Origin of the sequence: Nocardia barduliensis (assembly GCF_013315795.1) — a bacterium.
GTDB classification, from domain to species: Bacteria; Actinomycetota; Actinomycetes; order Mycobacteriales; family Mycobacteriaceae; genus Nocardia; species Nocardia barduliensis.
This window is the reverse complement of the sequence record NZ_JABLTE010000017.1, coordinates 55,234-97,473: the sequence shown is the minus strand read 5'-3', so window position 1 is coordinate 97,473 and position 42,240 is coordinate 55,234. Positions and strand designations below refer to the sequence as shown.

At 70.0% G+C, this 42,240-nt stretch carries 39 protein-coding genes (1 of these 39 only partly in view); 9 read left to right on the top strand and 30 right to left on the bottom strand.

Annotation, left to right across the window (positions count from 1 at the left end; translation table 11 throughout):
- The 10 genes from HOV91_RS10420 to HOV91_RS10375 form a co-directional block, all read right to left on the bottom strand.
- Positions 1-277: gas vesicle protein K (locus tag HOV91_RS10420; RefSeq protein WP_174185238.1), on the bottom strand; the 277-nt coding region annotated here is incomplete at its 3' end.
- The gene (locus tag HOV91_RS10415) at positions 270-485 is read right to left on the bottom strand and encodes a gas vesicle protein (protein ID WP_174185237.1); all 216 of its coding nucleotides are present in this window, start codon (positions 483-485) and stop codon (positions 270-272) included. The genes HOV91_RS10420 and HOV91_RS10415, both read right to left, overlap by 8 nt.
- Positions 482-1,276 (bottom strand): GvpL/GvpF family gas vesicle protein, encoded by a 795-nt coding sequence (locus tag HOV91_RS10410; protein ID WP_174185236.1) that lies wholly within the window; start codon positions 1,274-1,276, stop codon positions 482-484. Before HOV91_RS10410 ends, HOV91_RS10415 begins: the two co-directional genes overlap by 4 nt.
- Complete coding sequence (locus tag HOV91_RS10405) at positions 1,273-1,659, bottom strand: gas vesicle protein (protein ID WP_174185235.1); 387 nt, start codon at positions 1,657-1,659, stop codon at positions 1,273-1,275. Before HOV91_RS10405 ends, HOV91_RS10410 begins: the two co-directional genes overlap by 4 nt.
- Positions 1,656-1,982 carry a gas vesicle protein GvpO gene (gene gvpO, locus HOV91_RS10400; protein ID WP_438822649.1) on the bottom strand — a complete coding sequence of 109 codons (327 nt, stop codon included), beginning with the start codon at positions 1,980-1,982 and terminating at the stop codon, positions 1,656-1,658. The genes HOV91_RS10405 and gvpO overlap by 4 nt, the downstream gene beginning before the upstream one ends.
- A 28-nt stretch (positions 1,983-2,010) precedes the next feature.
- Positions 2,011-2,241: a gas vesicle protein GvpG gene (locus HOV91_RS10395; protein ID WP_174185234.1), complete on the bottom strand. Its 231-nt coding sequence runs from the start codon at positions 2,239-2,241 to the stop codon at positions 2,011-2,013.
- 3 nt (positions 2,242-2,244) lie between these two features.
- Entirely contained in the window at positions 2,245-3,006 is a 762-nt protein-coding gene (locus HOV91_RS10390) for a GvpL/GvpF family gas vesicle protein (RefSeq protein ID WP_174185233.1), read from the bottom strand.
- The gene (gvpJ, locus tag HOV91_RS10385) at positions 3,006-3,416 is read right to left on the bottom strand and encodes a gas vesicle protein GvpJ (RefSeq protein ID WP_174185232.1); all 411 of its coding nucleotides are present in this window, start codon (positions 3,414-3,416) and stop codon (positions 3,006-3,008) included. Before gvpJ ends, HOV91_RS10390 begins: the two co-directional genes overlap by 1 nt.
- Positions 3,413-4,552: an SRPBCC family protein gene (locus HOV91_RS10380; RefSeq protein WP_174185231.1), complete on the bottom strand. Its 1,140-nt coding sequence runs from the start codon at positions 4,550-4,552 to the stop codon at positions 3,413-3,415. The genes gvpJ and HOV91_RS10380 overlap by 4 nt, the downstream gene beginning before the upstream one ends.
- Positions 4,553-4,557: 5 nt before the next feature.
- Positions 4,558-5,241, bottom strand: coding sequence for a hypothetical protein (locus tag HOV91_RS10375; RefSeq protein WP_174185230.1), 684 nt, complete (start codon positions 5,239-5,241; stop codon positions 4,558-4,560).
- Positions 5,242-5,560: 319 nt separating this feature from the next.
- Here HOV91_RS10375 and HOV91_RS10370 point away from each other — a divergent pair, with 319 nt between their 5' ends.
- On the top strand, positions 5,561-6,016 hold the full coding sequence (locus HOV91_RS10370; RefSeq protein ID WP_174185229.1) for a VOC family protein: 456 nt from the start codon (positions 5,561-5,563) through the stop codon (positions 6,014-6,016).
- A 67-nt stretch (positions 6,017-6,083) separates the two neighbouring features.
- On the opposite strand, the gene narI is transcribed toward HOV91_RS10370, so the two are convergent.
- The 5 genes from narI to HOV91_RS10345 all read right to left on the bottom strand — a co-directional run bounded on the left by narI (position 6,084) and on the right by HOV91_RS10345 (position 14,233).
- Positions 6,084-6,842 (bottom strand): respiratory nitrate reductase subunit gamma, encoded by a 759-nt coding sequence (gene narI / locus HOV91_RS10365; protein WP_174185228.1) that lies wholly within the window; start codon positions 6,840-6,842, stop codon positions 6,084-6,086.
- Entirely contained in the window at positions 6,839-7,519 is a 681-nt protein-coding gene (narJ, locus tag HOV91_RS10360) for a nitrate reductase molybdenum cofactor assembly chaperone (protein ID WP_174185227.1), read from the bottom strand. The genes narI and narJ overlap by 4 nt, the downstream gene beginning before the upstream one ends.
- A complete protein-coding gene (narH, locus tag HOV91_RS10355) occupies positions 7,516-9,255 on the bottom strand; it encodes a nitrate reductase subunit beta (protein WP_174185250.1) in 1,740 nt (579 codons plus the stop codon). The genes narJ and narH overlap by 4 nt, the downstream gene beginning before the upstream one ends.
- Before the next feature lie 71 nt (positions 9,256-9,326).
- A complete protein-coding gene (locus tag HOV91_RS10350; RefSeq protein ID WP_174185226.1) occupies positions 9,327-13,037 on the bottom strand; it encodes a nitrate reductase subunit alpha in 3,711 nt (1,236 codons plus the stop codon).
- A gap of 659 nt (positions 13,038-13,696) precedes the next feature.
- Positions 13,697-14,233, bottom strand: coding sequence for a winged helix-turn-helix transcriptional regulator (locus HOV91_RS10345; RefSeq protein WP_312884552.1), 537 nt, complete (start codon positions 14,231-14,233; stop codon positions 13,697-13,699).
- Positions 14,234-14,357: 124 nt separating this feature from the next.
- Between HOV91_RS10345 and HOV91_RS10340 the strand changes: the two genes are divergently transcribed.
- Entirely contained in the window at positions 14,358-15,317 is a 960-nt protein-coding gene (locus HOV91_RS10340; protein WP_312884551.1) for an NmrA family NAD(P)-binding protein, read from the top strand.
- 142 nt (positions 15,318-15,459) lie between these two features.
- Here HOV91_RS10340 and mtnC read toward each other — a convergent pair whose 3' ends face one another.
- From mtnC to HOV91_RS10295, 9 genes are all read right to left on the bottom strand, one after another.
- Positions 15,460-16,149, bottom strand: a complete 690-nt coding sequence (mtnC, locus tag HOV91_RS10335) for an acireductone synthase (protein WP_174185225.1) — start codon at positions 16,147-16,149, stop codon at positions 15,460-15,462.
- Complete coding sequence (locus HOV91_RS10330; protein WP_174185224.1) at positions 16,146-16,721, bottom strand: 1,2-dihydroxy-3-keto-5-methylthiopentene dioxygenase; 576 nt, start codon at positions 16,719-16,721, stop codon at positions 16,146-16,148. Before HOV91_RS10330 ends, mtnC begins: the two co-directional genes overlap by 4 nt.
- A complete protein-coding gene (mtnA, locus tag HOV91_RS10325; RefSeq protein WP_174185223.1) occupies positions 16,718-18,361 on the bottom strand; it encodes an S-methyl-5-thioribose-1-phosphate isomerase in 1,644 nt (547 codons plus the stop codon). The genes HOV91_RS10330 and mtnA overlap by 4 nt, the downstream gene beginning before the upstream one ends.
- A gap of 78 nt (positions 18,362-18,439) precedes the next feature.
- Positions 18,440-18,781: a DUF1330 domain-containing protein gene (locus tag HOV91_RS10320; RefSeq protein ID WP_174185222.1), complete on the bottom strand. Its 342-nt coding sequence runs from the start codon at positions 18,779-18,781 to the stop codon at positions 18,440-18,442.
- A gap of 172 nt (positions 18,782-18,953) precedes the next feature.
- Positions 18,954-19,124 carry a hypothetical protein gene (locus HOV91_RS10315; RefSeq protein WP_157227268.1) on the bottom strand — a complete coding sequence of 57 codons (171 nt, stop codon included), beginning with the start codon at positions 19,122-19,124 and terminating at the stop codon, positions 18,954-18,956.
- 520 nt (positions 19,125-19,644) lie between these two features.
- Entirely contained in the window at positions 19,645-21,387 is a 1,743-nt protein-coding gene (locus HOV91_RS10310; protein WP_174185221.1) for an NTP transferase domain-containing protein, read from the bottom strand.
- Positions 21,388-21,468: 81 nt separating this feature from the next.
- Positions 21,469-22,224, bottom strand: coding sequence for a VOC family protein (locus HOV91_RS10305; RefSeq protein ID WP_174185220.1), 756 nt, complete (start codon positions 22,222-22,224; stop codon positions 21,469-21,471).
- 54 nt (positions 22,225-22,278) lie between these two features.
- Complete coding sequence (locus HOV91_RS10300) at positions 22,279-22,590, bottom strand: MGMT family protein (protein WP_174185219.1); 312 nt, start codon at positions 22,588-22,590, stop codon at positions 22,279-22,281.
- Positions 22,591-22,594: 4 nt separating this feature from the next.
- A complete protein-coding gene (locus tag HOV91_RS10295) occupies positions 22,595-23,371 on the bottom strand; it encodes an alpha/beta fold hydrolase (protein WP_174185218.1) in 777 nt (258 codons plus the stop codon).
- 72 nt (positions 23,372-23,443) lie between these two features.
- Between HOV91_RS10295 and HOV91_RS10290 the strand changes: the two genes are divergently transcribed.
- Together HOV91_RS10290 and HOV91_RS10285 are read left to right on the top strand one after the other, a co-directional pair.
- Entirely contained in the window at positions 23,444-26,866 is a 3,423-nt protein-coding gene (locus HOV91_RS10290) for an ATP-dependent helicase (RefSeq protein WP_438822648.1), read from the top strand.
- A 43-nt stretch (positions 26,867-26,909) separates the two neighbouring features.
- A complete protein-coding gene (locus HOV91_RS10285) occupies positions 26,910-31,136 on the top strand; it encodes a UvrD-helicase domain-containing protein (protein ID WP_312884550.1) in 4,227 nt (1,408 codons plus the stop codon).
- Here the strand turns inward: HOV91_RS10285 and HOV91_RS10275 are convergent.
- Positions 31,093-31,506 (bottom strand): DoxX family protein, encoded by a 414-nt coding sequence (locus HOV91_RS10275; RefSeq protein ID WP_174185216.1) that lies wholly within the window; start codon positions 31,504-31,506, stop codon positions 31,093-31,095. The genes HOV91_RS10285 and HOV91_RS10275 overlap by 44 nt on opposite strands.
- A gap of 104 nt (positions 31,507-31,610) precedes the next feature.
- Entirely contained in the window at positions 31,611-32,774 is a 1,164-nt protein-coding gene (locus tag HOV91_RS10270) for a type III polyketide synthase (protein ID WP_174185215.1), read from the bottom strand.
- A 358-nt stretch (positions 32,775-33,132) separates the two neighbouring features.
- Here HOV91_RS10270 and HOV91_RS10265 point away from each other — a divergent pair, with 358 nt between their 5' ends.
- Together HOV91_RS10265 and nudC are read left to right on the top strand one after the other, a co-directional pair.
- A complete protein-coding gene (locus HOV91_RS10265; RefSeq protein WP_174185214.1) occupies positions 33,133-34,188 on the top strand; it encodes a potassium channel family protein in 1,056 nt (351 codons plus the stop codon).
- A gap of 46 nt (positions 34,189-34,234) precedes the next feature.
- A complete protein-coding gene (gene nudC / locus HOV91_RS10260) occupies positions 34,235-35,140 on the top strand; it encodes an NAD(+) diphosphatase (protein WP_174185213.1) in 906 nt (301 codons plus the stop codon).
- 45 nt (positions 35,141-35,185) lie between these two features.
- On the opposite strand, the gene HOV91_RS10255 is transcribed toward nudC, so the two are convergent.
- The gene (locus HOV91_RS10255; RefSeq protein ID WP_086007524.1) at positions 35,186-35,416 is read right to left on the bottom strand and encodes a mycoredoxin; all 231 of its coding nucleotides are present in this window, start codon (positions 35,414-35,416) and stop codon (positions 35,186-35,188) included.
- Positions 35,417-35,627: 211 nt separating this feature from the next.
- On the opposite strand from HOV91_RS10255, the gene HOV91_RS10250 reads away from it, so the two are divergent.
- The 3 genes from HOV91_RS10250 (at position 35,628) to HOV91_RS10240 (ending at position 38,687) form a co-directional block, all read left to right on the top strand.
- Complete coding sequence (locus HOV91_RS10250; RefSeq protein ID WP_174185247.1) at positions 35,628-37,775, top strand: ATP-dependent DNA helicase UvrD2; 2,148 nt, start codon at positions 35,628-35,630, stop codon at positions 37,773-37,775.
- Between the two features lie 112 nt (positions 37,776-37,887).
- Positions 37,888-38,226 (top strand): hypothetical protein, encoded by a 339-nt coding sequence (locus HOV91_RS10245; RefSeq protein ID WP_174185212.1) that lies wholly within the window; start codon positions 37,888-37,890, stop codon positions 38,224-38,226.
- Between the two features lie 137 nt (positions 38,227-38,363).
- Complete coding sequence (locus HOV91_RS10240; protein WP_157106825.1) at positions 38,364-38,687, top strand: WhiB family transcriptional regulator; 324 nt, start codon at positions 38,364-38,366, stop codon at positions 38,685-38,687.
- A 353-nt stretch (positions 38,688-39,040) separates the two neighbouring features.
- Here the strand turns inward: HOV91_RS10240 and HOV91_RS10235 are convergent, their stop codons facing one another.
- The 3 genes from HOV91_RS10235 to HOV91_RS10225 all read right to left on the bottom strand — a co-directional run.
- On the bottom strand, positions 39,041-40,420 hold the full coding sequence (locus tag HOV91_RS10235) for an ABC1 kinase family protein (RefSeq protein WP_174185246.1): 1,380 nt from the start codon (positions 40,418-40,420) through the stop codon (positions 39,041-39,043).
- An 11-nt stretch (positions 40,421-40,431) separates the two neighbouring features.
- Positions 40,432-41,307, bottom strand: a complete 876-nt coding sequence (locus HOV91_RS10230) for a hypothetical protein (RefSeq protein ID WP_174185211.1) — start codon at positions 41,305-41,307, stop codon at positions 40,432-40,434.
- 84 nt (positions 41,308-41,391) lie between these two features.
- Positions 41,392-42,240: the 3' portion of a zinc-dependent metalloprotease gene (locus HOV91_RS10225; protein ID WP_174185210.1), read on the bottom strand. 564 nt of this gene lie beyond the right edge of the window; the window shows 849 of its 1,413 coding nt (coding positions 565-1,413); its start codon lies off the right edge, out of view; the stop codon is at positions 41,392-41,394.

The following is a 42,240-nucleotide window of genomic DNA, read 5'->3' as shown; positions in this document are numbered from 1 at the left end:
GGGTGCCGAGGGGGCCGAGGTCGATGTTGAGGTCTTCGGGGGTGAGGCCGAAGTGGTCGCGGAGTTCTTCCATGCGTTGCTCGAGCAGCATCAGGGTGGTGCCGATGCGTTCGATCTGGGTGTCGGTGAGGTCGCCCGCGTCGACTCGGCGCAGCGCTTGGCGCTCCATGAGTTGCCGCAGGAGTTCGACCAGGGTGAGGACGAGGCTGACCAGTCCGCGTTCGACGGATTCGGGTTCGGTGTCGATACGCGGTGGGATGCCGCCGAATTCAGTCATCGCCGGGTGGCTCCAGCGCGCGGGGTGGCCCGGTCAGGGTACTGATGGAGGAGATGAGCGCCCGCAACGAGATCTGCACCAGGTCGACGTCCGCGATGGCGAGTTTGATGTCCCCGGAGATGATCACTCCGCCGGCGAGCACCCGGTCCAGCAGGTCGACCAGCGCGACGCGGCGCTCGTCGTCGACGTGCTGGGTGACCCGGCTCATGCCGGTTCTCGTTCCACGCCCGCGAACGAATACGGCGGCCACGGGCCGGTGAGTTCGAGCCGGATGCCGGGGAATTCGGCGCCGAGCGCGGTGACGGTCGCGGCGAAGTCGTCGGCGCGATCGTCGTCCACGAGATAGGTGCCGTTGAGCACCAACCAGTCCCGGCGGCCGCTCAGCGCCGGATCGGTCAGCGCCTGACGTCGTCCCGCCGCGGCGTGGTGCACCAAGCGGGTGTGGATCGCCTCGGCGCGCTCCGCCGCGTCGCGTTCCACGGTTTCCTGCGCGGACAACTGCGCGCGCCTTCTAGCCAGGTACGCCGCCCCCGCGCCTTTCGCGCTGCCTTCGCTGGCGGCGCGGGCCTCGGCCACGGCGGCGGTGAGTGCGGCGCGATCGCCGTACGCTTTCACTCCCCACTCGGTGCGGCCGCTCACCAGCGCCAGCGCCTCGGCGAAGTCCGCCCGCCGCTGTTCGAGCAGGTCGCGCACCCGGTCGTCGTCGAGGAAGACGGTGGCAAGCCGCAGCGGGACGGTCGGACCGTGGCGCACCAGGGCCGACACGACGGCGTCGTGCGCGCGGGCCGTGCCCTCCAGCCAGTCGAGATCCTCCAGATGCCGCCGCAGCGGCTGCTCCCCGAACACTTCCATCGGCACCGAACCGACGACCGCGGTCAGATCGTCCGAGATCACCGAGCGCACCGGCTCGCCGGCCACTCCGGTCAGCTCGCCCAGCTCCGCCGACCCGCCTCGGCTGGACGTCACCGCGTACAGCCAGACCCCGAGCCCGTCGGTCACTGTCGATCTTCCCTCGGCTCGCGGCGGCGTTCGATCGGCTGGCGGCGTTCGCTGCCGGCCTCCAGTTCGGCGATCCGGTCGCGCAGCTGCCGATTCTCGAGTTCGAGGTCCCGGTCCTGCCGCTCCAGCGTGTGGGCCTTGCTGTTGAGCCAGGGGTCGGTCTCCCACCAGTCGATGCCCACCGCTTTGGCCGTCTCCAAGGACGCGATCACCAGCCGCAGCTTGATCGTGAGCAGTTCGATGTCGAGCAGGTTCACCTGGATGTCGCCCGCGATCACCAGACCCTTGTCGAGGACCCGCTCGAGGATGTCGGCGAGGTTCGTCGAATGATGCTCGCCGCCGAACGGCTGCGGTGCGGACGATCCGCCGCCGACCACCGTCATCGCTGAGCCCTTCCGATGTCGGTGCTGCCGCGGGCATAGCGCCTGGTCCGGCGGTAGGCCAGCAGATCACCGTCGACATCGATCTCGACCTCGTAGAGCGCGAGGATGTCCGCCGAGGACGGGATCCGGCGGTCTTCGAGCACCTCGATCTCCACCAGCCAGCCGTCCTCCGTCGGTTCCATCGACGTCACGCCCTCCACCTGCTTGGACGTCAATTCCACGAGGTGCGCGACCGCCGTCGCGGCGGCCCGGGTGGGGGTGGAGGCCGATTCGCCCGATGCGCGCACATCCTCCGAGTCGTCGGAAGTGGTCTTGCGTGCCACGCGCGTCACTCCTTCCGGTCGATCACGATCACGTCCGCCGACCGGTCATCCGATCCAGGACCGCCTGCTGCGCTTGTTTCCGTTCCTCCTCCGACAGCTGACCGGCGGCCGCGGCCGCTTCGATCTCCTCGAGTTCCCGCCGCATGGTGGCGGGATCGTGCATTTTCTGCTCCACCTGGTCCTGGATCAGTTCGCCCAACCAGATGACGCCGCGCACCGGCGCGACGGGCAATGTCAAGATCGTCGAGAGCAGGCCCATGCCTCACCCCTCGGGTGTGTGCTTGGTGACGAAGTCGTAGGCCGCCATCGGGCCGAGCAGGTTCAGCTCCACCCGCCCGTCCCACTCCTCGCCGAGCCGGCGCAGCGTTTCCTCCAGCTCTTCTTGCCGGGCCAGCTCGACCAGCATCGCGACGTGGACCGCTTCCTCCTCGTGCGTGGGTTCGCGCTGGTTGATCAGTGGCTCGAACTGCTCGATCTCGGCGACCACCCGGCGGGTGTCCTCGGCTCGCTTGGCCTCGATCGCCTGGTTGATCAGCTCGCCGAGCGCGATTCGGGCGTTGCGGGTCGCGTCCTCGGGCTTGTCGCGGATCTCGTCGCGCAGCTGAGCGGCCTGGGCGTTCTCGTCGAGCAGTTCGCGCAGGATGGTGTCCTCGACGTAGCGCCCCCTGATCACGAACTGCGCGCGGCCCTCGAGCTGTTCCAGCGCGGAGCGGAACTCGTCCTCGTTCGCCCCGAGCAATTCGTTCTCCACCGCCTCCGCGTCGGTCATGACCGCGCCGAACCGCAGCGGCAGCACCGGGGCGACGGCGGCCGAGCCGTCCAGCAGTTCGGCGTGCGCGGTGAGGTCGTCGGGCGTGCCCAGCGGTCGATCCGATTCGAGCCTGCTGATCAGCGCGGCGATCTCGCCGTGCCGCACCACCCCGACCTCGCCCGGCGGGTCGCCGACACCGGTGGCGTGCGGCTCGGGCTCCACGTCGGCGGGCACGATGCCGTAGACGTACACGGCGGCTTGATCGGTAGTCATCAACCCTCCTTGCGTTTGGGCCGATTCGCTGTCTGGCGCTTGTCCTGTACGTCGCCGAGGAAGTCCATGACCTTCTCGCCCGCCGCCTCGAGCGCGCCTTGCGTCTTGTGTTTCGCCGCGCCTTGGGTGACGTCGCCGACGATGTCGGTCAGACCCTTCGGTTCGCTGGTGGAGATCTCCAGCCGGTTGACGGCCTCGGCGAAACGCAGATACGTGTCGACACTGGCCACCACGACGCGGGCGTCGATGGTCACCAATTCGATGCCGACCAGCGACACGCGGGCGAACGCGTCGATGACCAGCCCTTTGTCGAGAATCGTATCTATCACGTCGGCCAGGCTGGACGAATTCGGGCGGGCCATCGTGCCTGCTCCGCCACCGCCTGCGCCTCCTGCGGGTTCGATGGTCATGCGTGTGCTCCTCGGCTCTCGCGCGACCGGCGGGTCACCGTGGTGCGGCGGCGGGCGGCCGGTCGACGGCGCGGCCGCCGATCTTCCTCCGGCTCGTCCTCGTCTCGCTCCTGCTCGTCGGTCTCGTCTTCTTCTTCCTCGTCCGGCTCCTCGTCGTCCGGCTCGCGGTCGCTGTCCTCCTCGGCGTTCTCCTCCTCTTCCTCACGTCGTGCGGTCTCGTCGTCCTTGACGACCTCGCTGTCGCGGATCTCGCCGTGCCAGCCCACGATGTCGTCGGGATGCAACACGGCCTCGGTCATCACGTGCCGCTGGAAGTGCTTGAGTTCCAGACGGCACCGGCGACCGGCCGCACGCCAGATGTTGGCGGTCTTCTCGAAAAACCCCTTGGGGTGGTACTCCAGCACCACGAGGATGCGAGTGAGACTCGGCGCGATCTCGTGGAAGGTGACCGCACCGTCGATGTAGCCCTTGTGGCCCTTGGAACGCCAGACGATCCGCTCGAACGGCACCTGCTCGAGAATCGTGGATTCCCAGGTCCGTCTGGACCAGAACACTTTGCCGGTCCAGCTGAGCTTCTCGTCGGACACCTGCTCGACCTGCTCGAGCTTCTTGGTGAATTTCGGGAAGTCCGCGAACTGGGTCCACTGGTCGTAGGCCAGGTCGACCGGAACGCCGACGTCGATGTGCTCGACGATATTGGTCAGTTTGATCTTCTTGCCGCCGCCCTTGCCCTTACCGCCGGTCAGCGACTCCTTCACCGTCTCGAACTGCTCGCGCAGCGAGTGGCCGAGCTTGCTCTTGCCCGCGCTCATGGCCGCCTGGAGCGGTGAGGCGCCGCCTGCGAGCTTCTCCACTCCGGTCACCGCCGCCAGCAGATTCCCCCCGCCGCCTTCGGCGTAGTCGGTCAACCGTCCCGCGGTCTTCGATACCTGATTGGTGAGTCCGGCGACCGCGCGTTCGGTCAGGGTTCCGGCGAGGTTCTGCATCGACTGTTGCAGCAGCCCGGTGGGTGTGGGCGGCGGGGCCTTCTTCTTGGCGGCCGATCCGGCCCCGGTCGCGGCTTTGGTGGCCCGGCTCGCCGTGTCGGTGGCCATCTTGCCCACTCCGGCTGTCGCATCGCGCAAAGTCTTCGCCATCGGGCTCACCTCCTCGTGCGGCGCACGGGCGCTTGGTCGGCATCGGTGCGACCGCGGCGACTACGGGAACCGGACGGCTTGCGGTCCGCGGAGTCGGACGAACGGTCGGCGGTCCGGGAACCCGCGGCACGCCTGGCGGCGGTGCCCGGCCGGCGAGGGCGCCGACGCGCGGCTGGCCGCTCGCTGTCGTCCTCGTCTTCCTCCGCGTCTCGATCGGACTCGTCCTCGTCGTATTCGTCCTCGAGTTCGTCGTCCTCGGACGCTTGCTCGTCGTCGGCGGACGCCTGCTCATCGTCTTCGAGCGCTTGCTCGTCGTCCTCGGGCGATCGGTCCTCGTACTCCTCCTCGTCGGAATCCGTCTCCCCCGAGCCGCGCCGATCCTTGTCCGCCAGCAGCGTCGAACCCTGCTGCAACCGGGCGTTCAGCGCGTCGAGGCGGTTGCTGGCCGCGGTCACCGCCGCGGACCGCGCGGCGCCGAGCAACTCGTCGCGCACGGTGTCGGTGATGCGGGTCAACTCCGGCGACTGTTTGAGCAGCGACGTCCCGCGCTCGAGCAGGTCCCCGGTCGTTCCCCCGGAGCGCCGGGCCATCGCGGCGCCGGCCAGCGACAACGCGAAGCGCATCTTGCGCGTGCGGCCCAGGAAGTACCCGATGCCCACCCCTAATGCAATTCTTCCTCCACCCTTCATTGCTCACTCCTTGCTCGCCTCAACCACCGCACCGGCAAAAGCCGGGGCGCCGAGACTTGACGTCCCCAGAAGTGGGGTAGACCACATTGCGGCGGCCAAACCTCAGCGTATGCCTGGTTACCCGATGGGTCGATGGGTTCTGCCTGCGAAAAGCGGGGAAGGATCGACACGTCGAAGCGTCTTCAGCGACCATCTGGCCGAAAGCGGTCTGCGCTGCCGGAAAAATATCTCGGGAAAGTTCGCGAAGTATGTCGAAGACGAACCGGCGGTTCCGACCGGTAGGTGACAGCAGGACACACCATACGCGCAGGAGCACCGCATGTCCGTCAACACGTTCTTCTGGTTCGACAACGCCGCCGAGGAAGCCGCCGCCTACTACGTCTCCGTCATTCCGAACTCGCGGCTGGGCGACATCTCCCGCAACTCCGACGGCTCGGCGTTCATCGTCTCGCTGGAGCTGGACGGTCACGCGGTCACACTGATGAACGGCGGGCCGGACCACCCGCTCACCGACGCCGCGTCGTTGCAGGTGATCGTGGACACCCAGGAGGAAGTCGATCGACTGTGGGACGCCCTCACCGCGGACGGCGGCGAGCCAGGGCCGTGCGGCTGGCTGAAAGACCGCTTCGGGCTGTCCTGGCAGGTGGTGCCTTCCGCGCTGCCGAAGCTGATGGGCGGCGACGATCCGGCCAAGACCATCGCCGTCGGCACCGCCCTGCGGTCGATGTCCAAACTCGACCTCCGGGTTCTGCAGGACGCCTACGACAACGCCTGACCCAGCGGCGTCGAAGACCCCGCCCGGACGCCGTTGTCCGGGCGGGGTCCCGCGCTCGACGGCGCCGTCAGCGCCAGCGTTCGGGGGTCACGGGAGCGTCCCACGCACGGGCGTAACGGCGCTTGTCGGGAGCGTCGTATTCCTTGCTGCGGTAGACCACATACGGCCGGACCAAGTAGCCGACCGGCGCACTGAACATGTGCACCAAACGGGTGTAGGGCCACAGTCCGATCAGCGCGAGCACGACCAATCCGTGCAGCTGGAAGGTCCACGGCGTGTCCACCATCAGCTCGGGCCGCGGGGTGAGAGTGAACAGGCTGCGGAACCAGGGCGAGACCGTCTCGCGGTAGTTGTAGGTGCCCCACAGCAGATTGCTGCCCCAGGTGTTGAGCAGGCCGGTGATCAGCGCGGCGGCCAGCAGCGCGTACATCATCTTGTCGTTGCCGGTGGTCGCCTTGCGCACGGCCGGAACGGTGAACCGCCGGTAGAGCAGGATGGCCACCCCGGCCAGCACGGCGAGACCGGCCACCGAGCCCGCCCCGACCGCGATCACGTGGTAGAGGTGCTCGGAGATCCCGACGGCGGCGGTCCACGATTCCGGGATCAGCACGCCGAGCACATGACCGCCGAACACCCCGAGCATGCCGAAGTGGAACAGCGGGCTGCCCAGCCGCAGCAGGCGGCTCTCGTAGATCTGCGAGGACCGGGTGGTCCAGCCGAACTGGTCGTTGCGGTAACGCCACAGGTGCCCGAGCACAAACGAGGTGAACGCGACGTAGGGCAGGATCAGCCACAGCGCGGTCGGCAGGTTCGGCGTTGCGTTCATCGTCGGCTTTCCGATCCGTCGAACAGGGAGGGGTCCATCGCGAAGGGCTCCAATCCGACCTCCTCCTCGGGCGGGCCCTGGGCGGCGAGTTCGGCGATACGCCGCCGGTCCGCGGTGGTCGGCGGAGGCAGCGTCGCGCCGATCGCCGCGAGCACGCCCGCGTAGGGCGAGCCGTTGTCCGACAACGACAGGCGCAGCAGCTCCAGCACCGGAACGTGCTCGCCGAGCAGCCGTTCGCCGCCGATGGGGTCGACGGTGGCGGCGAACTCCAGCAGCACCGGCAGGTGATCGGGCAGTTCCTCGTCGCCGAGTTCGACGCCCGCGTGGCGGTAGGCGTGCTTGAACCGCAGCAGCGCCATCCCGCGCTTGCGGGTGTCCCCGTAGGCGTAGAAGGTCAGGTGCAGGCTGGCGCGGCGGCGCATGTCGAAGGTCGCGACGTAGTCGGCGGCCAGTTCCAGGGGCGGGGTCGTGCGCAGGTGGTCGAGGCATGCGCTCAGGTGTTCGCGCACCTCTTCCGGCAATCCGGCTGCGGCGGCGGCCATTTGGTCGACCATGGCCAGCGTCTTCTCGCCCGGATAGTCCAGCAGCAGCGCGGCGATCCGCCAGACCAGTTGCCGATCGCGCTGGGCGAGTTCGACCGCCGGTTCCGGGCGGCGGCGTAGTTTCAGCAGGCTCATCGGCCCGCTCCGGTCGAGGCCGGGTCGCCCGCGACGGTCGCGTTGCCCGTGCCGTCGGCGTGTCCGTTGCCCGTGCCGTTCGAGTGCTCGCGGTCGGCATGCCCGTTGGTGTGTCCGTTGGCATGCCCGTTGCCGGTGTCGTCGGCCTGCCCGTTCGTCGGAACCAAGCCCTTGGTGCTCTTACCGTCCCAGTTCAGCAAATTGATCCGGGAGGATTTCTCCTGCGGCGCGGCGCCGTTGCTGTCGGTGAGGTGGAATTTCTCCACCATCTGGTCGAACGCCGTCATACCCGGCCCGCCGTCGGTGTCCAGGCTGCATCCGGTGGCGAGCGAATCCAATTCGTGCGCACGGGCTCCCGCGCCGGTCGGGATGACGTAGCGGTGCTCGTACTTGGCGATGGCCAGCAGCCGGTACATCGCCTCGATCTCTTCCGGCTCCAGCCGCACCGACGGCGCGATCGAGGGGTCGGGCTCCTCTCCGAGGTTCACCGACCGCATGAACGAGCGCATCGCCGCGAGACGCTGCAACGACGCGCGCACCGGTCCCACGTCGCCCGCGGTGAACAACTCGGCCAGGTACTCCACCGGGATGCGCAACGCGTCGATGGCGCCGAACAGGTTCGACGCGTTCTCGCCGTCGTGGCCGGTCTCGGTGAGCACGTCCACCACCGGCGACAGCGGCGGCACGTACCAGACCATCGGCATGGTGCGGTACTCCGGATGCAGCGGCAGCGCGATCTGGTAATCGACGATCAGCTTGTACACCGGCGAATCCTGGGCCGCCTGAATCCATTCCGGCGAGATCCCGGCCCGCTCCGCTTCGGCGATCACCCGCGGATCATGGGGGTTGAGGAACACGCCGAGCTGGGACGGGTAGAGATCCTTGTCCTCGGTGACCGACGCGGCTTCGAGAACGGCGTCCGCGTCGTAGAGCATGACGCCGATGTAGCGCAGCCGCCCCACGCAGGTCTCCGAGCACACCGTGGGTATGCCGACCTCCACGCGCGGGTAGCAGAAGGTGCACTTCTCCGCCTTGCCCGTCTTGTGGTTGAAGTAGATCTTCTTGTACGGGCAGCCCGACACGCACTGCCGCCAGCCCCGGCACTTGTCCTGGTCGACCAGCACGATGCCGTCCTCGGCGCGCTTGTAGATCGCGCCGGAAGGGCACGACGCCGCGCACGACGGATTCAGGCAGTGCTCGCAGATCCGCGGCAGGTAGAACATGAAGGTCTCTTCGAACTCCAGTTTCACCTGGTCGGACAGCTTCGCCAGCAGCGGGTCCCGGCCGACCTGCTCGGGGCCGGAGCCGAGGTCGTCGTCCCAGTTGGCGCCCCAGGTGACGTTCGTGTCCTCGCCGGTGATCAGCGACTTGGGCCGCGCCACCGGCGTCGTGTCGACCGGCGGCGAGGACAGCAGGTTGTCGTAGTCGTAGCTCCACGGCTCGTAGTAGTCCTCGACCGTGGGCAGATCCGGGTTGGCGAAGATGTTCAGCAGCCGCTTCAGCCGCGACCCGGACTTCAGGGTGAGCTTGCCGCGCTTGTTCAGCGTCCAGCCGCCCTTCCACTTCTCCTGGTCCTGGTACTGCCGCGGATAGCCCTGCCCGGGACGGGTCTCCACGTTGTTGAACCAGACGTACTCGGTGCCGCCGCGGTTGGTCCACGCCTGCTTGCAGGTGACCGAGCAGGTGTGGCAGCCGATGCACTTGTCCAGGTTCATCACCATGGCCAGCTGTGCCATGACGCGCATGTCAGTACCGCTTTCTCGCGTCGGTGGGTGCGTGGGGTGTGCTGGTGCCCGCCTTGCTCATGTCAGTACTCCACTTTCTGCGAGCGTTTGCGGATCGTGGTGACCTCGTCGCGCTGATTCCCGGTGGGGCCGTGGTAGTTCAGCGCGAAGGACTGCTGCGCGTAGCCGCCGATGAGATGCGAGGGTTTGATCATGATGCGGGTGAGCGCGTTGTGGATGCCGCCGCGCTTGCCACGCCCCTTGGTGTCCTCGCCGAGGCCCTCGATACGCGGCACGTCCACCGCGCGGTCCTGGGCGTGGTACATGAACACGGTGCCCTCCGGCATCCGGTGACTGACGATGGCGCGCGCGACCACGATGCCGTTGCGGTTGATCGCCTCGATCCAGTCGTTGTCGGCCACGCCGATCTTGGCGGCGTCGCGATCGGACATCCAGATCGTCTGCCCGCCGCGCGAGAGCGTCAGCATGTGCAGGTTGTCCTGGTAGGCGGAGTGGATCGACCACTTCGAGTGCGGGGTCAGGTAGCGCACCGTGACGCCCTTGTCGCCGACGTCGCCGATCGAGGGCTCGTGGAACAGCGCGGTCATGTCCAGCGGCGGACGGAAGATCGGCAACTGCTCGCCGAGCTCGATCATCCAGTCGTGGTCCAGGTAGAAGTGCTGCCGCCCGGTCAGCGTGTGCCAGGGCTTGAGCCGCTCGGTGTTGATGGTGAACGGCGAGTACCGGCGTCCGCCGGTCTCACTGCCCGACCACTCCGGCGAGGTGATCACCGGCACCGGACGAGCCTGGGTGTCGGCGAAGGTGATCCGCTTGCCCTCGTGCTCGGCGGCCAGGTCGGCCAGCTGGGTTCCGGTGCGGCGTTCCAGGGCGTGGAAGCCCTCCACCGCCAGTCGGCCGTTGGTGGTGCCGGACAGCGCGAGGATCGCCTCGGCCGCGTGGGTGTCCTTGGCCAGCGACGGGCGGCCCTGCGCGACGCCGGACACGACCGTGCCGTTCACGCCCGCGAGGTACTCGACCTCCTGGTCGGGGTAGGTGGTGACACCCTTGGTGGTGACGCCGAGCGTGTCGACCAGCGGCCCGAGCGCGGCCATCTTCTCCGCGAGCTTCGGGTAGTCGCGTTCCACGACGACCAGTTTGGGCATGGTCTTACCCGGGATCGGTTCGCACTCACCGGCTTTCCAGTCCAGCACGCGCCCGCCCGCCTGGGCCGTCGCGTCCGGCGAGTCGTGCTGCAACGGCACGGCGACGATGTCCTTGCGCGTGCCCAGGTGCTTCTCGGCCATCCAGGAGAAGCCGCGCGCGATCCGGTGGAAGGCGTCGAAGTCGGTCTTGGCCTCCCAGGGCGGCGAGATGGCCGGGGAGAAGGCGTGCACGAACGGGTGCATGTCGGTGGAGGACAGGTCGTGCTTCTCGTACCAGGTGGCGGCGGGCAGCACGATGTCGGAGAACAGCGTGGTGCTGGTCATCCGGAAGTCCAGCGACAGCAGCAGGTCCAGCTTGCCGGTGGCCGCGGTCTCGCGCCAGGTCAGCTCTTGGGGCCGCACGCCGGTGGCGTCGGTAGTTTGCAGGTTGGAGTCGGCGCCGAGCAGGTGGCGGTGGAAGTATTCGTTGCCCTTGCCCGAGGACCCGAGCAGGTTGGCCCGCCACACGGTCAGGCAGCGCGGGAAGTTCTCCGGCGCGTCCGGGTCCTCGCAGGCGAACCGCAGCTCGCCGGATTTCAGTCCGTCCACCACGTGTTCGGGCGCGGTCTTGCCCGCGGCCTCGGCCTCGTCCACCAGGTCGAGCGGGTTGCGGTCGAAGGTCGGATAACTCGGCATCCAGCCCAGCCGGGTGGCCAGCGCGATGTTGTCGGCGGCGGTGCGCCCTGCGAACTTCCCCGTGCCCAGCGGCGAGGCGAACGACTCCGCGGTGAACGGGTCGTAGCGCCACTGGTTGTTGGTCAGGTACCAGAACACCGTGCCCTGCATCTGGCGCGGCGGGCGCTGCCAGTCCAAGCCGAAGGCCAGCGTGGACCACCCGGTGACGGGGCGGCACTTCTCCTGGCCGACGTAGTGCGCCCAGCCGCCGCCGTTCACGCCCTGACAGCCGGTCAGCAGGGTCAGCGTGAAGAACGCGCGGTAGATCTGGTCGGAGTGGAACCAGTGGTTGGTGCCCGCGCCCATGAGGATCATCGAGCGGCCGCCGGAGCGGTCGGCGTTGTCGGCGAACTCCCGCGCGATGCGCTGGGCCTGGACGGCAGGCACGCCGGTGATGGCCTCCTGCCAGGCCGGGGTGTACGGCTCCGAGGCGTCGTCGTAGCCGGTCGGCCAGGTGCCGGGCAGTCCGTCGCGACCGACGCCGTACTGGGCGAGCAGCAGATCGAAGACCGTGGTGACGCGCTTGCCCGCGACAGTCGTGGTCGGCACGCCGCGGGTGAGCACTCCGGGTGTGTCGCTGTCGAAGCGGGGAATCTGTACGGCCGCAGCATCATCGGTGCGGCCATACAGACTCAGGAGGGGATCGACGTCCCCGAGATCGAGGTTCCAGCGCCCGGCGCCTTCGTCGCCGAACCGATGGCCGAGCGACCCGTTCGGCACCACCGGTTGCGCCTGTGCGTCCAGCAGCACCGTCTGGAACTGCACGCCTTCACCGGTGTGTCCCAGGTCCGCGGCGGTGAGGAACTTTCCGGGCAGGTACTGCCCGTCGCGCTCGTCCAGCGTGATCAGGTACGGCAGATCGGTGAAGCGCTTGATGTAGTCGAGGAAGCGCGGCGTGGACTTCTCGACGAAGAACTCCTTCAGCACCACGTGACCCATCGCCATGGCCAGCGCCGCGTCGGTGCCGGGACGCGCGGGCACCCACTCGTCGGCGAACTTGGTGTTGTCGGCGTAGTCGGGGGAGACCACCACCACCTTCTGGCCGCGGTAGCGCGCCTCGGTCATGTAGTGCGCGTCCGGGGTCCGGGTGACCGGCACGTTCGAACCCCACATGATGAGGTACCCGGCGTCGAACCAGTCGGCGGACTCCGGCACGTCGGTCTGGTCGCCGAACACCTGCGGCGAGGCCACCGGCAGGTCGGCGTACCAGTCGTAGAACGACAGCATGGAGCCGCCGAGCAGCGAGATGAACCGGGCGCCGACGGCGTGGCTGACCATGGACATCGCCGGAATCGGCGAGAACCCCGCCACTCGGTCGGGGCCGTACTGCTTGATCGTGTAGACGTGTGCGGCAGCGGCGATCTCGGCCGCCTCCCACCACTCGGCGCGCACGAATCCGCCCTTGCCGCGGGCGGCCTTGTAGCTGCGCGACTTCTCCGGGTCCTCGACGATCTCGCCCCAGGCCAGCACCGGGTCCTTGAGCCGGGACTTGGCTTCCCGGTACAGCTCCAGCAGCGTGCCGCGCACGTAGGGGTAGCGCACCCGGGCGGGCGAGTAGGTGTACCAGGAGAACGACGCGCCGCGCGGGCAGCCGCGCGGCTCGTACTCCGGCTTGTCGGCGCCCACCGAGGGGTAGTCGGTTTGCTGGGACTCCCAGGTGATCACGCCGTCTTTCACGTAGATCTTCCACGAGCACGATCCCGTGCAGTTCACGCCGTGCGTGGAGCGCACCACTTTGTCGTGCGACCAGCGATCGCGGTAGAACTCGTCGGCGCTGCGCCCGCCGACCTTGTGCAGGGTGCGCTGATCGGCCGAGACCTCGCCCCGGTGGAAATATTTCCCCAGCCGCAGGAGCGCGTCCCCGGCGTCGGTGGCCGGAGCGGAGGGTACGCGACCCTGAGTGCGGGAATTAACCACGACGTCCCCTTCGAGCAGTGCGATCGGGTGGATGTTCCGACTGTAAAGAGGCGTGCACGACTGGCCAAACATCTCTCTCACAGCCCATTTGCGGGGATGGTGAGTTGTGAGTTCGGCGCAACGTCACGGTCACGGTAGCCCGTCGCATCCGGGCGTCGGCCCAGGAGACGACCAGGGGAAATATGCTCTGAACTGTACGGAATAGGTTCCGGCGAGTCCGCCTGTCATACCGTCGGTGATGCTTTGGAAACGGTGGGTTCTCCAGTGCTTTACATTTGTTAACACATCCGATCGGTCGTCTCGGGCGCCTTGTTTACCAGCCCCGTGGCGATTCCGCACCGACTTCCGCGCGACGCATTGTAAGCCTAATCACAATTCGCTGAAAATTGTCTGTCGCCGATGAATTCGGTGCCCATCGGGATCGAGGGGCCGTCTGTGGAATTCACTCGATCGGGTCGCTGCCCACTGGCGCACCGACGGCCGGAACGGGCTGTCCCTCGCGCGAGCAGTGATGATCGCGGTACCGGCGGGCGCGTTCGTGGAACGGCTGCTGCCCGCGGGCATGCGAGTCCGCTGTCCCGGCCGAGTCGCCGTGTCGGCCTCGGAATCCGACGATGGTCGGCTCGACTCGACGGTCGTGCACGCGACGCCGTCCTGCGCTATGCGCCCGCGCTGGAGTCGCCGTTGCCGGCGCCGCGCCGGCGCCGCGCCGCGCGCAACTCGGGGTCGAGACGTTCACGCATGAAAGAGTCGGCCCCGGGGCCCGCGAGGAAAGCGAGGTCGACGGCCGAGAGGGGGCGTCCGCTGCGCTGGTCCACGAGGCCGGGCACGATCTCCTCATCGGTGTCCTGATCGGTCAGGACCACGCTCGGCGCACTCGATCCCGTGTGTTTGCGGCCCCAGGCGTAGAGGGCGACGATGACCGGGGAGAGGTCCCGGCCCTTGTCGGTGATGAGGTACTCGTAGCGGGGCGGGGACTGGTTGTAGCGCCTGCGTTCGAGCAGCCCGGATTCGACCAGGGTGCGCAGTCTCCTGGTCAGCATGGTCGGAGCGATGCCGAGGTTGTGTTCGAACTCGTCGAATCTGGTGAACCCGTCCAGCGCGTCGCGCACGATCAGCAGCGTCCACCAGTCGCCGACATGCTCCAGAGCGCCCGCTATCGGGCATCCCATCGCTTGGAAACTCGTTCGTCGCACCGGCTGATCCTTTCACGAATTCAGTAACTTGCATGATAGTAGTTACGCATCCTAGTGTGAGCCGCGCGGCCGGACCTCGGGCCGTCACATCTCACCCTCCGGTGAACGATCGAAAGGCGCACTTGTGACTTCCTCCCCCGACAGAGCCCGAACCACACTGGTCATCGGCGCGGGCGGGCGACACGGCGGCACCGGTTCACATGTCGTGCGGCGGTTGCGCGAACACCACCACGCGGTCCGCGTGCTGGTACGCACCGATGACGAACGCGCGCAACGCCTACGCGCTCTCGGCGCGCAGATCGTCGTGGGTGATCTGCTGGATCACCGGACATTGGACGCGGCCGTACAGGACGTGGACGCTGTGTATTTCACCTATCCGGTCGCCCCCGGCATCGTCCAAGCCGCGGCCGATCTGGCTTCGGTGATCCGGCGCGCCGGGACCGCGCCGCGACTGGTGGTGATGTCCATGGCGGTCTCGGCCGCCGACAGCCCCAGTGGGCTGGGGCGCGCGCAATGGGCCGCCGAGGAGGTGCTGACCTGGGCGGGACTGGAACCGACGATCTTGCGGATCGCAGCGCTGTTCTACGAGAACATCGTGCTGTTGCACGCCGGATCCATCCGCCGGACCGGCGGCTTCGCCAATAGTTTCGGCGATGCCGCGGTGCCGTGGATCAGCGGTCTCGACGCCGCCGATCTCGCCGTAGCCGCTCTCACCGACCCGGCCCGATACCCCCGCGGCGCCACGTTCTACCCGCAGGGGGCGGCCGTGCACAGCCACGCCGATATCGCCGCTATCGTCGGCGCCGAAACGGGAGCACCGGTCCGATACACGCACATCCCCGCCGGGCAATGGCAGCGCGAATTGGAAGACCTCGCGCACAACGGAGCCGATTCATCCGTCAACCCCGGGATGGCGCAGCATATTTCGAGCATCGGTGCGGGATTCTCCCGGCTGCCTTCGCCCCCGCCGATCGATACTGCCGCGCTCACCGAGGCCATCGGCCGCAAGCCGCAGACGTTCGCCGAGTTCGTCCGCGAGCACCGCCACCACTTCGTCGCGACACCCGGTCCGCTCGTCGGATAGTGGGAGACGCGGGTGGCCAGGCGATCCCCACTGCCGCGGAAATGACGCCACCACCGCCGCACCCTGTCCACCAGCCGTGTGCCGCCCGATGGGACCGGCTATCCGAAACCGGTCGTGGCGCTTACGAAGCGCGTGACGCGGGTCAGGCGATCGCCGTGGGATCGATATCGGCGAAGGTGTCCACCCAGCGGTGCGGCGGCCGTGGCGGATTGGGCTCGCCGGGCCGGGCCAGTCCGACGACCCGCCACCCCGCGGCGACGGCGGCGTCGAGTTCGTCCGGGTGGTCGGACAGGAACAGGATGCGTTCGGCGGGTGTGCCGATAGCTCCTGCGATCTTGTCGTAGGAGGCGGGTTCGCGCTTGCCGCCCGCCGTCGACAGATCGAAGTATCCGCTGATCAGCTCGGTCAGGCTGCCGCCGCGGGCGAAGGCGAACCAATCCTGTTGGTTGCGCACCGATCCCGAGGAGTAGACGTAGAGGGCGAGCCCCGCGGCGTGCCAGGCGGCGAGCGCCGGTGGCACGTCCGGGAAGAACTCGCCGTGCAGGGCGCCGCTGCGGAAGCCTTCCGCGCAGATCAAGCCCTGGGCGGTCTTGAGCGGCTCGGCCTTCACATCGGAATCGAGCCACCCGCGCAGGATCGCGGCGGCCTCGGCCGGGCTCGCGTCCGGCTGCCCGGCCAGCTCCCTGGTCGCGGCGAGGACGGTGACCGCCGCCGGGCCGCCCTCGGCCAGCCAGCCCGGAAGCCGTTGCCGGGTATAGCCGTACAGGTCTTCGCGGACCGACGCGGTGGGGCTGGTGGTGCCCTCGATATCGACGACGACGGCGCCGATCACGGCGCGGTCAGCAGCTCGTCGAGGGTGGGAAAGCCCGCGCTGATCTTGTCGCCGGTGAAGTCGCCGACCCAGCCGTCGGCTTCCTCGAAGAAGCGGATGGCGATGAAATCCGGGCGGCTGCCCATGTCGAACCAGTGCAGCGTGCCCGCGGGCACCGAGAGCAGATCGCCGCCTTCGCACACCACCGCCAGGACCTCGTCGCCCAGGTGCAGGTAGAAGCAGCCGCGTCCGGCGGCGAAGAAGCGCACCTCGTCCTCGGCGTGCCGGTGCTCGTCGAGGAACTTCTTGCGCGCGCCCTCGGCGATCTCCGGCCACCGCGGGTCGGCGTCGTCGGGGTGGATGCGCGCGATGTCGATGTGCTTGTAGCGTCCGGACTCGTTCAGGTCGGCGACATTCTTCGCGTAGTGCGCGAGCAATTCGTCGGAGGGCACCGACGCGGCGTTCTCGACCACCGGCCAGCGGCCGAACGTGATGCCGTGCCCGGCCAGTTCGGTGCCGATCCGCTCGTCGTCGGTGGTACGCACGCGCACGTCGGCCGCGTTGTCGGCGGCCATCACCTGCAACAGGGTCATGTCAGTCCAATCTCGAGGAAGTCGTCGCGCGGGCCGAGCGCCGCCGGACTGCCGGTGCGGGACACCAGCTCACACAATGCTTCCAGGCATTCGGCGCGATCGCGCGCCTGAGCGAGGTCCTCGCCCCACGCGGTGATCCCGTGCCCGGCGATGACCAGCACCGGCAGGGCGTCGGGATGGTCGAGGAGATAGCGCTCGATGTCCGCGCCGATGCGCGGCACCTCGGGCCAGTTCGGGAACACCGGGATGTCCGCGACGGCCGGATCGCCGCCGAGCCCCTTGATCAGTTCGTAGTCGGTGATCCGCAACGTGCCGGGCGTGCCGGGCACCGCCGAGCGGGTGGCCAGCGCCGTGGCGAACGGCGGATGGACGTGCACGACCGCCTGAGCCGGGCGGGTCCGGTAGACGGCGGTGTGAATCGTGGTCTCCGCGGAGGGCCTGCGTCCGTGGTCGGCCACGGGCGCGGAGTCCGACACGCGCACGGTGACCATGTCGCGCTCGGTGAGTTCGCCCTTGGACAACCCGCTTCCGGTGACGACGGCGGTCGCGCCGGTGCGCACCGAGATGTTGCCCGCCGTGCCCGGCATCCAGCCGCGCCGATACAGCTCGCGCGCGATGTCCGCGATGGCGGCCCCGTGCGAGCGATCGGATCGGTGCACCACACCCTGTTCGGTGACCACCGCGGTCACCAATTCGGCGGGCGTCACGTCGAAGGCCGGGTTGAAGACCTCGGTGTGCGCGGGAGCCGTTGCCACGCCGCCGAATCCGGTCACCTCGGCTGCCGCGCGTTCCTCTACGACGATCTCCCGGCCGGTGGCCATCGCGAGGTCGCGGGTGGATTCGGGGGCGACCACGACGAACGGGATGCCGTGGTGGCGGGCGGCCAGCGCGAGACCGTAAGTGCCGATCTTGTTGGCGACGTCGCCATTGGCGGTGACCCGGTCGGCGCCGACCAGCACGCAGTCGACCTGCCCGGTCGCCATCGCCCAGGCGGCGGCGGAATCGATGGTCAGCCGGTGCGGGATACCCGCTTCGGCCAGCTCCCAGGTGGTCAGTCGCGCGCCCTGCAACAACGGGCGGGTCTCGTCCACCAGCACCTGCTCGATCGCGCCACGTTCCGACAGCACCCGCAGCGTGCCGATGGCCGTGCCGAACGCGCTGGTCGCGAGCCGTCCGGTGTTGCAGTGGGTGAGGACACGCAGCGGCCGGTCCGGACACAGGCGCTGCACCAGGTCGGCGGCGTTGGTGGCGGCGGCCCGGTTGACCCGGCCGTCCTCGGCCAGCATGTCGAGCGTCTCGGCCAGGACCGCGTCGGCGCCCCGGCCCACCTTCGCCAGCACCCGCCGCACGGCCCACGCCAGGTTGACCGCCGTCGGCCGCGCCGCGGCGATCCGGTCCGCCTCGGCCCGCACCGCCGCCTCGTCGACCACGCCGTCCACGGTGTGCGCGGCGGTGGCGATGACGACGCCGAACGCGCCCGCGATGCCGATGGCGGGCGCGCCGCGGATGGCCAGCGCCTTGATCGCGTCGATGACCTGGTCCACCGTGCTCAGGCGCAGCTCACGCACCTCGTGCGGCAGTGCGCGCTGGTCGATGGTGACGAGCGCGCCGTCGTCCCAGACCAGAGAGCTGTCGTCCATCGGGCGCATCCTTATCGCGTCGAGCCGTGTCGTGCCTGGTCAACGGTATCGGACGGCGGATGGCGGGCGGAAATCGCGTCAGGCCGCTCCGGCGCGCAGCTCGGCGGCGCGTTTGCGCGGGTCGTAGTCCGGGCCGACGCCTTCGATCAGCAACAGATCGCCGTCGATGTGATCGGCGCGCAGCGGCAGGATCTCCTGGTAGGCGGGCGAGCGGTACCACTCCCGCGCTTCGGTCATGCCGGGGAACTCGATCAGGACCATACTCCCGGGCCAGCTGCCTTCCACGACCTCGGCCGGTGACCCGTGGATGACGAAGCGGCCACCGAACGGGTCCAAGGTGGCCTGGATGCGCTCCAAGTATTCGAGGATGTCGGGATGGGGCCTGCGACTGCGGAGGTGGGCGAAGCCATAGGCGGACATGATGCTCGGCGTTCCTTCGTTCGATGACGCCGGGAATGGCGTCGAACCGACGGTAGGTCGGCCTCGCGCGGGGTGACAATTACCTCCGGGGTAAGCACACCGGCCTTTGGACGACCGCAGCCGCCGGTCCCGGGAGGAGTTGGGGGCCGGCGGCGCGGGTGGCGCAGATCAGCTACTGGCGGCGGTCCTGCTCGCCGCGCCGGTCGGGCATCTCGGACCTGGTGCCCCGACGGCCTTCCATATCCGCGCCCTCGCGCATGTCCTGCTCCTGGCGCTGTTGCTGCTGCTGCCTCGGCATCTGCTTCGGCATTTTCTTAGGCGTTTTCTTCGACTTTTCAGCCATCTCCACACGGTCCTTTCCGGGGGATTGATATTCGCCTAACGAACAGCCTAACGAACTTACGATAGCGAGCGGATATGGCTTTCGGAAGGGGAAATGAAAAATATGGCTCGGAGCGGCCGTTTGTCGCATTGTCGCAGGTAGAAGCCCTATTGAAGGCGAGTTTCAGTTGCGAATGCGGCTGGCTGGGCGGCGTGCTGTCATTTCCCGGCAGGCGGGTGGAAGACGGCTCGGAAGGTGGCGAACGGGATACGCGCATATGTTCGATATCGCGGCGACTTCATTCATCCGCGATTTATCGCGGCGAATCGAATTCCGCTGCCGGAAGGTGCGCGGTGTCGGGCATGTCGGGTCGCCGTCGTGAAAGTCCCTGTGCGCCAGAGGTATCTGCGCTGCCGGGGATTTCTCATCGCACTCCCCGTATGAACTGAGCCCCGCGCGTCTCGTGGAAAGGTATGCGCCGCAGGAGCTTTGGTGGCACGTGAGAGACGCGATGGCTCCGAACGAGTCGCGTCGCCGATCCTCAGCCGCGCAACGGAAGAAACTCGACCATCGCGCCGTCGGCGGCACCGGGCGGGACCACGACCAACCCGTCGCGGTCGACGAGACCGCCGAGATGGGCGGTGCGGATGGCCGGATCGCCGGCCCAGCCGCCGCCCTCGACGGCGCGAGCGGGCACGACACGGGTCACCTGGGCCGCGATCTCGGCCGCGTTGTGCAGCGGCCCACGCAGGGGGCGGGCCGCGGACGCGCCGGTGCGGCCCTCGGCGATCGCGGGCGCGAGCGCCATGAGCGTGGCGACGGCCGCGAACGGGTTGCCGGGCAGGCCGAGCACCGTCGTCCCGGATGCGAGTTCGGCGACGACGGTGGAACCGCCGGGACGCAGCCGCAGGCGCGGCACCACGATCCGGGCTCCGGCGCGGGCCAGGGCGGCGCGAAGCTGGTCGGCCGCCCCGCCGCCGGTCGCGCCGACGATCACCAACAGGTCGTGATCCGGCGCCACGGTGAGCACCTCGTCGAATCCGTGCGGAGTGTCGCGCAGGTGCGCTCGATCGGCGGTGCGAATGCCGTACCAGGACAGCAGATCCGGCAGGACCGGGCCGATCGAGTCGCGGGTCTGGCCCGCCTGGAGCGGCCCCTCGCTGCGGATCTCGTCACCGGTCATGACGATGCGCGCGCGTACCGGGCCGCGCACCGGCGCCGCGGTGACCTCGACGCTCGCGGCCGCGGAGATCAACGCGGCGGTGACCGGCGTGCCCTCCGGCGCGACGAGATCACCGGCCCGGCGGTCCTCGCCACGGCGGCGGATGTCGTCGCGCAGCGGGGTGTCCGGCAGGCGGTACAGCGTTTCGTCGGCGACGTGCGCGAACTCGTCGCGCAGCACACCCGCGGTGCCGTCCGGGACGTGCGCGCCGGTCGCGATCCGCACCGCCTCGCCCGGCAGCAGTCCCACCGGCCGCCTGCCGCCCGCGAAACCGATGTCCCGACGCAGGCGCCACGGGCCGTCACCCGCCACCGCGTAGCCGTCCATCGCGGAGACGTCGAAGCGGGGCAGCGGCCCGGCGGCCGTCAGCGGGCCGGCGAGCGCGGCCCCGAGCACCGACCGCAGCTCGGCTTCGTAGGCGGTGAGGCGGGACAGATTGCCACGCAATCTCTCTCGTGCCTCGTCGAGATCCAGCGGCGGGTGCCGCCGCGGCGCGTCGACCGTGGCCCTTGCCTGCCGCACCTGCTCCTCGGTGTCGCAGTCGCCGACTCCGGGCAGCGGGATGATCGCGGCGGCGGCGGGCACCAGCGCCTTCATCGGCTGGTTGATCAGCGCGCCGAGCCCCTCCAGCGCGGCCACCAGCGCCGAGCGCCGCCACACCCCGATCAGATACTGCGGGCGTCCGGACTCGTCGGCGGCGAACACCGCGTCCGCCCCGGATTCGCCGGCGTGCCGGATGAGTTCGGTGACCGCCCACGGCGACAGGAAAGGCAGGTCGGCGGCCAGCACCACCACCAGCGGCGCGGCGGAGCCGAGCGCGCGCAGTCCCGTGTCGATCGCCGCCACCGGACCCGACCCCGGCGGCACCTCGCGCACCTGGACGAAGTGCGGCGGCAGTTCCGGCCGGTGCGGTCCGACGACCACCGTGTGCCCGCACGAAGCGACGGCGGCGAGCGCCACCTCGAGCATGGAACGGCCGCCGATGACGATGGCCGGTTTGTCCACGCCGCCCATCCGGCTGGCCCGGCCCCCCGCGAGCACGATGGCGTCGGCGGCGGTCATAGGCCACGGCTTCGCGCTGGGTACACCATGGCGTCATGCTAATTCGTCACGGCCGGGAAGCCGGGGACCGGACCGCGCCGATCAGGCGTTCGACCAGAACCGGGCCGGTGGCAGCAGCCGGAACTCGTTGAGTTCGGGGTCGGCGAGTACGAGGTCGGTGTCGCGGTCGGCCGCCGGGGCCCCTCGGTCGATCGTGGTGGCGCCCGCGGCGTGCAGCCTGGCCACCTCGGCGGCGCGGTCGTCGGCCGGAAACGAGGTGAGGTCGAGGCGCAGTCTGGTCCGGCCGGTCCCCGCGTCGGGCGTGCGCACGAACTCCAGCCAGGAGCCGAGTCCGGTCGGCGAACGCAGCCCGGCCAGCCGCTCGCCGCGCCGCGCGGAGGGCCAGCCGGTGGCGACCGACCAGAATTCGGCGAGGCGCTCGGGGTCGCGCGTGTCGACCACCACCGCCGCGACGGCTCCGGTGTCCACGTACTCCTCCCTTGGTTCGAGCACGCAGAACTCGTTGCCCTCCGGATCGGCCAGCACGGTCCACGGCACCGCGCCCTGGCCGATGTTGACCGCTCGCGCGCCCAAGGCCAGCGCGCGGTCCACCTGAGTGCGCTGATGCTCCCGCGAGCGGGTGGCCAGATCGAGGTGCAGGCGGTTCTTGCCGATCTTGGCCCGCATCGCGGGCAGGAAGGTCAGGGCGAGCTCGCCGCCGTCGGCGTCGGGGGCCGCGACGTTCACCTCGTCGGGCCGGTCGAGCGTCACACTCCAGCCGAGCAGCTCGGCCCAGAAATCCGCGACCGAACGCGGCCGGTCGGCATCGAACACGACACATGCCAGGCGGGTGGGCATCTATCCACGGTACTGGCCGCCGATCCGGCTCGGAGGCGTTTCGGGAAGCGGTGCTCAGCGTGCCGGAGGATCGGGCAGCGGGAAGCGCGCAGCGCGCAGGTCGACGCGTCCGTCCCGGATCGGCACGCCTTCCTCGGCCAGCAGCCGCAACTGCCGCCCGGCCAGGTGCGCGGCGGGCCTGCCGCTCGCGCCGAGCACGCGATGCCAGGGCAGATCGGCCGCGTCGGTGCGCATGATCCAGCCCACCGTGCGCGGCGTGGACAACCCAGCGGCCGCGGCGATGTCGCCATAGGTGACGACCCGGCCGGGCGGGACCGCCGCCACCAGGGCGCGCACCTGCTCGATCTCGGCGTCGCTGGTCGGCATCGGCTCAGAGCACCGAGCGCACGAGTTCGCCGGTCTCGGCCGGATACGCCTGGGCGACCATGTGATCGCAGTTCCATTCGAGCACGGTAAGGTTCGCGCCCATGTGCTCGGTGAGCGCCGCGCGGAACTCCGGGGTGACGAACGGCGGGTGGACCTTCATCGCCTGCACCAGCACGGTGGGCAGGTCGGTAGGCGGCAGCACCCAGTGCCGGGCCAGCTGGCCCCAGTAGGAGTTGACGGCGGGCAGGCTCATCCGCCAGCCGAAGCGCCCGTCGGCGGTGGGCATCAGATGTTCGTCGAGCTCGGCCTGCAGCAACCGCGGCTCGACATCGCCCCAGCCGGTGTCCAGCTTGTCCTGGCGCGCGTGCTCGACGCTGTCGTAGTCGGCCGAGACCAGCGTGGACAGCGCGATCTCGTTGAGCCATTCCGGTTCCAGCGCGATGGCCGGATCGAGCAGTACGAGTTTGCGCACCAGATCGGGATGCCGATGCGCCAGGTGCAGCGCGCACGCGCCGCCGAAGGAGTGCGCGACCACCACCACCGGCCCGTCCGCCTCGGCGGTGACCAGGTCGACCAGGTCCTCGACGATGGTCTCGAAATTCCACGGGGGCAGCGAGGTCGAGCGACCGTGTCCGCGCAGGTCGGGCGCGAGCACGCGGACGTCGGGCAGATGGCGGGTGGCCAGGTCTTCCCAGCGTTTGCCGTGGCCGGTCACGCCGTGCAGGGCGAGCACCACCGGTCCCGTCGTCGGACCGAACCGATGGACATTCAAAACAGACACCGGTCCATTTTGACCTGCGCCGCGATCGCGCGCAGCGCCGGTCGGGCGGAGGCGTGTACCGGCGTGTCGGTCGTGTCTGTTGCAATAGCCCGCGTGGTGCGATCGGATGGCGCGGTGCGACTGGTTCGCCGGAATGTGGTGGCGCCCCGGCCGCGAGACTGGGGCGCCGACGTTCGCGCGCTGCTGGACGCCGCGGGCGAGGCCGGTCCCGCGCGCCCCGGGTGGCGGCCTTGGCAGGTACTCGGCGGGCCGGGCACGGGCAAGACCGCCCTGCTGGTCGACCTAGCCGCCGAGCGCATCGCGGCCGGAGCCGATCCCGATTCGGTGCTGGTGCTGACCCACTCGAAACAGGCGGCGGGCGCCGTGCGCGATGCCATCACCACACGCCTGAGTGGTCCGGATCCCGGCGCCGAGGGCGGTGTGCCCGGCGCCACACGGGAACCGTTGGTGCGCACCCTGCACTCGTACGCCTTCTCCGTGCTGCGCAGGCACGCGATGGCCCACGGCAACCCGCCGCCACGATTGCTGACCGGAGCCGAACAGGACGCGGTGCTGCGCGAGATGCTGCGCGGCGACCTGGCGGACATGGCCGAGGGCGCGCGCGGATTGTGGCCGGAGCGACTGCGGCCCGCGCTCGCGCTCGGCGGATTCGCCGAGCAATTGCGCGATCTCATGCTGCGCGCCACCGAACGCGGCATCGGGCCGGAAGACCTGGTCCGGCTCGGCCGCGAGCACGCCAAACCGGAATGGGTGGCCGCGGGCCGGTTCGCCATTCGCTACGAGCAGACCATGCTGCTGCGCTGGTCGGTCGGCGTGGAGGCGCCGGAGGCGACCGCGCCCGCGCTGGACGCCGCCGAACTGGTCGGCGCGGCGCTGGACGCGCTGGCCGCCGACCCCAATCTGCTTGCCGCCGAACGCGCCAGGATCCGGTACCTGCTGGTCGACGACGCGCAGCATCTGGACCCGCAGGCGGCGATCCTGGTCAGGGCGATCGGGCACAGCGCGCGGATCACGGTGATCGCGGGCGATCCCGATCAGGCCGTCTTCACCTTTCGCGGCGCCGACGCGCGATTCGTCGCCGACCTCGACGTGCCGGACGACCAGCGCGTCGTGTTGCGCGCCAATCATCGCTTCAGCGGCCAGGTTGAGCTGGCGGTCGCGCGGATCGCCGCGCGTCTGCCGGGCAGTGCGCCGCAGCGCGTCCCCGTGCCGGAGCGCGCCGACCCGCGGGAGGACGGCACCGAGGTGCGGGTCCGCGTGCTGGCCACGCCCGCGAAAGAAGCCGCGCTCATCGCCGACCATCTGCGCCGCGCGCACCTCACCGGCGGGGTGCCGTGGTCGCGGATGGCGGTGATCGTGCGATCGGTGCCGCTGTCGCTGGCGCCGCTGCGCCGCGCCTTGCTCGCCGCGGGCGTGCCGGTGCGGCAGCCCGCGCTGGACACGCCGCTGGCGCGCAGGCGCGGCGCGGCCTGGATGCTGCTGTCGCTGCGCGCGGTGCTGGCGGGTGAAGCGGCGCAGCGCGGCGCGGAACCGGCGTTCGAGCCGGAGGACGCTCTCGACCTGCTGTCCGGTCCGCTCGGCGGCGCCGACCAGATCGCCTTGCGCCGGTTGCGCCGCGGCATTCGGCGCGCGGTGCTGGAATCCGCGCGCGCCGGGGCGAAAACCGCGGAGCCGGGCGAGGACTCGCCCACCGACCGTGGCACGGACATCGACCTGCCCTCCGCACAGGTGCTGCGCGACCAATTGATCGGGACCGGGGATCCGGCGATCCTGAACCGGCTCACCGAGGTCGAGGCAGCGCCGCTGCGCCGGGTGCTGGACGCGCTGCGCCGGGCCCGCAAGGCGCGCGGACGCGGCGCGGGACTGGAGGACGTCCTGTGGGCGCTGTGGACCGGTTCCCGATTGGAACGGCGCTGGGTGGCCCAGTCGGAGCGCGGCGGCGCGGTCGGCATGCAGGCCGATCGCGATCTGGACGCCGCCGTCGCGCTGTTCGACGCGGCCGCCGCCTACGTCGACCGGCTGCCGCGCGCGAGCATCGAAGGGTTCGTGGAGTATCTGTCGCAGCAGGAGATTCCGCACGACGCGGCGCCGCGCACCGCGCCGGGCGAGGCGGTGGCGCTGCTGAGCGCGCACGCCGCCGCGGGGCGGGAATGGGACGTGGTCGCGGTCGCCGCCGTGCAAGAGGGGATCTGGCCGAATCCGCGCTCGCGCGGCACTCTGCTGCACACCGAGGACCTGGTGGATCTCACCGCCGGGGTGTCCGACGCGGGGGAGCGGGTGAGCCGTGCGGCGCCGATCCTCGCCGAGGAGCGCAGGTTGCTGCTCGTCGCGTGCAGCCGGGCCAGGCGGTCGCTGCTGGTCACCGCCGTGGAGTCGGTGGCAGGCGAACGCGACCTGGTGCCGTCGCGTTTCCTGGCCGAGCTGCTCGGGCACGACGAGGACAGCGAGCCCGGCGTGCTTCCGGTGATCGATCCCGGCCGCGCGCTGGTGATGCACTCCCTGGTCGCCGAATTGCGGGGCGTGGTGTGCGATCCCGAGGCCGACCCGCAGCGCAGGCGTCGCGCCGCGCACCAGCTCGCGCGGCTGGCGGACGCGGGCGTGCGCGGCACCCACCCCGACGACTGGTACGGCACCGCGGAACTCAGCTCTCCGCGTCCGCTGTGGGGCGAGGACGCGGATGCGGTGGCGCTGTCGCCCTCCACCGTGGAGCTGCTGCGCACCTGTCCGCTGCGCTGGGCACTGGAACGCCACGGCGGCACCGACGGCGACAATCCGCACGCCGTCAAGGGCAACCTGGTGCACACGCTGGTCCAGGCGCTGGCGGGCCAGGTGCCCGAGGACCAGGTGCGCGCGGCGCTGGATCGGGCCTGGCAGGCGGTGGACCCGGGGACCGGCTGGCATTCCAGGCAAGAGCTGCGCCGCACCACGGCGATGCTGGAGAACTTCCTGGCCTGGGTCCGCAACACTCGCGGCGAACTCACCCAGTCCGGTGTCGAGGTGCCGGTGGATTGTGTGCTGCCCGCGCGCACCGAAGACGAACGCGCCGTGCGGATCAGGGGCCGCGTCGACCGGCTGGAGCGAGACGCGCAGGGCCGCTTCGTGATCGTCGACGTGAAGACGGGCAAGACCCCGGTCACCAAGCAGGCCGCCGTCGATCACGCGCAGCTGGCGACCTATCAGGTGGCCGCCGCCACGGGCGCTCTCGACGCGACGGGAGAATCCGGCTCCGGCGAGGAGGCCACACCGTCCGGCGAACCTGGTGGGGCGCGGTTGGTCTACGTCGCCAAGCCGAGCAAGGCGGAGGGCGCCACCCAGCGCATGCAGCCCCCACTGGACGCCGAGGCGCTCGAGCACTGGCGCGACACGATCCACCAGGCCGCGGCCGCCACTCAGGGCCCGAGCTACCTCGCCGTGCGCAACGACGGATGCCGCCATTGCGCGGTCGCGGGCAGCTGTCCCGTGCAGGACAGCGGGAGACAGGTGACCGACGAGTGAGCGCGCCCTCGGCCTCGCCGCGGCCGGTCGCCGGGGCGCCGCCGTGAACGGCCGGGTGACGCCCCATCAGCTGGCACAGGCGCTGGGCCTGCCGCCGCCGACCGACGAACAGGCCGCCGTGATCGCGGCGCCGCCGGGCCCGACCCTCGTGGTCGCGGGCGCGGGCGCGGGCAAGACCGAGACGATGGCCGCACGCGTGGTGTGGATGGTCGCCAACGGGCTCGTCCTACCGGACGAGGTGCTCGGGCTGACGTTCACGCGCAAAGCCGCCCAGCAGTTGACCGCCCGCATCCGGACCAGGCTGGCCCGGTTGGCCGGCGCGCCGCTGCTGCGCGAGCTCGACCCGAGCGGTCGGCTGCGCGCCCAGCTGACCGGCGCGGAACCGGAGATCAGCACCTACCACTCGTACGCGGGCAGGTTGCTCACCGAACACGGCCTGCTGCTTCCGGTGGAGCCGTCGGCGACCCTGCTGACCGAGACCCAGCTCTGGCAGCTCGCCCACCAAGTGGTCCGCGCCTGGGACGGCGACCTGGAGACCGAGCGCACCCCCGTGTCGGTCACCGAGGCGGTGCTCGCGCTGTCCGGGCAGCTCGCGGAGCACCTGGTGGAGCCGGAGGAACTGGCGGAGGCGCACACCGAACTGGCGAAGCTGGTGCACACGCTGCCCGCCGGTCCGCGTCAGCGGGGCGGGCCAAGCCAAACGCTGCTCAACATCGTGCAGGTGCAGCAGGAGCGGGTGGCGTTGCTGCCGCTGGTGCAACAGCTCACCGAGGCGTTGCGCCGCAGAGGGGCACTCGATTTCGGCGCGCAGATGTCTCTGGCCGCGCGCTTGGCCGCCGAGCACCCCGAGGTCGCCGCCGCCGAACGGGCGCGGTTCCGCTTGGTGCTGCTCGATGAGTACCAGGACACCGGCCACGCCCAGCGAGTCCTGCTCGCGGCCCTGTTCGGCGGTGCGCCGGACCCCACACCGGAGCATGCGCCCCGGCATACACACGACATATCTCGGGCATCGGCTGGAGATCCTTCTCCCCAGGTCTCCGCACACGCAGACGTCCCCGATCCCGAACGGGCGGCCCAGCTCGACGCACACGGCCGAAACCTCGGCGATCAGCTCCCGGGCGAGTCTTCGGCGCAGGGCAATAGGCCCCAGACGGCCACGCAACCCTTTTCGACGGAGCGAGAAGGTGTTTCGCGGCGCAGCGACGCGGACGAGTCGAATTCCGCCGCCCTGGCGCGAGGCAGGCGCGTCGATGCGATGGCGGAAGGGGAACCGCAATTCGCCGGTGCGCACGACCCGCATGCGGCGCCCGGTCGACGCGACCGGTCCCCGCGAGCGCAACAGGGGCAGCGTCTTGCCGTGACCGCCGTGGGCGACCCCATGCAATCGATCTACGGCTGGCGGGGCGCTTCGGCGGCGAATCTCCCTCGGTTCGCCACCGATTTCCCCAGCGCGCCGGGTGTGCCCGCCCCCACGCTGGCGTTGCTGACCAGCTGGCGCAATCCGCCGGAAGCGCTGGCACTGGCGAACCTAGTAGCGGAACCGTTGCGGCGCAAGGCGATCGATGGCGGCGGGGTGACGGTCGACGCTCTGCGCGCCAAGCCAGACGCCGGGCCGGGGGTGGTGGCGCTGGCGCTGACCGAGACCGTCGCCGGCGAACGCGAGTGGATGGCCGAGCGGATCGCCGCGGAGTGGGCCGCCCGGCGCGCGGCGCGGCAGCAACCGCCCACGTCGGCGGTGCTGGTACGCCGCAACGCCGACGCTTCGCCGCTGGCGGAGGCACTGCGCGCGCAGGGACTGCCGGTGGAGATCGTCGGGCTCGGCGGCTTGCTCGCCACACCGGAGGTCGCCGACATCGTCGCGACCCTGCGGCTGATCGCCGAACCCGGCTCCGGCAGCGCCGCCATGCGCGTGCTGACCGGCGCGCGCTGGCGCATCGGGGTCACCGACATCGCCGCGCTGGCCCGGCGTGCCAGGGACCTGTCCATCCGACGTCCCGGGTCCGAGGCGGCGGCCGAGATCGCCGACGGCGCCACGCTGGACGAGGCGCTGCGCGATGTGGCGCCGGAGCCCGCCGAACAGGCCGGGCTGGCCGACGCCATCGCCGATCCCGGGCCCGCGGAGCAGTATTCGGCGGCCGGGTTCGCCCGCATCGAGGCGCTGGGGCGGGAGCTGGCCGCGTTGCGCGAACGCAGTGGTCAGCCGTTGGCGGAATTGGTCGCCGATGTCGAACGCACCATCGGTGTCGGCGTGGAGACCCAGACCCGGCGAGCGATGGCGGGCACCGGCGCCGGGCGCGAGCATTTGGACGCGTTCGCGGAAGTGGTGGCCGGCTACGCTGCGGACACCGGGGCCTCGCTCGGCGGTCTGCTCGCCTTCCTGGCCGCCGCGGAGGAGGTCGAGAACGGACTGGAGCCGGGTGAGGTCGAAGTCGCCAAGGACCGCGTCCAGGTGCTGACCGTGCACGCGGCGAAAGGCTTGGAATGGGAGATCGTCGCGGTCCCGCACGTGGTGGAGGGCGTATTCCCGTCCAAGGTCGGATCCGGCACGTGGCTGGGCGCGCTCGCCGAGCTGCCGACCTCGCTGCGCGGCGACCGGCAGCAGGACGACGCGGCCGAGGGCGTGCCGGTGCTCGATCTCACCGACCTGTACGACCGCGCCGACCTCGACCGTGCGATCAAGGCGCACAAGGAGGCGCTGGAGCGCCGCCGGATCGATGAGGAACGCCGCCTGTTCTACGTCGCGCTCACCAGAACCGAACGTGTGCTGCTGGTTTCGGCGCACTACTGGGCGGAGACCGGTAGCACGCCGAAGGGCCCCTCGGATTTCCTGCTGGAGCTGAAGCGCGCGCACGAGGACCCCGCCAGCCCGGCCCACGACGTCCTGGCCATCGACCGCTGGGACGACCCGCCCGCGGACGACGCCGTCAACCCGTTCACCGACAACCCAGCCACCGCCGAGTGGCCGCGCGACCCGCTCAGCACCCGCCGCGATCCCATCGAACAGGGCGCCGCCCTGGTCCGCGCGGCACTGGCCGACCTGCGCGCTCACCCGGCCGACACCGGTCCGGACGCGCAGGAGACCACCGAGCCCCGCCTGGTCCTCGACGAGGAAGAGCTGGTGCCGCCGGGCGGGAAGGTTCTACGGCCGGATGAGGTGGTCTTGCGGCCGGGCGGGGAGGTGCCTCGGCCGGTCGGGGCGGCCCTGCGGCCGGACAAGTCCCTGCGGTCGGACGAGGAAGCTCCCCCGGCGGACCTGAGCGATGCACCGCCGGATGGGGAGGCGGCTTACCCGGATGAACCTGCCTACTATCCGCCCGACGACGAGTTCCCACCGGACGAATTCGCGGACGAATCCGATTTCACGTCCATCGAATACGCCGACCCGTACGCGGACATCGAGCCTTACTTCGGCGCGGCCCCGGACCCGGTGGAGGAGTACCTGTCCGCCGACGAGCCGGCGTACGCCGCGAGCGGCTTCGCTCCGCCCCCGCCGGAGGACTCGTACCGGCCGGAGCACATCCACCCCGCCCCCGACCCGGACGATCCGGAAGGCTGGGCCGCCGACGTCGACGCGCTGCTGGCCGAACACCGAGCGGCGGCCGCCGCCGCCGAGGAGGTCGAGCTACCCGGCCAGATCGCGGCGACCGCCTTGGTCGAGCTGCGTGCCGACCCGGCGAAACTCGCCGCCCGGCTGCGTCGTCCGCTGCCCTATCCGCCGAATCCGCTGGCGCGCCGCGGCACCGCGTTCCACGCCTGGGTGCAGCGGTGGTTCGGCTCGACCCGCCTGCTCGGTCTGGACGAACTGCCGGGCGCCGCCGACGGCGCGGCCGACGCGGGCTTGGACGCCGAGCTGACCGCGATGCAGGAGGCGTTCCTGAACTCGCGGTGGGCCGACCGCAGCCCGATCGAAGTCGAGATCCCGTTCGAGACCTCCATCGCGGGCACGGTGATCCGGGGCCGGATGGACGCGGTGTTCGCCGAACCGGGCGGGCGCTGGACCGTCGTGGACTGGAAGACCGGCGCGGAGCCCAGCGCGGCCGAGGAACCCGCGGTCGCCGTGCAGCTGGCGGTCTACCGCCTGGCGTGGGCGCGGTTGATGGCCGCGCGGGAGGGACGGCCGGAGCAGGAGATGCTGCACCGCGTCGGCGCCGCGTTCCATTACGTGCGCACCGGGCGCACCATCGCGCCGGTGCACCTGGCCGGACCGGCGGAGCTGGCCGAGCTGATCAGGAACGCCGCGCCCGCCGGCTCACCGCCAGCGCCTGAATGATCAGCGGGACCTGCAACGGAAGCCGCGCCGCCGAGCCGATCTTGAGCAGCCGCGGCGCCTTCTCGCTGGCCAGCATGTCCGCGGTGAACTGCACGTTGGCCGGGAACACCGCGATGAACAGCAGCGCGGCGAGACGCCCGCCGAAGCTCCGGGTACGCGGGATGGCGAGCGCGGCGGCGACGCCGATCTCGGCCACCCCGGAGGCGTAGGTGTAGTCGCGGGGCTTGCCGGGCAGTGCGCGCGGCACGATGGAGTCGAAAGGCTTGGGCCAGACGAAATGCAGCACCCCGGCGCCGAACAGCAGGGCGGCGAGGGCCAGCGCGGGCCGTCGCCCTCCGTCGGGCGCGGGTGTCACCGTGTTATCAGCCATGACGCACTCTTGCATCCATTCCCGCACCGTGTCGACCGCGGTCCCCGCGAGGACTCGAGTCGAACCGAGTGCGCTCGACCGAGCCGGATTGCCGGCATGCCCGCTCAGCGGCGAACGACGTCGAAGAGGAATCCCTCGATCGTCACTCCGGGCGCGAACGAGAACGCGACGCCGGTCTCGATCGGCTTGTCCGCCCCCGGCCGACCGGCGATCCGTTCGAGCACGAAGATCAGTGAGACGCTCGACATGTTTCCGTATTCACCGAGAACCTGCCAGCTCGCCGCCGCGGCTTCCGGCGGGAGGCCGAGCGAGCGCGCGGATTCGAGCAAGATCTTCGGCCCGCCCGGGTGGATCGCCCACACATCGATGTCGGGCTGTCGCAAGCCGTTGTGGCGCAGGACGTCCGCGACGACAGGAGCGACGCCGTTGTAGATGTACGCGGGTACGTTCTCCGACAGCTCGCAGGTGATGCCGTCGTGGTTGACGCCGACCGCGATGCCGTCTTCGGTGGCCTCGAACAGGTGGGTGAACTTGTCCCGGATGACGATCGTCCCGGCTTCGGCCTGCTCCGCCCCTCGGTTCGCCCCGATGACGACCGCGCCGCAGCCGTCTCCGAACAGGCTGTGGATCACCGCGTCGTCGACGTCTTCGACGGGAGCGGCATGCACGGAGTTGAGTTCGATGCACACCACCATCGCCTTCTTGCCCGGGTTGGCCCGGACGAAGTCGGCGGCGGTGCGGATGCCGTTCATCGCTGCGGCGCAGCCCATGAAGTTGACCACCAGACGAGCGATCGACCGGGGCAGTCCGAGCTGTTCGACGACCGCGACGTCGACGCCGGGCGCGATGACGCCGGTGCTCGTGGCGAACACGAGAAGCCCGAATTCGGCCGGATCGGCATCGCCGAGCGCGCGCCGTGCCACATCGACCGCCAGTGGAACGGCGTGGCGGTAGAACAGGTGCATGCGATCCTGGATCCGCGCCGATCCGCCGCTGGGCGCTTGCCGTGGCGGATTCAGCGGGTCGACCGCGAAGCGCCGCGTGTTGATCATGGTCTTGCGGAATATGCGCCTGACCCGGTTTTGCTGCTCCGGGTCGGTCAACTGCCCGGCCATCCAGTCCGCTGCGACGGATTGGTCGAGGACCAGGCCGGGCGCGCCGGTCGCGATCGCCTCGATGACGGGTACGGTCGGCTGCGCCGACGTTGTGCGCTCGCGTGCTTGCGCAGCCGTGCGGGTGGGAAGCGCGTGGGCGACAGCGATTGACATAGAAACCGTTCTTCCTCGCTCGAGCGGTGGGGATGTGTACTCCAATCGTCGACCAGCGAATATTCAGCAACTAGATACCCAAGGGGTGTGGATGCCCACCCCTGTGGCCGACGTCGTCCCGACTGTCCGGCCGATGCGCCAATGGCGAGGTCGGGTCTGGCGCTGGACTGCCCACGCGCTCGGCGCACCCGAGCCCGGGTTCGAGCCGTGGCATCGTTCGTTCCCGAGCCGCGGCGGGCCGCGAAACCCAGCGCCGCGGGCGCTGGCGAAGCAAACACAGTAGGCTCCCCTGCTGTGCCGGAGGGACAAGGAATACCGGAGATGACCGACACGAACAACGCGATGACAGGTGTGTCCGGTGTTCGGTGATCGAGCGCGCGGGCTGGGGTTGGCCGGCCGCCCTGATTTCGCCCTGGTCGGCTTGCTGCGCATCCCGGAAGTGCAGACCAGCCCGTGGATTTCGCTGACCAGGCGGGTGCTGTTCGCGACCGCGCTGCTGTTCCTGGCCGCGCTGGTGGTGTACATCGGGCGAGCGGGCTACCACGACAACTCGGGCAACGAACTGTCGTTCCTGGACGCGTTCTACTACGCGACCGTCTCGCTGTCGACCACCGGATACGGCGACATCCACCCGGTGACGCCCGACGCGCGGTTGGCGAACATCGTCATCATCACGCCGCTGCGCATCCTGTTCCTGATCGTCCTGGTCGGAACCACGCTCAGCGTGCTGACCGAACGTTCCCGGCAGGCTTTCAAGATTCAGCGATGGAGGCACACCGTGCGCAATCACACCGTGGTCGTCGGATACGGCACGAAGGGGCGGACCGCGATCGACGCCATGCTCGGCGACGGGGTGCAGCCCGCCGACATCGTCGTGGTCGACACCGACGTGGTCGCCTTGGAGGCGGCCGCGAACGCCGGACTGGTCACGGTGCACGGCTCGGCCACCCAGTCCGACGTGCTGCGGCTGGCCGGTGCGCAGAACGCGGACTCGGTAGTGGTCGCCACCAATCGGGACGACACCGCCGTGCTGGTCACCCTCACCGCCCGGGAACTGAACAAGACCGCCAAGATCGTGGTGTCGATCCGGGAAGCGGAGAACACCCACCTGGTGCGGCAGTCCGGCGCGAACTCGGTGGTGGTGTCCTCGGAGACCGCGGGCCGGTTGCTCGGCATCGCGACGACCACGCCGACGGTCGTGGAGATGATGGAGGATCTGCTCACCCCCGAGGAGGGCTTCGCCGTCGCCGAGCGTGAGGTGGAGCCGGCCGAGATCGGCGGCTCCCCACGGCATCTCGGCGATATCGTCCTCGGCGTGGTGCGCGACGGGGTGCTCCACCGCGTGGGCGAGCCGGAAGTGGACGCGATCGACGCGGGCGACAAACTGCTGTACATCCGCAGGGCGGGCAAGTGACCCTGCTGCGCGCCGGGCGGTAACTCGGGCGCGATACTCTCGAGACGTGCCGGCATTTCAGCTCAATGGTGTTCCACTGCTGTCCCGTTCCGTAATCGATCGGGCCGAAACGATCCGGGGCGATGCCCAGGCTCTGAAGGAGGGTTGGGCGGACGCGCGACTGTTGCGGGTCAATCGGCGCGGGCAGGTGCGCTTCACCGAGGGCGTCTTGGTCCTGGACGCCGCCCTCGAGTTGTCCGCCGAACCGAGTCCGGACGCGGTGTTCCTCGGTGTCGAGGACGGCGTGCACCTGTGGGCGGTGCGCGATCCGGAGCTGGAGGGCACGCTGACCGATCTGCGCGCGCTGGCCGGTGGCGCCATCGACGACCGCACCGCCGGGCTGCTCTCCACCGCGATCGCCCTGCTGAACTGGCACGACAAGGCGGGGTTCAACGGTGCGGACGGCGCGGTGACCACCGTGTCCAAGGCGGGGTGGTCGCGCGTCACCGAGAGCGGTTACGAAGAGTTCCCGCGCATCGATCCGGCGGTGATCTGCCTGATCCACGACGGCGGTGACCGGGTGCTGCTCGCGCGGCAGCAGAGCTGGCCGAAGTCGCTGTTCTCGCTGCTGGCCGGGTTCGTCGAGGCGGGCGAGTCGCTGGAACGCTGCGTGGAGCGCGAGATGCGCGAGGAGGTCGGCCTCGACGTGCGCGAGATCAGCTACCTGGGCAGCCAGCCGTGGCCGTTCCCGCGCTCGCTGATGCTCGGCTTCGCCGCGGTCGCCGATCCCGAGCAGCCGCTGATCTTCTCCGACGGCGAGATCGCCGAAGCCAACTGGTTCACCCGCGCGCAGGTGCGCGAAGCGCTCGCGGTGGGCGACTGGTCGAAGCAGGGCGAGGGCGCCCAGCTGCTGCTGCCCGGCTCGATCTCCATCGCGCGCACCATCGTGGAGTCCTGGGCCGCGATCGGCTGAGCGCGCGCTCGCGCGCGGGCCGCTGGGACCCGCGCGCGGCGACCATCAGGACAGGCCGGCCAGGACCTGCTTGACCGCCGCCAGCGACGGGTTCGTCGCGGTGGAGCCGTCGGCGAACTTCACGGTGGGCACGACGTGGTTGCCCCCGTTCACGCTACCCACGAACTCGGCCGACGCCGGATCCTGCTCGATGTCGATCTCGACGTAGGTGATGCCCGCCTCGTCCAGCTGCTTCTTGAGCCTGCGGCAGTAGCCGCACCAGGTGGTCGAGTACATCGTCAGGGTGGGGTTCGCGTCAGTCACGGACACTGCAACGCCGGAGAACCGCTCACTGTTCCACCTCGAACCTCATGTCGACTTCGAACGTCGCGACCGCCCGAGCGCGGCGCCACACCGGCGCGGTGGCGACCCGGGACGATCGGTCGACCGGGCCATCGTCGCAGTGGGTGATCGCCCCGGCCGCGCGGTGGTGTCGGTGGGCGCTGTCATGATGGACCGCGTGCCCGCTCCCGACCTCGCAGACCTCGACCCCGAGCAGGCCGCCGCCGTGCGCGCGCCGCGCGGTCCGGTGTGCGTGCTCGCGGGCGCGGGCACCGGCAAGACCAGGACCATCACCTATCGCATCGCGCATCTGGTCGCGCAGGGGCACGTCAAGGCCGATCAGGTGCTCGCGGTGACCTTCACCGCGCGGGCGGCGGGGGAGTTGCGCACCCGGCTGCGCGCGCTCGGGCTCGGCGGCGAGGCGAGCCAGGTGCAGGCGCGTACCTTTCACGCGGCGGCGCTGCGGCAGCTGAAGTATTTCTGGCCGCAGATCGTCGGCGACGTCCCGTGGCGGCTGATCGATGCCAAGTTCCCGATCGTGGCGCAGGCGGCGCACCGGGCGGGGCTGTCCACGGCCACCGACAGCGTCCGCGACCTGCTGAGCGAGATCGAGTGGGCGAAGGCCTCCCTGATCGCGCCGGAGGACTACACGGCGGCGGTCGCGAAGCAGCATCGCGAGACGCCCTATGACGCGCTGCGCGTCGCCGAGGTCTACGCGGGCTACGAGAAGCTGAAGGCGACGCCCGACGGGTTGCTGTTGGATTTCGACGATCTGTTGCTGCATACGGCGGCCGCGTTGGAGGACTATCCGGCGGTGGCCGACGAATTTCGCGGCCGCTATCGCAGTTTCGTCGTGGACGAGTACCAGGACGTAACGCCCCTACAGCAGCGCGTGCTCGACGCGTGGCTCGGTGACCGCGACGACTTGACCGTGGTCGGCGACGCCAACCAGACGATCTACTCGTTCACCGGCGCCACCCCGAGCTACCTGCTGGACTTCTCCCGCCGCTTCCCCGAGGCCACCGTGGTCCGCCTGGAACGCGACTATCGCTCGACGCCGCAGGTGGTGTCGCTGGCCAATCGGGTGATCGGGGCGGCGCGCGGGCGCATCGCGGGCACCAGGCTGCAATTGATCGGCCAGCGTGCCGACGGACCGGAACCGGAGTTCGCCGAATACGACGACGCGCCCGCCGAGGCCGCGGCGGTGGCCAAGGCCATCGGCAGGCTCATCGAGGCGGGCACACCGGCCGCCGAGATCGCCGTGCTCTACCGGATCAACGCCCACTCGGAGAGCTATGAGCAGGCGCTCACCGAGCGCGGCATCCCCTACCAGGTTCGGGGTGGGGAAGGTTTCTTCGCGCGTGCGGAGGTCAGGCAGGCCGTGCAGGCGCTGCGGCAAGCCGCCGCCCGCGACGACCTGCCCGACCAGGCGCGCAGCGGCGGTGCCCTGGTCTCGCTGGTACGCGCGGTGCTCGCCCCCATCGGCCTGACCGCCACCGAGCCCGCGGGCGCCCAGGCGCGCGAACGCTGGTCCTCCCTGGTCGCCCTGGTGCGCCTGACCGAGGAATTGGTCGGCCATGACGACCGCCTGGACCTGACCGGTCTGCTGCGGGAGCTCGCGGCCCGCGCCGAGGCCAGGCACCCACCCACGGTGCAGGGGGTCACGCTGGCCTCCCTGCACGCTGCCAAGGGCCTGGAGTGGGACGCGGTATTCCTCGTCGGCCTGTCCGACGGCACCATGCCGATCGCGCACGTCCTCGGCGACGACGGCTCGGTCGCCGACGAGGCGGCGCTCGAGGAGGAGCGGCGGCTGCTGTATGTCGGGGTCACCAGGGCGCGCGAGCACCTGCGGCTGTCCTGGGCGCTGGCCAGGAACGAAGGCGGCAGGCGCGTCCGGCGGCGCTCCCGATTCCTCAACGGTCTGGTCCCCGACGACTCGCCCGCCTCGCGGATAGCGGCGCCGCCCCCGGCCTCGGGTGGCGTGCGACCGACCTGCCGCGTCTGCGCGAAACCGCTGATCGGCACCTACGCGACCATGCTCGGCCGCTGCCGTCGCTGCCCGGCCGAGCTGGATGCGGAATTGCTTGCCGCACTGCGGGATTGGCGTGCGGAGAAGGCGGAGGCGCTGCGCGTGCGCGAGTTCGTGGTGTTCACCGACACCACGCTCACCGCGATCGCCGAACAGCTGCCCGCCGACGACGCCGCCCTGGCCGCCATCGCGGGCATCGGTGCGAAGAAGATCGACCAGTTCGGCGCCGACGTGCTCGCGATCGTCGCGTCCCGGCTTCGATCGACGTCACAAAACCGCAGGTAGAAAATAGGTTGTGGCGCTTGAAGATCTTGCCTATGGTGGATTTCACGCACCGGGAGGGCATCTCGGCGCGCACAGTTATCGACACACACGAGTACAGGAGGGAGGCAGAGCAATGGACAACACCATGAACTTCGGCGCCAGCGGCGTTGCGGTCTATGCGCCCATGGCGGCCTCCCGGGGGATCCTCGCCTTGCAGGGGATCGGTCTGTCCGAAATCGGTGGGTTCGGCACGTTCGGCACGCAAATGAATTGCGCTGCCATGCACGCGTCGATCGGTACCGAGATCCAGGGCAAGCCCAGCGCGGGCTGGCACCCGACGGCTGTCGAGGCAGCAGTCGGTGTCTTCGCGGATGAAGCCGGTTTCGAGCCGGCGGATCCGCGGGCAGCACGCCTCCGCACCGCACACCCAGCGACCGTGATCAGGACTCGACACAGATGTCGACCTAGGTAGGGAACTCCTCCCCGACCTCCTGGCCACGGATCGCACAACAGCGAAACCGTGGCCAGTATTCTCCGGCCCTTCAGCCAACCGGCACCGGTTTCGCGCACAAGAAACGAACCGCTGCAAACGAGCTGAAGGAGAACGACGTGTTCACCGCACAGGGTTGGCCGCAGGCCACTACTGACGTGACATGCCGAACCGTGGCGTCGACTACCCGGACCCAGGAGATCACCAAGGTCCTGCCTTGCCGTGCCGGAGACCCGGACCTCTGGTTCGCCGAGAGCCCGGTCCAGTTGGAGCAGGCCAAGGCGCTGTGCGCGACCTGCCCGATCCGCAAGGGCTGCCTGAGCGCCGCCATGGATCGTCGTGAGCCGTGGGGTGTTTGGGGTGGTGAGATCTTCGACCAGGGTGTCGTGATCGCCCGCAAGCGTCCCCGTGGTCGTCCGCGCAAGGTCGCGGTCCCGGCATGAGCCGGGGAGTGACTTCCCTCCCTCCGGTCGATGTGCTCGATTCGGTCGGCCCCGACACGGCCGAGCCAACGAACGAGAAAGCAGATCAGCCGCCCACCGTTGTCAGGTGGGCGGCTGGATCTGATTTGCAGCGCCTGCGGCGCTGCGTGTTCGTGGCCCCGGGGAGTCTCGCGCCCGAGCGACCGAGACTCGCGCCTGCGGCGCATGCGCTTCGGTCACTCGGCCGCGAGACGGGCCACGAACGTGCTCGTAAGACTCGCACTCGGGGGGGTGGGATTGGCGTGGACGTCCGGCTGCACTCGAGTTGAACGCCCGAGGAGGCTTCAGTCCTTTGGCTGTGTTGAGAAATGTACTCAGGAGGCTGTGCGTTCTTCGCCGAAGCCGGGCATCCAGGTGCGGACGAGTTGCATGAACGGTAGTTCGGCGTCGAGCTGGGCCAGGATGCCTACGGAGCCGCCGAGCACGCGGAAGATCATCACGTATTCCGCCGGGAGTTGTAGTGCCCGTGCGGTTTTCATCTCGGGGCTGGAGAACTCCGATGCTTTGCCTGCCACGCGCTGCATCCATCGGCGGGTGAAGTGGAACGAGTCGGATCGGATCGGGTCGGTGAACGGCCGCAGATAGTCGGCGATCTCCTGGTGGGTGACCACCCGACCGGGGATCACCCAGCCGTGGTCGTACAGCAGTTCGGTGAGTTCGGCGAAGCGTTCCTCCACCGCCAGGGTCAGCATCCGGCCCAGCACCGGAGGGAAGCCCTCCGACAGCGGGGCGCAGGCGCCGAAATCGATGACGGCGAGCTTGCCGTCGGGCAGCATCATGAAATTGCCCGGGTGCGGGTCGGCGTGCAGTAGCCCGATCACCTCGGGCGAGGAGAAGTGGAACCGGCCCATCAGTCCCGCGACGCGATTGCGCAGCGCCCGGGTGCCCTCCGGATCCTCGGCGCCCTGCTTGATGATCGTGGAGACGGCGACGCCGTCCAGCCACTCGGTGACGATGACCTTCGGCGCGCTCGCCACCACCTTGGGCACCACGATCTCGCCGTGCCCGTCGAAGCCCTTGGCGAAGCTGCGCTGGTTGGCCGCCTCGTTGCGGTAGTCCAGCTCCTCTTCGGTGCGTTCGGTGATCTCGGCGAGAATCGGTTTGACGTCCGCACCGGGGATCACGGACGCGATCAGGCCGGACATGCGCGACAGTGTCTTGAGGTCCGCGCGCAGCGCCTCGTCGGCGCCGGGATACTGCACCTTCACCGCGACGGTCCGGCCGTCCGACCACACGGCCCGGTGCACCTGCCCGATGCTGGCCGACGCGGCCGGAGTGTCGTCGAACTCACGGAAGCGGCTACGCCACTGAGTGCCGAGCTGCTGGTCGAGCACCCGGTGCACGGTGGCCGCGGGCATCGGCGGCGCGGCGGCCTGCAGCTTGGTGAGGGCCTCGCGATAGTGCTCGCCGAACTCTTCGGGGACCGCGGCCTCCATCACGCTGAGCGCCTGCCCGAACTTCATCGCGCCGCCCTTGAGCTCGCCGAGCACGGTGAACAACTGCTCGGCGGCGCGCTGGTTGAGCTGTGCGTTGATCTCGGACTTGTCGCCTCCGGCGAGCTTCTTGCCGAACCCGACGGCGGCACGGCCGGCGATGCCGAGCGGAATCTTGGCCAACTTGGCGTTGCGGGACGAGCGACGGCGCACGATCTCTGACACGTACCCATCATGGCGGACGGACCAGCTCGCGGCCATGGCAATCTTGGTCACCACCCCGACCTGGCGCTGAGACCTGCGGAAACGCGCGTACACGCGCAGGCGGGATGGCGGTCCCACCCGCGCCGGTCGAGGACGTGTGAATCCAGATCCAGTTCCAGCGTCGCGTCCAGTGTGGCCGGGATGCGCCGCGGTGAGCAGTCGATGATCGCCTCCAGCTCGCCGAGGGCCACCGCCGTGGTGGCGGCGATCCCGGCTGGTGAAGCGTGTCCGACGCGGCCGAGCAGCTGTGCCGCGAGGTGCGGCCAGTCGGCGTCGTTGCGCGCGCGGATCAGGTCCGCGCAGCGCAGACAGCTGGTGACGCCGGGCAGCACCAGCGGGCCTACCACGCCTTTGTTGTCTCGGATGCGCATCTGCAAATGCGGGATGCGGTGCAGCAGCAGGTCGTGCACCAGCCGCGGGTCGGGCATCAGCGTGTCGGCCAGCACCACTAGATCGGACCCCCACGACCGCACCGTCGCGGCGCCGGACGGGTAGTCCCGGGAACGGCTCGGCCGCACGCCGAGCGCGCGCAGACCGGCCGACACGGCGTCGGACAGCGGACCGAGCCCGTGTACCCGCACCGCTCGCACCTGCGCAGCGCGGTCCTGGGGATGCTCCAGCAGCCCGGCTTCGTCGACGAGTGTGAGCAATGCCATGGCCCGCTCGGCGTCGATTCCGCATTCTCCGGCTCGCCAGATGATCTGCGGCTTGGTGCGCAGGCCGTCGAGCAGGCGCAGGAAGGCGAGGACGGTCTCGGCGTCCATGCCTTCCGGACCGAGCACCACCGCGGTCTCGGGATCACATCCGAGCTGCACGACACCGGTCGGGCGGACCAGGACGGTCACCCTCGGCCGCAACCGCGGACCGCGACACATCGTTGTCATGTCATCAGTATGCGGACCGCGTACTGCCGGACCGTGCCGAAATCCTCAGTTATCCACAGGGTTTCGCTTCATCCCCAGGACGGATCAGGCGGAAGCGCCGCCTTCCTTGCCCAGGTCGGGCCCCGCGTCGTCGTCCTCGCGCTCGCGCGCGGCCCGCTCGCGGGCCTCGGTTTCGGCGAGTTGCGCCAGCGGATCGTCGAACGTGGTGGCGCCGCCACCGATCACCGAGTCGATGAAGCCCGCGGGGGAGTCCAGGTCGTCGGAATTCGGCAGCAGATCGGGGTGCGCCCACACCCGGTCGCGCGCGGTCATGCCCGCGTCGCTGGTGAGCCTGCGCCACAGCGCCGCCGCCTCGCGCAGCTTGCGCGGCCGCAACTCCAAGCCGACCAGGGTGGCGAAGGTCTGCTCCGCGGGGCCGCCGGTAGCGCGCCGCCTGCGCAGCGTCTCGGCCAGCGCGCCCGCGCCGGGCAACCGGTCGCCGACGGCGTCGCCGACCACCACCTGCACCCAGCCCTCGATGAGCGCCAGCAGCGTTTCCAGCCGTTCCAGCGCTTGCTTCTGCTCGGGCGTGGTCTGCGGCTCGAAGGTGCCCTGCGCCAGGATCTCCTCGAGCTTCGCGGGGTCGGTCAGCGACATCGGGTCGATGTCCTGCGCGGCCTGCTCCAGTGCGGAGAAGTCCATGCGGATGCCGCGCGCGTAGTCCTCGACCGCGCCGAGCACCTGCTGGCGCAGCCACGGCACGTGCGCGAACAGCCGCTGGTGGGCCGCTTCCCGCGCGGCGAGGAACACCAGGATCTCGCTCTCCGGCTGCTCGAGCCCGGCACTGAACTCCGAAATCGCCGCGGGCAGCAGCGCCGCGGTGCCGGTGGGCCCGAGCGGGAGGCCGATGTCGGTGGAGGTGAGCACCTCCTTGGCGAGCTGGCCGAGCGCCTG

Excerpts from the sequence above, each read along its gene's own strand:
- HOV91_RS10415 (WP_174185237.1), bottom strand. The coding sequence starts at position 485 with ATGAGCCGGGTCACCCAGCACGTCGACGACGAGCGCCGCGTCGCGCTG.
- HOV91_RS10405 (WP_174185235.1), bottom strand. The coding sequence starts at position 1,659 with ATGACGGTGGTCGGCGGCGGATCGTCCGCACCGCAGCCGTTCGGCGGC.
- HOV91_RS10395 (WP_174185234.1), bottom strand. The coding sequence starts at position 2,241 with ATGGGCCTGCTCTCGACGATCTTGACATTGCCCGTCGCGCCGGTGCGC.
- HOV91_RS10390 (WP_174185233.1), bottom strand. The coding sequence starts at position 3,006 with ATGACTACCGATCAAGCCGCCGTGTACGTCTACGGCATCGTGCCCGCC.
- gvpJ (WP_174185232.1), bottom strand. The coding sequence starts at position 3,416 with ATGACCATCGAACCCGCAGGAGGCGCAGGCGGTGGCGGAGCAGGCACG.
- HOV91_RS10380 (WP_174185231.1), bottom strand. The coding sequence starts at position 4,552 with ATGGCGAAGACTTTGCGCGATGCGACAGCCGGAGTGGGCAAGATGGCC.
- HOV91_RS10375 (WP_174185230.1), bottom strand. The coding sequence starts at position 5,241 with ATGAAGGGTGGAGGAAGAATTGCATTAGGGGTGGGCATCGGGTACTTC.
- HOV91_RS10370 (WP_174185229.1), top strand. The coding sequence starts at position 5,561 with ATGTCCGTCAACACGTTCTTCTGGTTCGACAACGCCGCCGAGGAAGCC.
- narI (WP_174185228.1), bottom strand. The coding sequence starts at position 6,842 with ATGAACGCAACGCCGAACCTGCCGACCGCGCTGTGGCTGATCCTGCCC.
- narJ (WP_174185227.1), bottom strand. The coding sequence starts at position 7,519 with ATGAGCCTGCTGAAACTACGCCGCCGCCCGGAACCGGCGGTCGAACTC.
- narH (WP_174185250.1), bottom strand. The coding sequence starts at position 9,255 with ATGGCACAGCTGGCCATGGTGATGAACCTGGACAAGTGCATCGGCTGC.
- HOV91_RS10330 (WP_174185224.1), bottom strand. The coding sequence starts at position 16,721 with ATGACCCTGTTGCAGGTGATGGCCGCCGACAACGCGGCCGACGTGCGC.
- mtnA (WP_174185223.1), bottom strand. The coding sequence starts at position 18,361 with ATGGACGACAGCTCTCTGGTCTGGGACGACGGCGCGCTCGTCACCATC.
- HOV91_RS10320 (WP_174185222.1), bottom strand. The coding sequence starts at position 18,781 with ATGTCCGCCTATGGCTTCGCCCACCTCCGCAGTCGCAGGCCCCATCCC.
- HOV91_RS10315 (WP_157227268.1), bottom strand. The coding sequence starts at position 19,124 with ATGGCTGAAAAGTCGAAGAAAACGCCTAAGAAAATGCCGAAGCAGATG.
- HOV91_RS10310 (WP_174185221.1), bottom strand. The coding sequence starts at position 21,387 with ATGACCGCCGCCGACGCCATCGTGCTCGCGGGGGGCCGGGCCAGCCGG.
- HOV91_RS10305 (WP_174185220.1), bottom strand. The coding sequence starts at position 22,224 with ATGCCCACCCGCCTGGCATGTGTCGTGTTCGATGCCGACCGGCCGCGT.
- HOV91_RS10300 (WP_174185219.1), bottom strand. The coding sequence starts at position 22,590 with ATGCCGACCAGCGACGCCGAGATCGAGCAGGTGCGCGCCCTGGTGGCG.
- HOV91_RS10275 (WP_174185216.1), bottom strand. The coding sequence starts at position 31,506 with ATGGCTGATAACACGGTGACACCCGCGCCCGACGGAGGGCGACGGCCC.
- HOV91_RS10270 (WP_174185215.1), bottom strand. The coding sequence starts at position 32,774 with ATGTCAATCGCTGTCGCCCACGCGCTTCCCACCCGCACGGCTGCGCAA.
- HOV91_RS10255 (WP_086007524.1), bottom strand. The coding sequence starts at position 35,416 with ATGTACTCGACCACCTGGTGCGGCTACTGCCGCAGGCTCAAGAAGCAG.
- HOV91_RS10250 (WP_174185247.1), top strand. The coding sequence starts at position 35,628 with ATGATGGACCGCGTGCCCGCTCCCGACCTCGCAGACCTCGACCCCGAG.
- HOV91_RS10245 (WP_174185212.1), top strand. The coding sequence starts at position 37,888 with ATGGACAACACCATGAACTTCGGCGCCAGCGGCGTTGCGGTCTATGCG.
- HOV91_RS10235 (WP_174185246.1), bottom strand. The coding sequence starts at position 40,420 with ATGGCCGCGAGCTGGTCCGTCCGCCATGATGGGTACGTGTCAGAGATC.
- HOV91_RS10230 (WP_174185211.1), bottom strand. The coding sequence starts at position 41,307 with ATGACAACGATGTGTCGCGGTCCGCGGTTGCGGCCGAGGGTGACCGTC.